The organism is Sphaerotilus montanus (genome assembly GCF_013410775.1).
GTDB lineage: Bacteria > Pseudomonadota > Gammaproteobacteria > Burkholderiales > Burkholderiaceae_C > Sphaerotilus > Sphaerotilus montanus.
Genome location: NZ_JACCFH010000001.1, coordinates 3378602 through 3432878, shown reverse-complemented (window position 1 = coordinate 3432878; position 54277 = coordinate 3378602). Strand labels below are relative to the sequence as shown.

At 70.9% G+C, this 54277-nt stretch carries 56 protein-coding genes (2 of these 56 cut by a window edge); 14 read left to right on the top strand and 42 right to left on the bottom strand.

Annotated features, from left to right (window positions below; genetic code table 11):
• A protein-coding gene (locus BDD16_RS15635) for a quinoprotein dehydrogenase-associated SoxYZ-like carrier (protein ID WP_179634801.1) crosses the window boundary here: on the top strand, positions 1-298 show its end. Its footprint begins 563 nt before the window's first position; the window shows 298 of its 861 coding nt (coding positions 564-861); its start codon lies beyond the left edge, outside the window; it ends in the stop codon at positions 296-298.
• Positions 299-315: 17 nt separating this feature from the next.
• Here the strand turns inward: BDD16_RS15635 and BDD16_RS15630 are convergent, their stop codons facing one another.
• Positions 316-879, bottom strand: a complete 564-nt coding sequence (locus tag BDD16_RS15630; RefSeq protein WP_179634800.1) for a DUF3280 domain-containing protein — start codon at positions 877-879, stop codon at positions 316-318.
• 63 nt (positions 880-942) lie between these two features.
• Here BDD16_RS15630 and BDD16_RS15625 point away from each other — a divergent pair, with 63 nt between their 5' ends.
• From BDD16_RS15625 to BDD16_RS15600, 6 genes are read left to right on the top strand one after another with little or no spacing between them, the layout of a single operon-like run.
• Positions 943-1905 carry a YncE family protein gene (locus BDD16_RS15625; RefSeq protein WP_246332570.1) on the top strand — a complete coding sequence of 321 codons (963 nt, stop codon included), beginning with the start codon at positions 943-945 and terminating at the stop codon, positions 1903-1905.
• A complete protein-coding gene (locus BDD16_RS15620; RefSeq protein WP_179634799.1) occupies positions 1902-2450 on the top strand; it encodes an SRPBCC family protein in 549 nt (182 codons plus the stop codon). The genes BDD16_RS15625 and BDD16_RS15620 overlap by 4 nt, the downstream gene beginning before the upstream one ends.
• A 15-nt stretch (positions 2451-2465) precedes the next feature.
• Positions 2466-3467 (top strand): MBL fold metallo-hydrolase, encoded by a 1002-nt coding sequence (locus BDD16_RS15615; RefSeq protein WP_179634798.1) that lies wholly within the window; start codon positions 2466-2468, stop codon positions 3465-3467.
• 19 nt (positions 3468-3486) lie between these two features.
• Positions 3487-4314, top strand: coding sequence for a quinoprotein dehydrogenase-associated SoxYZ-like carrier (locus tag BDD16_RS15610; RefSeq protein ID WP_179634797.1), 828 nt, complete (start codon positions 3487-3489; stop codon positions 4312-4314).
• Positions 4311-4841: a thioredoxin domain-containing protein gene (locus tag BDD16_RS15605; RefSeq protein ID WP_179634796.1), complete on the top strand. Its 531-nt coding sequence runs from the start codon at positions 4311-4313 to the stop codon at positions 4839-4841. The genes BDD16_RS15610 and BDD16_RS15605 overlap by 4 nt, the downstream gene beginning before the upstream one ends.
• A gap of 30 nt (positions 4842-4871) precedes the next feature.
• A complete protein-coding gene (locus BDD16_RS15600; protein ID WP_179634795.1) occupies positions 4872-6482 on the top strand; it encodes an ATP-binding protein in 1611 nt (536 codons plus the stop codon).
• Here BDD16_RS15600 and BDD16_RS15595 read toward each other — a convergent pair.
• From BDD16_RS15595 to BDD16_RS15565, 7 genes are all read right to left on the bottom strand, one after another.
• Complete coding sequence (locus BDD16_RS15595) at positions 6465-7139, bottom strand: HAD family hydrolase (RefSeq protein ID WP_246332569.1); 675 nt, start codon at positions 7137-7139, stop codon at positions 6465-6467. The genes BDD16_RS15600 and BDD16_RS15595 overlap by 18 nt on opposite strands.
• Positions 7140-7180: 41 nt before the next feature.
• Complete coding sequence (gene fae / locus BDD16_RS15590; RefSeq protein ID WP_179634794.1) at positions 7181-7714, bottom strand: formaldehyde-activating enzyme; 534 nt, start codon at positions 7712-7714, stop codon at positions 7181-7183.
• 26 nt (positions 7715-7740) lie between these two features.
• On the bottom strand, positions 7741-8580 hold the full coding sequence (locus BDD16_RS15585; RefSeq protein ID WP_179634793.1) for a formylmethanofuran dehydrogenase subunit C: 840 nt from the start codon (positions 8578-8580) through the stop codon (positions 7741-7743).
• Positions 8577-9476 (bottom strand): formylmethanofuran--tetrahydromethanopterin N-formyltransferase, encoded by a 900-nt coding sequence (fhcD, locus tag BDD16_RS15580; protein WP_179634792.1) that lies wholly within the window; start codon positions 9474-9476, stop codon positions 8577-8579. Before fhcD ends, BDD16_RS15585 begins: the two co-directional genes overlap by 4 nt.
• Positions 9473-11134, bottom strand: coding sequence for a formylmethanofuran dehydrogenase subunit A (locus BDD16_RS15575; protein ID WP_179634791.1), 1662 nt, complete (start codon positions 11132-11134; stop codon positions 9473-9475). The genes fhcD and BDD16_RS15575 overlap by 4 nt, the downstream gene beginning before the upstream one ends.
• Entirely contained in the window at positions 11131-12351 is a 1221-nt protein-coding gene (locus BDD16_RS15570) for a molybdopterin-binding domain-containing protein (RefSeq protein ID WP_246332568.1), read from the bottom strand. Before BDD16_RS15570 ends, BDD16_RS15575 begins: the two co-directional genes overlap by 4 nt.
• Before the next feature lie 145 nt (positions 12352-12496).
• Positions 12497-13243 (bottom strand): HisA/HisF-related TIM barrel protein, encoded by a 747-nt coding sequence (locus BDD16_RS15565; RefSeq protein ID WP_179634790.1) that lies wholly within the window; start codon positions 13241-13243, stop codon positions 12497-12499.
• Between BDD16_RS15565 and BDD16_RS15560 the strand changes: the two genes are divergently transcribed.
• Genes BDD16_RS15560 through BDD16_RS15550 form a run of 3 tightly spaced genes read left to right on the top strand, consistent with a single transcriptional unit; the run spans position 13242 to position 15935 of the window.
• Positions 13242-14198, top strand: a complete 957-nt coding sequence (locus BDD16_RS15560) for an ATP-grasp domain-containing protein (RefSeq protein WP_179634789.1) — start codon at positions 13242-13244, stop codon at positions 14196-14198. The genes BDD16_RS15565 and BDD16_RS15560 overlap by 2 nt on opposite strands.
• Positions 14185-15315, top strand: a complete 1131-nt coding sequence (locus tag BDD16_RS15555; RefSeq protein ID WP_310732898.1) for a hydantoinase/oxoprolinase family protein — start codon at positions 14185-14187, stop codon at positions 15313-15315. The genes BDD16_RS15560 and BDD16_RS15555 overlap by 14 nt, the downstream gene beginning before the upstream one ends.
• Positions 15315-15935, top strand: a complete 621-nt coding sequence (locus BDD16_RS15550; RefSeq protein WP_179634788.1) for an amino acid kinase family protein — start codon at positions 15315-15317, stop codon at positions 15933-15935. The genes BDD16_RS15555 and BDD16_RS15550 overlap by 1 nt, the downstream gene beginning before the upstream one ends.
• Here the strand turns inward: BDD16_RS15550 and BDD16_RS15545 are convergent.
• Genes BDD16_RS15545 through BDD16_RS15525 form a run of 5 tightly spaced genes read right to left on the bottom strand, consistent with a single transcriptional unit; the run spans position 15854 to position 21194 of the window.
• On the bottom strand, positions 15854-16615 hold the full coding sequence (locus tag BDD16_RS15545; protein WP_179634787.1) for a (5-formylfuran-3-yl)methyl phosphate synthase: 762 nt from the start codon (positions 16613-16615) through the stop codon (positions 15854-15856). The genes BDD16_RS15550 and BDD16_RS15545 overlap by 82 nt on opposite strands.
• The gene (locus BDD16_RS15540; protein ID WP_310732897.1) at positions 16612-17208 is read right to left on the bottom strand and encodes a DUF447 domain-containing protein; all 597 of its coding nucleotides are present in this window, start codon (positions 17206-17208) and stop codon (positions 16612-16614) included. The genes BDD16_RS15545 and BDD16_RS15540 overlap by 4 nt, the downstream gene beginning before the upstream one ends.
• Complete coding sequence (locus tag BDD16_RS15535) at positions 17205-18599, bottom strand: DUF6513 domain-containing protein (RefSeq protein ID WP_179634786.1); 1395 nt, start codon at positions 18597-18599, stop codon at positions 17205-17207. The genes BDD16_RS15540 and BDD16_RS15535 overlap by 4 nt, the downstream gene beginning before the upstream one ends.
• Complete coding sequence (locus tag BDD16_RS15530) at positions 18569-19207, bottom strand: flavoprotein (RefSeq protein ID WP_179634785.1); 639 nt, start codon at positions 19205-19207, stop codon at positions 18569-18571. The genes BDD16_RS15535 and BDD16_RS15530 overlap by 31 nt, the downstream gene beginning before the upstream one ends.
• Entirely contained in the window at positions 19140-21194 is a 2055-nt protein-coding gene (locus BDD16_RS15525; protein WP_179634784.1) for a sigma-54-dependent Fis family transcriptional regulator, read from the bottom strand. Before BDD16_RS15525 ends, BDD16_RS15530 begins: the two co-directional genes overlap by 68 nt.
• A 195-nt stretch (positions 21195-21389) precedes the next feature.
• On the opposite strand from BDD16_RS15525, the gene BDD16_RS15520 reads away from it, so the two are divergent.
• Complete coding sequence (locus tag BDD16_RS15520; RefSeq protein WP_310732896.1) at positions 21390-21902, top strand: dihydroneopterin aldolase; 513 nt, start codon at positions 21390-21392, stop codon at positions 21900-21902.
• A 40-nt stretch (positions 21903-21942) separates the two neighbouring features.
• Here BDD16_RS15520 and fae (BDD16_RS15515) read toward each other — a convergent pair whose 3' ends face one another.
• The 23 genes from fae (BDD16_RS15515) to BDD16_RS15405 form a co-directional block, all read right to left on the bottom strand.
• On the bottom strand, positions 21943-22455 hold the full coding sequence (gene fae / locus BDD16_RS15515) for a formaldehyde-activating enzyme (protein WP_179634783.1): 513 nt from the start codon (positions 22453-22455) through the stop codon (positions 21943-21945).
• Positions 22456-22534: 79 nt separating this feature from the next.
• Entirely contained in the window at positions 22535-23413 is an 879-nt protein-coding gene (locus BDD16_RS15510) for a triphosphoribosyl-dephospho-CoA synthase (protein WP_179634782.1), read from the bottom strand.
• Positions 23410-24369 carry an ATP-grasp domain-containing protein gene (locus BDD16_RS15505; protein ID WP_179634781.1) on the bottom strand — a complete coding sequence of 320 codons (960 nt, stop codon included), beginning with the start codon at positions 24367-24369 and terminating at the stop codon, positions 23410-23412. Before BDD16_RS15505 ends, BDD16_RS15510 begins: the two co-directional genes overlap by 4 nt.
• A gap of 6 nt (positions 24370-24375) precedes the next feature.
• Positions 24376-25383, bottom strand: coding sequence for a methenyltetrahydromethanopterin cyclohydrolase (mch, locus tag BDD16_RS15500; protein ID WP_179634780.1), 1008 nt, complete (start codon positions 25381-25383; stop codon positions 24376-24378).
• A complete protein-coding gene (locus BDD16_RS15495; protein WP_179634779.1) occupies positions 25380-26501 on the bottom strand; it encodes an ATP-grasp domain-containing protein in 1122 nt (373 codons plus the stop codon). The genes mch and BDD16_RS15495 overlap by 4 nt, the downstream gene beginning before the upstream one ends.
• Positions 26498-27412: an NAD(P)-dependent methylenetetrahydromethanopterin dehydrogenase gene (locus tag BDD16_RS15490; RefSeq protein WP_179634778.1), complete on the bottom strand. Its 915-nt coding sequence runs from the start codon at positions 27410-27412 to the stop codon at positions 26498-26500. The genes BDD16_RS15495 and BDD16_RS15490 overlap by 4 nt, the downstream gene beginning before the upstream one ends.
• Positions 27413-27414: 2 nt before the next feature.
• Positions 27415-28527 (bottom strand): GHMP family kinase ATP-binding protein, encoded by a 1113-nt coding sequence (locus BDD16_RS15485; RefSeq protein ID WP_179634777.1) that lies wholly within the window; start codon positions 28525-28527, stop codon positions 27415-27417.
• A gap of 189 nt (positions 28528-28716) precedes the next feature.
• Complete coding sequence (locus BDD16_RS15480; RefSeq protein WP_179634776.1) at positions 28717-29547, bottom strand: peptidoglycan DD-metalloendopeptidase family protein; 831 nt, start codon at positions 29545-29547, stop codon at positions 28717-28719.
• A 7-nt stretch (positions 29548-29554) separates the two neighbouring features.
• Positions 29555-30154, bottom strand: coding sequence for a nitroreductase family protein (locus BDD16_RS15475; protein ID WP_179634775.1), 600 nt, complete (start codon positions 30152-30154; stop codon positions 29555-29557).
• Entirely contained in the window at positions 30154-30720 is a 567-nt protein-coding gene (locus tag BDD16_RS15470; protein ID WP_179634774.1) for a hemerythrin domain-containing protein, read from the bottom strand. The genes BDD16_RS15475 and BDD16_RS15470 overlap by 1 nt, the downstream gene beginning before the upstream one ends.
• Positions 30721-30742: 22 nt before the next feature.
• The gene (locus BDD16_RS15465; protein ID WP_179634773.1) at positions 30743-31120 is read right to left on the bottom strand and encodes a SirB2 family protein; all 378 of its coding nucleotides are present in this window, start codon (positions 31118-31120) and stop codon (positions 30743-30745) included.
• Positions 31117-31764, bottom strand: coding sequence for a carbonic anhydrase (locus BDD16_RS15460; protein WP_179634772.1), 648 nt, complete (start codon positions 31762-31764; stop codon positions 31117-31119). Before BDD16_RS15460 ends, BDD16_RS15465 begins: the two co-directional genes overlap by 4 nt.
• Position 31765: 1 nt before the next feature.
• The gene (ytfE, locus tag BDD16_RS15455; protein ID WP_179634771.1) at positions 31766-32470 is read right to left on the bottom strand and encodes an iron-sulfur cluster repair protein YtfE; all 705 of its coding nucleotides are present in this window, start codon (positions 32468-32470) and stop codon (positions 31766-31768) included.
• 74 nt (positions 32471-32544) lie between these two features.
• Positions 32545-33327 (bottom strand): peptidylprolyl isomerase, encoded by a 783-nt coding sequence (locus BDD16_RS15450; protein ID WP_179634770.1) that lies wholly within the window; start codon positions 33325-33327, stop codon positions 32545-32547.
• Between the two features lie 10 nt (positions 33328-33337).
• Positions 33338-34063: a respiratory nitrate reductase subunit gamma gene (gene narI / locus BDD16_RS15445; protein ID WP_179634769.1), complete on the bottom strand. Its 726-nt coding sequence runs from the start codon at positions 34061-34063 to the stop codon at positions 33338-33340.
• On the bottom strand, positions 34060-34791 hold the full coding sequence (gene narJ, locus BDD16_RS15440) for a nitrate reductase molybdenum cofactor assembly chaperone (RefSeq protein WP_179634768.1): 732 nt from the start codon (positions 34789-34791) through the stop codon (positions 34060-34062). The genes narI and narJ overlap by 4 nt, the downstream gene beginning before the upstream one ends.
• A gap of 2 nt (positions 34792-34793) precedes the next feature.
• On the bottom strand, positions 34794-36326 hold the full coding sequence (gene narH / locus BDD16_RS15435; RefSeq protein WP_179634767.1) for a nitrate reductase subunit beta: 1533 nt from the start codon (positions 36324-36326) through the stop codon (positions 34794-34796).
• Positions 36323-40141, bottom strand: coding sequence for a nitrate reductase subunit alpha (locus tag BDD16_RS15430; RefSeq protein ID WP_179634766.1), 3819 nt, complete (start codon positions 40139-40141; stop codon positions 36323-36325). The genes narH and BDD16_RS15430 overlap by 4 nt, the downstream gene beginning before the upstream one ends.
• 32 nt (positions 40142-40173) lie before the next feature.
• Positions 40174-41787 (bottom strand): MFS transporter, encoded by a 1614-nt coding sequence (locus BDD16_RS23215; RefSeq protein ID WP_179634765.1) that lies wholly within the window; start codon positions 41785-41787, stop codon positions 40174-40176.
• 46 nt (positions 41788-41833) lie between these two features.
• Positions 41834-43102 (bottom strand): MFS transporter, encoded by a 1269-nt coding sequence (locus BDD16_RS23210; protein ID WP_179634764.1) that lies wholly within the window; start codon positions 43100-43102, stop codon positions 41834-41836.
• 194 nt (positions 43103-43296) lie between these two features.
• On the bottom strand, positions 43297-44019 hold the full coding sequence (locus BDD16_RS15415) for a response regulator (RefSeq protein ID WP_218897828.1): 723 nt from the start codon (positions 44017-44019) through the stop codon (positions 43297-43299).
• Between the two features lie 6 nt (positions 44020-44025).
• Positions 44026-45924: a type IV pili methyl-accepting chemotaxis transducer N-terminal domain-containing protein gene (locus tag BDD16_RS15410; RefSeq protein ID WP_179634762.1), complete on the bottom strand. Its 1899-nt coding sequence runs from the start codon at positions 45922-45924 to the stop codon at positions 44026-44028.
• 43 nt (positions 45925-45967) lie between these two features.
• Entirely contained in the window at positions 45968-46702 is a 735-nt protein-coding gene (locus BDD16_RS15405; protein WP_179634761.1) for a hypothetical protein, read from the bottom strand.
• A 138-nt stretch (positions 46703-46840) separates the two neighbouring features.
• Between BDD16_RS15405 and BDD16_RS15400 the strand changes: the two genes are divergently transcribed.
• Genes BDD16_RS15400 through BDD16_RS15390 form a run of 3 tightly spaced genes read left to right on the top strand, consistent with a single transcriptional unit; the run spans position 46841 to position 48609 of the window.
• A complete protein-coding gene (locus BDD16_RS15400; protein WP_179634760.1) occupies positions 46841-47695 on the top strand; it encodes an AAA family ATPase in 855 nt (284 codons plus the stop codon).
• A 24-nt stretch (positions 47696-47719) separates the two neighbouring features.
• Positions 47720-48013: a hypothetical protein gene (locus BDD16_RS15395; RefSeq protein WP_246332567.1), complete on the top strand. Its 294-nt coding sequence runs from the start codon at positions 47720-47722 to the stop codon at positions 48011-48013.
• A complete protein-coding gene (locus BDD16_RS15390) occupies positions 48010-48609 on the top strand; it encodes a GNAT family N-acetyltransferase (RefSeq protein WP_179634759.1) in 600 nt (199 codons plus the stop codon). The genes BDD16_RS15395 and BDD16_RS15390 overlap by 4 nt, the downstream gene beginning before the upstream one ends.
• Positions 48610-48628: 19 nt before the next feature.
• Here BDD16_RS15390 and BDD16_RS23060 read toward each other — a convergent pair whose 3' ends face one another.
• The 6 genes in view from BDD16_RS23060 to pilV are tightly spaced (at most 11 nt apart) and all read right to left on the bottom strand, a layout consistent with a single transcriptional unit that may run on beyond the window.
• The gene (locus tag BDD16_RS23060) at positions 48629-49063 is read right to left on the bottom strand and encodes a type IV pilin protein (RefSeq protein WP_179634758.1); all 435 of its coding nucleotides are present in this window, start codon (positions 49061-49063) and stop codon (positions 48629-48631) included.
• Complete coding sequence (locus tag BDD16_RS15380) at positions 49060-49431, bottom strand: hypothetical protein (RefSeq protein WP_179634757.1); 372 nt, start codon at positions 49429-49431, stop codon at positions 49060-49062. The genes BDD16_RS23060 and BDD16_RS15380 overlap by 4 nt, the downstream gene beginning before the upstream one ends.
• An 11-nt stretch (positions 49432-49442) precedes the next feature.
• Positions 49443-52421, bottom strand: coding sequence for a pilus assembly protein (locus BDD16_RS15375; protein WP_179634756.1), 2979 nt, complete (start codon positions 52419-52421; stop codon positions 49443-49445).
• Entirely contained in the window at positions 52418-52972 is a 555-nt protein-coding gene (locus tag BDD16_RS15370; protein WP_179634755.1) for a pilus assembly PilX family protein, read from the bottom strand. The genes BDD16_RS15375 and BDD16_RS15370 overlap by 4 nt, the downstream gene beginning before the upstream one ends.
• Before the next feature lie 10 nt (positions 52973-52982).
• On the bottom strand, positions 52983-54038 hold the full coding sequence (locus BDD16_RS15365) for a PilW family protein (RefSeq protein ID WP_179634754.1): 1056 nt from the start codon (positions 54036-54038) through the stop codon (positions 52983-52985).
• Positions 54035-54277, bottom strand: partial view of a type IV pilus modification protein PilV gene (gene pilV / locus BDD16_RS15360; RefSeq protein ID WP_179634753.1) — the 3' end only. 252 nt of this gene lie beyond the right edge of the window; only the last 243 of its 495 coding nucleotides appear in the window; its start codon lies off the right edge, out of view; the stop codon is at positions 54035-54037. Before pilV ends, BDD16_RS15365 begins: the two co-directional genes overlap by 4 nt.

Sequence of the window (54277 nt, the reverse complement as noted above, 5' to 3'; positions counted from 1 at the left end):
CAGCCTCGCCAGCGGCACACCGCTGACCGTGCAGTGGATGGTCCACCACCCCAACCACTCCGGCCTGGCCATGAACCAGGCGACCCGCCAGTTCACCCCGGCGCAGTTCGTGCGCAGCGTGCGGCTGTGGCAGGGCGAGCGCCTGCTGCTGTCGGCGGAAGTCGACTTCGCGCTGAGCGAGAACCCGACGCTGCGCTTCCGCTTCGTCCCGCGCGGCACGGGCGCGCTGCGCGCCGAGGCGGTCGACACCTTCGACCGCCGCTTCAGCGGGTCGATCGCGCTGAAGGACCTGCGGTGACGCCGGGACGGTGGCAGCTACAGGCCGTAGCGCGGCTGGCGCGCGCGGCGCTCGACCATGTCGCGCAGCATGTAGTCCACGCCGCGGCGCCACGACTCGTCGGTGTCGCCGCGGATGTCCACCGACTTGGTCAGCGTCATGCGGTCCTGCGGCACATCCCACACCGCCAGGTTCAGGTTGAGGATCAGGTTGCTGACCCGCTGCACCCAGCCCACGCCGACCAGCCGCACCTGCGCCGCTTCGGCGATCGGGTCGAGGCAGCCGTTGCAGCGGTGCAGCAGATCGACGCTGCGGCGCACCTGTTCCACCGCCGCCGTGACGCCATCCGACGCGACCACCCGGTACAGGCCGCGCTCGTGCAGACCGCGGGCCATCTGCGCGCCGATGCGGGTCAGCCGGGGCGGCTGCAGTGCAGTGCGCGCCGGATCGGGCTGTTCGTCGATCAGCTCGAAGCCGGCGAAGGCCAGCCCCGGCCCCTCGGCCTGCGCCCGCACCCTCGCCACGGGCAGCACACAGGCCACCCCGAACAGCAGCGCGCGACGGCGCAGGACATCGGCGGTCTTTTCAGGCACGGCAGGCATGGCGGACTCCTTCTGGGCGTGGAACACCTGGGACAGGTTGCTCCACGGTGCAAGCCGCGTGCCTTGATCGCCGCCGCCTGTGCGCTGTTGCTCGCCGGCCCGGCAACCGCAGCGGCTGCGGCGGCGGGTCACGCCTGCACCTGCGCCTACATCACCAACCAGGGCAGCCACGACGTGACCGTGATCGACCTCGATGCGCTGCGCGTCGTCGCCACGGTGCCGGTCGGGAAGGCGCCGGCGGGCGTGGTCGCCGCCAGCCGGCGCGGCGAGGTGTTCGTCGCCAACGCCGAGGACCACAGCCTGTCGGTCATCGACGTGCAGCGCCAGCAGGTCACCGCCACCTTCCCCGGCGGCCAGGGCACGGTCGGCCTCGACGCCAGCGCCGACGGCCAGCGGCTCTTCGTCGTGGACTGGTACGGCGCCGCGCTGCAGGTGATCGACAGCGCCAGCCGCCAGACCCTCGCCCGCGTGCCGCTCGGCCGGGCACCCGCGGGCGTGGCCGCGCTTCCTGACGGCTCGCAGGCATGGGTGGCGGAGCGGGATGACAACCGCGTCGCGCTGGTCGATGTCGCGCGGGCCGAGGTGGTGGCGCGGGTGCCGGTCGGCGAGCACCCGTTCGCGCTGCTGCTCGACACCGCCCGCGCGCGGCTCTATGCGCTCAACGTGCTCAGCGACAACGTCTCGGTCATCGACACCCGCACCCACGCCGTGATCGCCACGCTGCCCGTCGGCAAGGCCCCCTATGGCGCGGCGCTCGCTGACCAGGGCCGGCGGCTCTACATCACCAACCAGCACGACGACACCGTCAGCGTCTACGACCCCGACACGCTGCGCCCGCTGCAGACCCTGACCGGCTTCGGCTACCCCGAGGGCATCGCCGCCCGGGGCGCACAGGTCGTCGTCGTGAACTGGATGGACGACAACGTCCAGGTGCTCGACGCCGCCAGCGGTCGCCTGATCACCACCCTCGCCACCGGCCGCAACCCGCGCGGCTTCGGCGCCTTCATCGGGACATCCGCGCCATGACACGACGCCCCTTCACCCGCCACCTCGTCGCCCTGCTCGGCGCGACCGCCCTCGCCACGGCCCTGCCGCTGACCACCCAGGCCCACGGCCCGACCCGCCAGAAAGTGACCGAGACCGTCACGATCGACGCCCCGGCCGCCACCGTCTGGGCGCGCATCCGCGACTTCGGCGCACTCAAGGACTGGCACCCCGCCGTTGCCGACAGCCCGGCCAGCCAGGGCAACACCGTCGGCTCGGTCCGCCTCGTCCAGCTCAAGGGTGGCGGCGCGCTGACCGAGACGCTGGAAGGCCACGACGAGGCGCAGAGGAAATACAACTACCGCCTCAAGGATGGCAGCCCCCTGCCCGTCACCAACTACACCTCGACGATCCGCGTCACCGACAGCGGCGGCAAGGCGCAGGTCGAGTGGCGCGGCGCCTTCTACCGCGGCTACCCGAACAACGACCCGCCGCCGGACCAGAACGACGAAGCCGCGGTCAAGGCCGTGACCGGCGTCTACCAGAGCGGGCTGGCGAACCTGAAGCGGCTGGTCGAAGGGAAATGAGCGATGCCGAGGCCCATGCCGCTACCGGACACGGACGCTCGCCGCCGCCGGCTGCTGCTGGGCATGGCCGCACTGCCACTCGGCTGCGCGACCCACCCGACCGCCAGCGGGGATGGCGCCGCGCTGGAGGTCGCTGACGGCGTCTTCCTGCTGCCGGGCGTGCGCGGCGAGATCGGTCCCGACACCCGCGGCCGGATAGGCAACGCCGGTTTCATCGTCGGCCCGACCGGCGTGATCGCCGTCGACAGTGGTGTGTCGCATCGGCACGGCGTCCAGCGACTGGCCGCGATCCGGCAGGTGACGCGGCAACCGGTGCGCGCGCTGGTGCTGACACACGCCCGGCAGGAGTTCCTCTTCGGCGCCACCGCGTTCCAGGCGGCCGGTGTCCCCGTCGTGATGCACCGTGACGCGGCGCGGCTGATGGCGTCGCGCTGCGAGGGGTGCCTGAAAACGCTGGTGTCGTTGCTCGGCGCCGACGAGCTGGCGGGGACGCGCGTGCCTCGGCCTGACATCGAGATCCTCGGCCCGGACACCGCCGACCGGCTGCCCGACATCGGCCGCCCGGTTCGACTGCTGATGGCCGCGCCCGACCACCCCGGCGTGAGCCCAGGCCACCTCGCCGTGCTGGACGAGCGCACCGGCACGCTGTTCGCGGGCGCGCTGCTCGACGCTGGCGCCATTCCCGACGTGCAGGACGCCGACCTCGCCGGTTGGCACGCGGCACTCGCCGACCTGCGCCGGCGGTCGCTGCAGCACGTCGTGCCGGGCCACGGACCCACCTCGTCCCCCGCGCTGATCGACCGGGTCGCGCGCTACCTCACGCAACTGGCTGCGCGCACCGCCGCCCTGCTCGCCGCGGGCATGCCGCTCAGCGAAGTCGCTGACGCTGCCGACCTGCCCGACTTCGCCACCGACGACCACTACGACACCACCCACCGCCGCAACGCCTCGATCGTGTTCCTGCGCCAGGAGCGGGCGCTGATGCTCGGCACCGGCACCCGCACCTCCCCGAACTGAACCCACCGAAGGACTCGCCATGCCGATCCGCCCTGCCCGCCGCCGCCTGCTCGCCCTGGCGCTGTGGCCGTTTGCCGCGCGCGCGGCCGAGGGTGGTCTGCCCTCCAACGTCGGCCACGGCGACAGCTCGAAACAGTGGGAACACCTGCGCAGCCAGCTCTTCGGCACGCGCCCGATCGCCAGCGGCGCAGACAGCGTGATGCAGCTCGTCGTGCCGCTGCGCGCAGCCTATGGCGCCTCGGTGCCCGTGAAGATCATCACCCGCGTGCCGCAGACGCCCGAGCGTTACCTCAAGCGCCTGACGCTGCTGGTGGACAAGAACCCGTCGCCGATCGCCGCCACGCTCGACCTGACCCCCGCGCTCGGGCAGGCCGATTTCGAGACCCGGCTGCGCGTGGACGAATACAGCCACCTGCGCGTCATCGGCGAACTCGACAACGGCGCGTTGCACATGGACTCGCGCTACGTGAAGGTCTCGGGCGGCTGCAGCGCGCCGCCCAACCGCTCGGCACTGCACCAGATCGGCAAGACGCAGTTCCGGCTCCCTGAAGGGCTGCATCCTGGCGCCGTCACGCCCGCCGAGGTCAGCGTGGTCCACCCGAACGACACCGGCTTCGAGCTGAACCAGGTGTCCCTGATGTACATCCCGCCGCATTTCGTGCGCCGCGTGCAGGTGGCCTACGCCGACCAGCGGCTCTTCGACGCCGAGACCGATTTCTCGGTCAGCGAGAACCCGAGCTGGCGCTTCAACTTCGTGCCGCGCGAGCGCGGCCTGCTGACCGCCGAGGTCGAGGACACGAAGGACGGGCGTTTCACCGGCTCGCTCGATCCGTGGGCCGCCCCATGAAGACGCTGCCTTCCGCTGTCCTGGCGCTGGCCGTCGCCGTGTCGTTCGCCGCGCAGGCGGCGTTTCCGGACGCCTATGCGCCGGTCGCGGTCCAGCCGCAGATCAGCGCCAGCGGGCAACACGAATTCGACCTGCGCCCCGCCCAGCAACGCGCCCGGCGCGAGGGCAAGGCGCTGTACGTCTACCTCGGCGCGAGCGACTGCGCCTACTGCCGCAAATACGAACAGTTCCTCTCGGCCAACCTGCGCGAGCTGGTGCCGCGCTTCGCCCCGAAGTACCTCGTCGTCGACCTGCGCAGCCAGCTCTCCGTCACCGCGAACCAGCTCATCCTGCGCACCGAGGCATGGCGCCTGCCCTACGCCGACTTCCAGCGCGCCATCGGCGACCAGCGGGCGCGGCTGCTGGTCTACCCGAGCGTGTGGTTGCTCGACGCCACGACGGGCAAGCCGCTGATGCAGATGCCGGCCGGCACGGGGACGTTCCAGACGGTGGCGGAGCAGATCGAGATCCTGGAGCTCGTCGAGTAAAGACGCACAAGGCTGGTCTAAACTGAAGTGATGAATGCCCCCGCCGCCGCTGCACTGCCTCGCCTCAAGCTGCCCGTCGGGCTGCAAAGCCTCGCCAAGCTGCGCAGCGAACATTGTTACTACGTGGACAAGACCGGGCTGATCCTGGACCTGATCGAGTCCGGGACACACTATTTCCTGAGCCGCCCGCGCCGCTTCGGCAAGAGCCTGCTCATCGACACGTTCAAGGAGCTGTTCGAAGGGAATCGGCCACTGTTCGAGGGCCTGGCGGCCGAGTCGCGCTGGGACTGGTCGCGCCGCTACCCGGTGATCCGCCTGAGCTTTTCGGGTGGGGTGTCGCCCGCGGGCACCGGGCTGGCCCAGCGCATCCGCGACAACCTGCGTGTCAACCGGGAGTCACTCGGCCTGCCGCTGCCTGCCGGGCTGCCCGACGATGACCTGCCCGGCAACTTCGCCGACCTGATCCGGCAGGCGCACCGCAGCCGCGGCGAGCGGGCGGTGGTGCTGATCGACGAGTACGACAAGCCCATCCTCGACAACATCACCGACCCGGTGGTGGCGCGCCAGATGCGCGAGGGGCTGAAGGACGTGTACGCGGTGCTCAAGGACACCGACGAGCACCTGAAGTTCGTGTTCCTGACGGGGGTGAGCAAGTTCAGCAAGGTCAGCCTGTTCTCGGGCCTGAACAACCTGACCGACCTGACGCTGGACCCCCGCTACAGCGCACTGTGCGGCTACACCGACGACGACGTGGACACCGTGTTCGCGCCGGAGCTGCCGGGGCTGGACCGCGAGGAGATCCGCCGCTGGTACAACGGCTACAACTGGCTCGGCACCTCGGTCTACAACCCCTTCGACCTGCTGCTGCTGTTCCGCAACCGGCAATTCCGCCCCTACTGGTTCGAGACCGGCACGCCCACGTTCCTGGTCGACCTGCTCGCCGCCCGGCGCCCGTTCACCCCGGACCTGGGCCGCATCGTCGCCACCGACACGCTGCTGTCCACCTTCGATGTCGAGACGCTGCAGCCCGAGGCGCTGCTGTTCCAGGCCGGCTACCTGACGATCGACAGCGTCTGGGAGATCCCGGGGCGGCGCGAGCTGACGCTGAAATACCCCAATCTGGAGGTCCAGGCCAGCTTGAACGACAGCCTGCTGCGCCACCTGTCGGGCAGTGCCGAGATCCCCGAGCCGCAGATCAGCCGCCTCTACCGCGTGCTGCTGGCGGGGGATGTGCCGGCGCTGCGCCCGCTGTTCCACGCCTTCTTCGCCAGCATCCCGCACGACTGGTACCGCCGCAACGCGCTGTCGGGCTTCGAAGGCTATTACGCGAGCATCTTCTACAGCCACTTCGCCGCGCTCGGGCTCGATGTCCGCGTGGAGGACACGACGAACAAGGGCCGCATCGACATGGCGGTGCTGTTCGGCGGCGTGGTCTGGCTGTTCGAGTTCAAGGTCGTCGAGCTGACACCCCAGGGCCACGCGCTGCAGCAGCTCAAGGACCGCGACTACGCCGGGAAATACCGTGACCGCGGCGAACCGATCCACCTGATCGGTGTCGAGTTCAGCCGCGAGGACCGGAACGTGGTCGGGTTCGAGGTGGAAACGATCCCGGCCACGCGCGACTCAGCCGCAGTGCGGTGACGGATCGATCACCGGCCAGCCCTGCGCCAGCGCATGCGCCCGCAGCCGCGCATCCGGCGCCACCGCCACCGGATCGCTGACCACCTGCAGCAGCGGCAGGTCATTCGCCGAATCCGAGTAGAACCAGCTCCGCCCCACCGTCTGCAGCGAGTGCCCGCGCGCGGCCAGCCAGCGCTGCACATGGTCGATCTTGTGGGCGCGGTAACAAGGCTCGCCCTCGACCTCGCCCGTCCGGTGACCGCGGGCATCGACGGCGGACTCGCTCGCCAGCAGGTGCGGCACCTCGAACAGCGCCGCCAGCGGCTCGGCCAGGAAGCGCGGCGTCGCGGTGACGATGGCGCAGAGGTCGCCGCGCGCGCAGTGGCCATCCACCAGCGCACGGGTCGCCGCGGGGACGCGCGGGCGGAGGTGTTCGCGGAAGTCGTCGATCCAGCGCGCCACGTCGGCCGGCGGCACCTCGCGCAACGCGCCGACGTTGGCGCGCTGCATCTCGCGGATGTCGAGCGTGCCGGCGGCGTACTGGCGGCAGTGGTCGAGGTAGGTCACGCGCACGGCGTCGTCGAACACACCTCGGGCGATCAGGAAATCGGTCCAGGCGAGTCCGGTGTCGAACGGGATCAGCGTGTGGTCGAGGTCGAAAAGGGCAATCTGCAGCATGGCGCCATCATGCCCCGAGCGCGCGACCCCGCCGTGTCAGCTCAGGTCCAGTCGTCCATGTCGTGCCGGATCGCATGCCGGTTGGCGATCAGCTCGTCGATCGTCGGCTCGTGGTTCAGCGCGCGCCGCAGCGCCAGCTTGGTCGCCTCGTAGTTGGTGCGGTACATGTCCCGCTTGTCGAGGCTCGGATCCTTGGCGCAGCGCGGGTCGATCCACACCAGGCTGATGATGCACAGCTCGTTGACCAGGTCCTTCGGGATCAGACCCTCGATCACGCAGTCGAGCACCGCATCGGCGGTCGCACTCTGGACCACGCCGCCGAACAGGTCGATGTTGGCCATGTCCTTGAGCGTGACCTTCGGAACGGTGATGGTCGCCGGGCGCACGAGCTGGTTGCAGGCGCGGATCGCGAACATCGCGGTGTGGCCCTTGCTCTGCGCCATCATGTTGGCGAAGGCCTGCCCGACCGGGCCGTCGACGCGGCCGATCAGGATCTCGGGCATCGCGTCGGTGAACTGGCCCTCGGCGGCCAGCACGGTGGCTTCGCCGGCATGGAAGGTGTACGGCAGTGACATCGGATGAATTTCCTTTCAGGTGCAGATCAGGTGACAAAGAGCAGCTCGCCCATGCCATCGACCGCCAGATCCCCGCGCAGGCGGTGAACGGCGCGGCGCGGCAGGTCGGCGAGCGCGGGGAAATCGGTGTGGCGCGCCAGGTCACGCGCCATCAGTTGCCACGCGACGGCCATCTCGCCCCCGCCAGTGACGAAGCCGGGCAGCGACATCGGCGCCACCGTCGGATCCGCGAACAGCACGCTGCCCCGGCGCATGCCCCAGGCCGGATGCACGCCACAGCGCCCGCCGAGCACGACCGTGCCCGCCACCAGCCGCGACGCCGCGAAATCACCGACCGCGCCGCCGACGAGGACCGTGCCGCGCCGCATCCGGTCGGCGAGCCGGTCGCCCGCACAGCCGCACACCGCCAGCAGCCCGCCGCGCATGCCGTCCATGCTGCCGGGCAGCGTCGACGCGGCGAAGTCGCCGATGTCGCCGTCGATGTGCAGCTCGCCGCCGCTCATCTCGCAGCCGACCTGATCGCGCGCCGAGCCGTGCAGCCGGATCACCCCGCCGCGCATCTGCACCCCCAGGCCATCGCCGACCGGACCGTCGATGCGCAGCCGTCCGGACGCCATCTGGTGGCCGATGTGATCGACCCGGGACAGGTCGCCGACGAGGTGCAGCGCCGCCACGGTGTCAGCGTCGGCGGTCGGAGTCGCCTCGACCGTGAACCACTCGGCCAGCGGCACGAGGTCGCGGCCACAGGCCAGCGGCAGGCGTTCGACCTCCGCGACGGACAGGCCCGCCAGCGTGTCGGGCAGCACGCCGCGCAGATCGAGCCGCAGCGCGGGCGTCTGGCGCAAGGTGAGTCGATGGCCGCTCATGGCGTCACCCGGTAGAGGTGGTGCAGGTGAAAGTGGAACGGCCCGAGCTTGCCGCCGTAGTTGCCAGCAGAGATCCTCAGCAGCCCGCCCGCGGTGCCGAGCGCCACACCGGCCTCGATGCCGACCCGCATGGCCTCCGCCACCGCCGCCTCGCTCAGCCCGTCGATGACGATTTCCATCACGCAGCCGATGCGCTCGTCGAGTTCGCTGCGCTTGGCCAGCCCGCGCAGCGTCGGACAGAAGGCGTCGTTGGTGGACGCCATCAGCACCGGATACCGACTGCCCACCTTCGAGCCCGAGCGCACCACACCACCCGGGAACGGCAGGATCACGTCCGGCAGCCGCCGCATCGCCGTGACCGCCGCCTCGGCCGCGGCGAGCGCGGCGTCGGTGTCACGCGCCAGGAACAGCAGGTTGCCGCCACCGACGCCCTTGACCACTGGTGTCGTCTCCTGCGCCACAAACTCGCCGTCCATCACCGGCACGCGCCAGTAGCGCACACCACCGATCACCTTCGACTGCTGCCAGCCGTCGCCGAAGAAGCGCAGGTTCTTGCCCAGCGCGATCGGCTCGCCCTCGCGCAGCCCGGCGAACACCGCCGTGGTCGGGCAGGTCAGCACACACTGCCCGACCCGGCGTTCGACCTGCTTGGCCAGCTCCTTCCCGCTCATCGCGAACAGCAGCACCGCCAGACCCGGCCGGCCGTCGGGCGTCTCGTCGGCGGACAGTTCACGCTCGATGCCCGCCTCGCAGCCGCAGGCGATCACCGAGGTGGCGAAGCCCGTGGCGGCGACGGCGGCGTGGCGCGCCCAGGTGAGGTTGTGCGCGGTGATCAGCAGCCGGGTCGCCTTCATCGGAAAGGCTTCGGCGAAGGTGTCGTCGATGAGGACCGTCATGGCGCGCCCCGATCCTGACCTTGCAGACACGCCACCGGCAGCAGCGCCCCGCCCCGCCCGCAGGCGCACAGCTCGTCGTGGCCAATGACCAGGTGGTCGGGATTGACCGAGCCGTGGCGGGCGTGGCGGCGGCGCAGCGTCTGGGCAAACGACAGGTCGTAGTCGGGCGCGACGAAGTGCGTGCCGCCGACTGGCTCGGCGGTGAGGCGGCCAGCGCGGGAGACGAGCACGCCGTCCTTGAAGACCAGCTCGGGCGCGGTGAACATGCGCTCGCGGTCGGCGTCGTCGCGGTAGACGGCGATGTCGGCCGCCGCGCCCTCGCCCAGGTGGCCGCGGTCGCGCAGGCCGAGCAGCTTCGCTGGCGCGGCGCGGGTCAGGATGGCGATTTCCTGCAGCGTCAGCTCGCGGGTGATCGACTTCAGCGCGCTGAACTGGGCGACCTCGGGGTGCAGCTTGGCCAATTGTTCCTCGCGGAAGGAGCGGTCCATCAGCAGCCGGATCAGGTGCGGGTAGCTGGTGAAGGGGCCGCCGTTCGGGTGGTCGGTGGTCAGCACGACCTGCCACGGGTTGCGCACCAGCAGGAAGATCTCCAGCCCGATCGCCCACTGCAGCGCATTCACATAGCTCGCCTCCCGGTAGCGGAACGGCACCACGCCGCAGCCGGCCTCGCACTCGATGTCCGAGAAGATCGCCTTGCGCGGGTTGGCCAGCCCGGCGTTGGCGAACTGGCGCATCGTGTCGCCGGAGGCGGTGACCGTGTGGCCGAAGATGATCTGGCCGACATCGACGCTGAGCTGTGGCCGCGCATTGACCGCCTCCGCCAGCGCCAGCGCAGCGGACGAGAACTTCTTCGGCCCCTCGTTGCCGTAGGCGTGGAACTGGACGTGGGTCAGGTGCGCGGGCAGCCCTTCGAGCGCGTCGATGGTCTCCAGCGTCGAGGCGATGTTGCCGGCCGCGCCGAGGTTGCTGCCGTGGATGTGCAGCGGGTGCGGCACACCGAGCGCGTGCAATCCGCGGGCGAGCGTGTGGACGACCTGGCGCGGCGTGACCTGCCAGTGGCGGTGGGGCTCGTCCACGTTCAGGCGGCGCTGGTTGAACTTGAAGGCCGAGATGCCGCCCGGGTTGACGACCTTGACGCCCATCGCCTTGGTCGCGTGCAAGGTCCAGCCGATCAGGTCGCGGAACTCGTCCGGGTGGGCGCCCTCGGCCAGCATCTGCAGGAACAGCTCGTCGTTGCCGAGCATCGCGTAGGCGCCGTGGTCGAGGATGGGGGTGTCGCCCATCTCCATGTGGGCGTGGCGGGCGTTGGTGGCGACCATCGCGGGCTCGAACGCCGCGGTGTAGCCCATCTGCACGTAGCGCCGGCCGGTGTCGCGCGTGCCGGGCGTGACGTGGCGACACGGGTCATCGCCGCCGCCGCGGTGGTGTTCGGGCAGCAGCAGCCGGGCCAGGTTCACCTTGCCGCCGCCGATGTGGGTGTGCAGGTCGATGCCGCCGGCCATGGCGACGCAGCCGCTGATGTCGATCGATTCATCCGCTGGCTCACCGGGCGCCAGCCGGTCGATGCGCCCGTCGCGGACGACGAGATCGCGCACGTCACCGTCGACGCCGTTGGTCGGGTCGTGCAGGCGGCCACCGTGCAACCGGATCGTGCTCATGCCGCCGCCCTCCCCGGCGCCAGGGACTGCGTCAAGGTGTCCACCACCGCCGCCACGCCGGGAAGTCCGTCGTGCTGCAGGGCGTGCAGCGGCATCAGCACAGCGCCGTCCACGCGGAACAGGTGCCCGTCGGCGTGAACGCCCGGCGTCGCCACCGGAATGAACACCGTGTGCCGGGCGTCACCCAGCTGCGCCGCCAGCGCCGGCAAACCCAGCACGATGCGCGGCAACCCGGCCGCGGCCGGCACCCCACCCACCACCTGCCCAGGAAAGCTTGCCACCCACAGCAGCAGATCCACCGCGCCGTCCGCCAGCAGCCGCGGGGCACCGAAGCGCAGCGGATCGTGTTCGAGCCCGCGCGGGCCGTGGCGGCTGCGCAGCGGCAGGCCGGTGCGCCAGGCGTGGACGTACTGCGCGGTCATCGCGCCGTCCGCGCCGCCGATCGGCAGGCCGGCGGCGCGGGTGGTCTGGTTCAGCCGCTGGAGGAGCTGCATCAGGCGCTCGATGCACAGCGCCGCGTGGGCACCGAGCTGCGCCGGTTCCCAGACCAGCACGGCGTAGCGCGCCGCCTTCAGCTGTGCGGCCAGCGTGGCCAGCGCCGGGGACGCCAGGGCCTCGGCCGCTGCGGGTGTCTTCTCGGCCACCAGCAGGTGCAGCCGCACGAGCGTGTCGGGCAGCTCCCCCGGCGCATCCAGGTGGACGATCTGCGGGGGCGTGGCCCGGCCGTCGAGCACCCGCTCCAGCAGCCGCGGCGCCCGTGTCAGCACTCCGCGCCCGACCATCACGATCAGGTCGGCGTGTTCGCGCACTTCGGCCAGCGTGGTGGTGTAGCCGCCGCGGTCCTGCTGCACGCGCAAGGTCTGGCTGAGCGCCTCGCCGGCCGCGGCGTCACAGAACGCACCCGTCGCCTCGGCCAGCGTGGTCAGCGCGCGGGCGCCAGCGACATCGGTGCCCCAGCCGCCGATCAGTGGCTGGCGGCTGCGGGCCAGGCGCTGCGCTGCCGCCGCGAGCGCCGCCTCCAGCGTGGCGGGCTGGCCGTCGATGCGCGCTGCCGGGCACGCGGCGCCCACCGGCCACCGACACGCCTGCAGGCCCGCCTCGGCGAGGGCGCAGCCGGGCGCACTCGCCGGCCGGTCATCGCACAGCAGCGGGCAGAAGGGACAGGTCCAGACAGGGCTCGGATCAAGGCGCATGCCGATCGCAAAGGCAATCGGCATGCCACCCCGACCGGGCTGCGGCAGCCCCTTCCACGGTCCGGACCCGCGACAGAGTGTGGCGTTTCAGCAGCAAGCTGCCCGCTGGAACAGGCTGGAACGCCGTGGCGGGCGTGGCATGAAACCTGATTGCGATGGCGCCATGCGCTCACGCTCCCGGTCCGCACCCTCCGCCGCCCTGCGCCCTGACGGGTGGCAGGCGGCCGTCGTGCAAGGCGCTGGCCACCAGCCAGGCCACCGCGCCCGCCTGCGCCGCCGCCTGCAGATCGTCGACACCGCGCACGCCGCCCGCGCCGATGAGCCGGGCGGCGGGCGCGCGGCGCTGCACCTCGGCCAGCGTGTCCAGGTCCGGCCCGGTGTGGGCGCCCACGCGCTCCAGCGTCATCACGATCACCCGGGCCGGCCACCGCGCGGGCTGCTCCCAGCACCCGGCCGGATCGAGCCGCTGCCCGTCGCGCCGGTCGAGCGACAGGATCGCGCGCAGGCCCGGCCGGTCGGCCGCGTCGATCCGCTCGGTCAGCGCCTGCGTGTCCCGCAGCGACTCGCTGGCATAGACCGGATCGATCCGTGCGGCCACCTCCGGCCCGACTTGCGCCAGCAGCGCCCGGACCGCCACGACGTCCGCGAAACCGGCGTCCAGCCAGAACCGCACACCGGGCAGCGCAGCACCCAGGGCGCGCAGCACGTCGGTCTGCACCGCGCCGCCCTGCAGCGCATCGAGATCCGCGATGTAGAGCACGGACGCCGCAGCGTGGCGGCACAGCGCCTGCGCGACGGTCACCGGGTCACTGCCCGCGCACAGCACCGACACGACCGGCTGGTAGGACCGGCGGTCACCACGCACGGCGCGTACCACACGGCCTTGCATCACATCGAGGACAGGGATCCATTCCATGGCTGACACGATACTGGTCTTCGAGTTCGTCAGCGCCGGCGGCATGCCGGGGCACCCGGACGAAGCCACCTTGCAACCGATCGGCGTGGCCATGCGCGATGCCGTGGCGGCGGACCTGCTGCAGCTCCCGGCCGACCGCATCGGCCAGGTCCGCGTCGCCGACAGCGCGGGCGCGCCGGCCCACCGCGACCCCGGCGGACGCCTGCACCCCGTGCGCGCCCGGCCCGGACAACCCGCACTCGATTTCCTGGCCGAGCAGGCCGCCCGGCACGACGGTGTCTGGGTGATCGCGCCGGAGAGCGACGGCCTGCTGTCGGCCTGCTGTGCCCTGGTCGCGCCGACCCGCTGGCTGGGCAGCACGGCCGCGGCGCTGCGCACCAGCGCCAGCAAGACACGCACCCTCGCCCGCCTGGCCAGCGCCGGCCTGCCCACGCCCTGGGACTTCGACGCGCCCGGACAGGCGCGGCGCTGGGTGGTCAAGCCGGATGTGGGCGCGGGCGCGGTCGACACCGTGGTGCTCGACGACCACGGCGCGGCGCAGGCGCTCGCCGCCCGCCGGACAGCCGCAGGCGCGTGCGTGACGCTGCAGCCCTGGGTCGAGGGCGAGGCGCTGAGCCTGTCGCTGCTGTGCGGCACCGGCGTGCGCCCCGCGCTGCTGAGCCTGAACCGACAGCACCTGCACTGCAGCGCCTCGGGCCGGCTCGACTACATCGGCGTCACGCACACCGGCGCCGATGCCCGGGACCCGCGCTGGCCGGCGCTGCAGGCCATGGCCGACGCCATCGCCGAAGCGCTGCCCGGTCTGCGCGGCTTCGTCGGCATCGATCTGGTCTGGCACGCACAGCACGGCCCGGTCCCGATCGAGGTCAACGCGCGGGTCACCAATGCCTACGCCGGACTGTCCGACGCCCTCGGGCGCAACCTGGCCAGCGAGGTGCTCCGTGCCTGCCGATGACCGGGGCACGGACATGCCCCAGGACGTGATCGGCTGGGACGTCGGCGGCGCGCACCTCAAGGCCTGCTGGCTGCACGGGGGCCGGGTGCGCGACGTGGCGCAGTGGGCCTGTCCGCTGTGGCAGGGGCTGGTGCATCTGGAGGACGCCCTGGCCCAGGCACGGGCGCGCTGGCCACAGGCGATGGACCGCGCCGTGCACGCCGTGACGATGAGCGGCGAGATGGTCGACCTGTTCGCCGACCGGGCCGACGGCGTGCACCGGATCAGCCAGACGCTGGTGGCCTGCCTGCCCGGCCCAGTGCACCTCTACGCCGGCCCGCAGCACTGGGTCGCGCCCGCGCAGGCCGCGGCGCACTGGCCCGCGATCGCCTCGGCCAACTGGCGCGCCTGCGCCCAGCACACGGCGGCCCGGCTCGGCCGCGGCCTGCTGATCGACATCGGCAGCACCACCACCGACGTGATCGCCTTCGACCAGGGCCGCGTGCTCGGCGACAGCCTCAGCGACCGGGACCGGCTGGCCAGCGGCGAGCTGGTCTATCAGGGCGTCGTGCGGACACCGCTGTGTGCGCTGGCACCGCGCACCGTGTTCCAGGGCCAGACGCTCAACGTGATGAACGAGTGGTTCGCCACCACCGCCGATGTCTACCGCCTCACCGGCGAACTCGACCCCGCCCACGACCAGCAGCCCACCGCCGATGGCGCCGACAAGTCGCTGCCCGCCACCCGGGCGCGGCTGGCGCGGCTGGTCGGCTGCGATGCGCGGGACGGCAGCGATGCGGACTGGCTGGCCTTCGCGCACACCTGGCGGGCGGCGCAGTGCACCGAGATCGCGGGGCAGGTCCGGCGCGTGCTGGACCGCCACGCCGGCACGCCAGCGCAGGCCGGTCACCTCGTCGCCGCGGGCTGCGGCGCCTTCCTCGTGCCGTCCGTGCTGGAGGCCTCCCTGCGCGGGCATCCGGTGCTCGACTACGGCCGCGATGTCGCCACGCTGGGCACAGACCCGCCCGCCACCCTCGCCGACTGGACACGGGTGGGTGCTCCCGGGGTTGCCGTCGCCGCCCTGTGGCGAGATGATCATTCCGGGAAACCGTTCGAGGCCGCGAGGGGGAACGTCTGATGTGGATCATCAAACTCGGTGGCAGTTTCTGCAGCGACCCACGGCTGCCGGACTGGCTCTCGCTGGTCACCCAGCTCGGCGGTGGGCGCATTGCACTGGTGTGTGGCGGCGGGCTTCTGGCCGACGAGGTGCGGCGCCTGCAGACCCGCTGGGCGCTGGACGACCTGCCGGCGCACAACATGGCCATCCTCGCGATGGTCCAGAACGCCTACATGCTGCACGGCCTGAGTCCGGCGCTGCAGCCGGTCAGCCGGGAGGCGGATGTGCCGCTGGTGCTGCGGCGCGGTGGCGTGGCGCTGTGGATGCCGCTGGAGCTGCTGCGCCACCAGCCGGACGCCGACACCAACTGGGACGTCACCTCGGACAGCATCGCGCTCGGGCTGGCCCAGCGGCTGAATGCCGAGCGGCTGGTGGTGCTGAAGGCCTGCGACATCGACGCCGACATGAGCGTGCGCCAGCTGGTCGAGGCCGAGGTGCTGGACCGGCGCTTCGCCGCGCTGGCGCAGCAGGGCGGGCTGCCGATCGATGTGCTGGGCGGCTACCAGCTCGACGATCTGCGGGCGCTGCTGCTGGGCCGCGCGCCCAGGCTGGCCGGCCGCCACGACCGCCCGGTGTCCTGATCCGGCACCAGCCCGGTCAGGCGCCGCAGGCGGGTGTCGTCGATGCCCAGACGGCGGTCCCCGGCGCACACGGCCGAGCGGAAGCCGGCGAAATCCGGCGACAGCGCATGCAGCGCGGGCAGATCCTCGCACTGCAGCGCACCGGCCAGCCCGGCCAGGCCACCGTGCCGGCGCACCTGGGCAACCATCCCCGCCAGCGCCGCCGCCGGCACCCGCTGCAGCAACGTGCCGCCGCGCTTGTCGGCCGTGTCGAGCATGACGGCGGCAAAGCGCTGCTGGCAGATCAGGTCGAGCAGATCCGCCTGCACGCCGTCGTCTGCAATGAGCACCGGCACCACCGGCACGCCGGACGACGCCATCCAGCCCAGCGCCCGCACCAGTGCCGCCGCCCCGATGCCCGGCACCACGCCCACCTTCACGTGGTCCACGCCACAGGCCTCCACCGCCAGCACACGCTGGCGGATCGCCGCCAGCGCATGCGCCGGCCAGTCGCCGATGGTCGCGGTCACCGGCACGCCGGGCGCCAGGTGGCGCAGGCGCCGCACAACCGGGCCGATGGTCTCGACCGGCAACCCGCCCAGCGCCCCGTCCGAGGGCTCCTTCAGGTCGATGAACCCCACCCCTGCGGCCGCCGCCAGTTCGGCCTCGGCCATGTCGCGCACGCTCACCAGGATCTTCATCGCGTCTGTTCCCCCGCCATCGGCGTCTTCAGCTCGTTCATCGCCTGCTGCAACCAGCCCCAGGCTTCGTGTTCCACCGCACTCGCGGTCTTGTCGATGGCGGTCTGCAGTTGCGCCAGCTCGCGCGCGATGCGCTCGCGCGGCAGCAGGTGGCGCCGGCTCACCAGGACCGCCCCCTCGATCACCGCCGCCTGCGCCCGGTTCAGCCCGGGGAACGGCGCGTGGGTCACGTCCTCGGCGATGTCGAGCGTCAGCACCGGCCGCTGCGCGTCATCGCTCACCCCCGCCAGCCGCAAGACCAGATGGCGCATCGCCACCGCCAGCCGCGCGCCCAGACCGTCCGCCACCGGACAGGTGGGCCACGCCTGCCGCCCGGTGACGCAGCCGGCGAAGACCCGCGTGTCGGTGACGATGTTGAGCACGGCCACGCGCTCGCGCAGCAGGTTGTCCAGCGTGGTGGACGGCCGGAACGGCATCAGCACCACCTGCGCGCCGCGGTAGCGCACGCCCATCGGCGCCGCGTGGACACGGCCATCGGTACAGCGCGTGGTCACCACGGTTTCATAGATCACGTCGTTCAGTGCCTGGGTCACGGCCGGGCTCCCTTCGTCGGCGCCGGCGCACACCAGGCCAGCTTGTCGTCCGGCGGCCGCTCCACCGCGCAGCCCCAGTCGAGCGGCTGGTCCTGCACATAGCGCTTGCCGAGCTGCCAGGCGATCTCGGCCCGCGCCAGCTCCGCGCCCATGTAGAACGCATGCCCGGCGTCGCCCTCCAGCCCGAGCTGGGGCCACAGCGCCATCACGTCGGTCGCGCGCCGCACGCCGTCGCGGTTGTAGACGTGCAGCCCCTCGGCCGAGACCTGGATGCGGAAGTTCGGGTCTTTCACCTGCGCGGCGGTGGTCGCGATCTCGTCGGCGCTGTCAGGCCACGGATGCTTGTCGTGCGCGGTCATCAGCGCGTCACCCAGCCCCTTGGGCAGCGTCTGGAGCTGCACCGCCGCGTGCATCATCCGCCGTGCCACATCGGCCTCGCGCACCGCCCGGCGCGCGTGGCCGCTGACCTGCGTGGTCAGGATCGCCGCCACGTCCAGCTCCGCACACAGGCCGAGCAGCACGGCGTGGATGCCGCTGGTGTCGGCTTCGGTCAGCTCGGACAGGTTGCCCGTGCCCATCAGGATCGCCACGTCGGGGAAGCGCTCGCGCAGCCGGTGGTAGCGCACGATCGAGCGCGTGAGGCCGAACGGGATCGGGTCGAGGATCGCGTCCGCCATGAACGGGCGATCTCTTCGCTGCATCGTCTCGATCGCCGCCCACAGCCCGGCCTCGTCGCCCGGCTCGGCACCGATGAGCACGGGCACGGATGCCACCTCGTCAGCGATCCACAGCGTCTGCGGCGTCAGGCTCAGCAGGTAGTCGGCCCCGGCCCGGCCGCCGCGCAGCAGCTCGTCGCTCGACTGCGAATCGACGCTGACGCGGTGCCCCGCCGACTTCAGCGCCTGCACGCAGTCTTCGAGGTGCGGGAACGGCGTGTCCGGCAGGCTCCCGAGGTCGATCACGTCGGCGCCATCCGCCCGCAGCGACTGCGCCCGGGCGACGACCTGCGCGATCGTCAGCCGCGGCGCGTCGGTGATCTCGGCAAAGATCTGCACCCGCCAGGCGCTCAGGTCGACCGGCTTCGCGGCGCGGCGGAAGAAGCGCGGCAAGTCCTTCAGCTCCTCCGGCCCGCGCTCCACCGGCACGCCCAGCGCCTGCGACAGCGCCGCCAGATCGCCCCGGCAGCGGCCCGGCACGATGACCCGGTCCGCCGCGACCGGCGTGGACAGGCGGCGGCGGACCATCTCGGCCGTCATCAGCGCCGCCACCTGCAGGCCGAGTTCGCGGATCTCCCAGGTGAACGGCAGCGCGCCCAGCTCGGTCAGCACGCGGGTCAGCGCCGGCAGCGCCAGCCGCCCGGTCAGGAAGAGGACGTGCTCGGGGCGTTCCATGCCAGGGCCAGTTGCTGCAGTCGTTGATCGAGCGCCTGTTCGAGTTCCGCCACCGAGGCCACGACGCGGCAGTGGTCGATCGCGCGCAGCCGCTCGACGTTGTCCAGCTCGATGCGGCGCGGGCGCAGCGTCACCCAGTCGTGCGGCGCGCGGGTGACGACCACCGGCTCGGTGTCGCAGGCGAAGACGAGGCTGGGAATGCCGAGCTTGCCGGCCTGCGCGAACATGTTGGTGGGCAGCGTGTCGCTCAGGCCGAGGGCGCACTTGGCGACCGTGTTGCTCGTGGCCGGCGCGATGACCACCGAGTGGTAGACGTCGCTGTAGAGCGTGCCGACCGGCGTGGCGCTGGCGCTCTTGTCGCGCAGCACGCGGAATCGGGTCTTGAGCGACGCCAGCGTGATGCCGTAGATCGCCAGCACCTCCTCGCCCGCGGCCGAGAGGAACAGATCGACCTGCGGCAGCCGCCCGGCCAGCGCCAGCGACTCGGACAGGCCGTGGCCCGAACCCGTCAGGCACCAGGCGAAGCGCGACCGAGGGCCCTCAGTCGGCGTGGGAGATCTGGATGTGCAGCTTGTGGAGCTTTCGGTACAGAGTGTTGCGGCTGACATCGAGCGCCTTGGCGACGTTGCTCACATTCCAGCGGTGGTGCTCCAGCAGCTTGATCAGCACCTGCCGCTCGTTGGCGAGGATGGGGTTGAGTCGGGACACGGCCTCCGCGGTGGCCGCTTCCTCGGCCGCGGCGGTGGCCGCCACACTCGCAGGCAAGATCGGTGCCGGCATCTCGGGCGCCGTCTCGGCCGCCGCGGGTGCCGGCAAGGCGCCCACCGTGGCGCCCCGCGTCAGGCTGGGCAGGTGCTCCGGCCGGACCTCGTCCCCATCCGCCAGCGCACAGGCCGAGCGCAGCACATGCCGCAGCTGCCGCACATTGCCCGGCCAGGGGTGCGCCATCAGCAGCCGTTCCGCCTCGGCGGACAGCGCCACCTCCACCCCGCCCTCGGCCACCAGCAGGCTGCGGATCAGCTCCCGGCGGTCGGTGCGCTCGCGCAGCGCGGGCAGGCGCAGCTCGACCCCCGCCAGCCGGTAGTACAGGTCCTCGCGGAAGCGGCCCTCGGCGATCAGCTCCTGCAGGTCGCGGTGGCTGGCGCTGAGGAGCTGGAAGTTGACCGACAGCGTCTCCTCGGCGCCGAGCGGCGTGACCTGGCGCTCTTCCAGCACGCGCAGCAGCCGCGCCTGCAGCTCCAGCGGCATGTCGCCGATCTCGTCGAGGAAGAGCGTGCCGCCATCGGCCTGCAGGATCTTGCCGCGCCGGCCGTTGCGCTGCGCCCCGGTGAAGGCCCCGGCGCGGTAGCCGAACAGCTCGGACTCGATCAGGCTCTCCGGCAGGCTCGCGCAGTTGATCGCGACGAAGGCGCCGTCGGCGTGCGGGCTGCCGTCGTGCACGGCGCGGGCGAACACTTCCTTGCCAGAGCCCGTCTCGCCGCACAGCAGCACCGGCGTCTGGCGCGCGATCACGCGGCGGGCCACCGCCAGGTTGCGGGCGAGTTGCGGATCGCCCATGGTGGCCACTGCGCCCGAGGAACGTGGCACGGGTGCAGCACGGGTCGACAGCACCCGACCAGGTCCGGGCACCTGGATGACCGGCGGGCTGGTCTGGGAGGTGCCCGCCTCCTGTGCGGGGCGGCGCATCACGGCGAAGAAGCGGTGCGACGCATGCGCCCGGTAGGTCACCACCGGGTGGAACGAGGACAGGTTGCTGCGCTGCAGCAGGTCGTCCTGCGAGGTCTGGAAGATGTCCTCGACCCGGCGCGCGCGGATCTCCGCGACCGACTGCAGGCCGAGCTGGAACAGCGCGCTGCGGTTGGCCGCCAGGATGCGACCGTCGTCCGACACCGCCAGGCGGCCCTCGTGCAGCGTGTAGACGAACTCGGGGCGGCTGTGGAAATGCAGCGGGTAGGCGTCGCGGAAGCACTGGTCGATCAGCCGGTTCTCGATCATGCGCGCCGTCATGCCGAGCAGCACGAGCAGGTGCTGCTGCATCAGCGACGAGCGGCTCGACACGTCCAGCACCGCCACCATCTCGCCCGACGGGTGGTAGACCGGCACCGCCGAGCAGGTCAGGCCGGTGAACTGCGTGTAGAAATGGTCCTCGCGCCGCACGGCCACCGGACACGCCGCGGCCAGGCAGGTGCCCATGCCATTGGTGCCCGCCTCGGTCTCGCTCCAGACCACGCCGGGGCGCAGGCCCATCGGCGCGATCTCCTCGGCGAAGGCGGACGCGGCCACCATGTGCAGGATCACGCCATCGGTGTCGGTCAGCACCACCGCCGACTCCTGGTCGGCGAGCTGCTGGAACAGCGTCGACATCTCGTGGCGGGCGCTGTCGAGCAGCGTCGCCATGCGTTGCAGGCGGTCTTCGAGGGCCTGCGCGTCCAGCGAGCGCAGGTCGCGCGGGCGGTCCGGGTGCAGCAGGTACTCGTCCAGGCAGCGCCGCCAGGAGCGGGCCACGACGTCGTTGCCACCATCCTCGAAGCCGCTGCGAACGACGTCGAAGACACGCTCCGCGTGTTGACCAGTGCTCAGCAGACTGATGCCCATGTTCTCGCTCCTGCGGGCTGGCAATGCGGATGTCATCGCCGGAACCCATCTGCATTCTTGTGTGAAATCCTGCACGGTACATCTGGGGTTTCACCAAGAAAACCCCCGATCGTGCACCCTGCTTCAGCGCGCGTTCAGCGGGCGCACATCTTGCTCAAATGGTCCCCCGCCACCCGATACAAGAGGAGACCACCCATGCCTGCCCAGCCCGCTTCCATGGCCCGCACCACCGCCCGCCCGCATGCCGCCACCCCACCGATGGACCTGGTCTTCATCGAGGGCTACACCGGCCAGACCATCATCGGCATCCACGAGTCCGAACTCCACCGGCCGCAGCCGCTGGTGATCGACATCGAGGCCGGTCTGCCGCGCGCGGGCGCCTGCCGCACCGACGACATCGCCGACACGATCGACTACGGCGTCGTGCGCGACCGGCTGGACGCGCTGATGCGGGACCACGGCGTGCAACTGCTCGAAGCGCTGGCCGAGCGCATCGCGCAGATGCTGCTGGTCGAGTTCGGCGCGGCGCGGGTGCGCGTGAAGGTGGTCAAGCCGCGCAAGTTCGACAACGTGGCCGCCGTGGGCGTGCAGATCGAGCGCCAGGCCGAGCCCGCCAATACCGAACCCGACAGCGGCCGTGGTGCCCAGGTGCTGCGCTGGATCGGCTCGGGGCTGGTGCCGCAAGCGACACCAGCCCCGAAGCGCTGAACCGCCCGACGGCGCCGTCACCCGGCGCCGTTCGTTCAACTCAGGCGTGCGCGGCGAACGGGTGGGTGGCCGAGGCCTTGCCCGCCACCACCTGGGCCGGCGTGGGCAGGCCGGCCACGGCCCGCTCCAGCGCTTCCTTGGTGGCCGCGTAGTTGTAGTCCTGGATCTTGGCGTCGTCAGCGGCCAGCCAGTGGATGAAGACCCCCACCGAGATGAAGAGGTTGTCGGCCTCGTCCATCGGGATCGTGCCGGCTTCCAGGCAATCGGCGACCGCCATCGCCACGCCGCGCTGGGCGGGGCCGAACATCTGCACGGCCTGCTTGGCGCCCTTGATCGTGACCTTGTTGAACATCACGGTCGCCGGCTTGGTCAGCAGGTTCGGCGCCACCACCGCCAGCAGCGAGGTGAAGCCGTCCTTGTTGTTGGTCAGCGCGTTGGCGAATGCGGTCTCGGCGGCGCTGCCGCGCGGGCCGATGATCAGGTCGATGTGCGCGACTTCGTTGCCGTCGCCCACCAGGGATTCGCCCACCATCATGCGATCGATCTTGGCCATGTTGTTTCGTCTCCTGAGTAGAACTGGGAAGGAACTGAACGGGTGCCGTGCTGCGCCGAAGCGGCAGCACCCCTGCTCTCTAAACACGTTCCGTGCCACCCCGGCCGGTGTCGGCCCGCACGGTCAGCGCCGCCAGCATCAGCGTCGCCACGGTGAGATCGGCGCTGGTGCCGGGGTTGATTCCCGCGGATTTCAGGGCCTCGTCCCACGCCAGGAAGGCCGGATCGGCGTCCAGGCGCTCGCCGGCAGCGGCACGCGCCGACCAGCGCTGCGCATCGTTCAGGACAATCTGTGCCAGTGCCGGGCCGTGCTTGCGGACAATGTGTGCATCGAGGTCCGAGGCCAGCCAGGCGAGGAAGACCCGCTGGACAGTCTGCGGCGACACGGCCCGCGCGGCGCCGCCGGCGTGGCCACGCCAGGCGGTCAGGCCGAGATCGAACAGCGCCGCACCGCCATCGCGGTACTGGGCAGCGATGCGGTCGCGCCCGGCGGCCAGGACCATGGCCTCGCGCAGCGTCACCGTGGGCGACTGCCGCACGTCCTGCGCCTCCGTCGCGCCGAGTCCGCCCGGATTCGCCTGCACGATGGCCCGGAACGCGGCGGCGGCGTCCTCGACTGTCAGCGTGGCCATCGTCTGCGCCAGCGCCTGCCGCAGACGGGCCTCGTCCACGGGCGCGGTCAGGCGCTCCGCCGCCGCCGCGATCGGCGCGCACAGCAGCAGGATGCCGAGGTTGGTGTTGCAGCCCACGCGGGCCCAGGTCGCCGCGACCGCCCGCTCGATGCGCACGCCGACCGGCGCCCCCGGCTGACACAGCGCACCGGCACAGGCCTCGGCACTGTCGAGGAAGGTCCGGGCATGCATGCCGTGGCCGGCAGAGTGGACGCTGACATTGCCCGGCTTGCGCACGGCCACGTCCCAGGCGCAGGCGTCGAGGAAGGCGCGCCGGAGGCTGCTCATGCGCGGCGCGCGGCCCGCCGCGGCACCGCGGCCGCCAGCTTGCGGTCGATCAGGTCGTCCACGAGGGCGCGGGCGATGTTGAACGGCGTCACCCGCTGCAGCCCGCGCCAGGCGGCCACGCCGTTGACTTCGAGCACCTGGACCGCGCCGCCACCCAGACCACGGCCCGGCGACGGGATCAGGTCGATGCCGGCGTAATCCATCTGCAGCGCCGCGCTCGCCGCCTCGGCGAGGCGGGCCAGGTCGGGTGTCAGCTCGGCGGCCTCGGTGCGGGCGCCCTGCGCGACGTTGTGGATCCAGTGCTCGCTCACCCGCCGCATCGCCGCCACCGCCCGCCCGCCGATCACCAGCACGCGCCAGTCGAACCCCGGCCCCGGATCCGCGGACGGCACGAAGCGCTGCAAATAGGCCAGCCGCCCGAAGTCCGCGAGGTCGGGCAGCAGGCGGTGTTCGCCGTGCGGCGTGCCGTCCACGGCGCCCACCTGCTGCAGCCCCTTGCCCTGCGAGCCGAACAGCGGCTTCATCACCAGCGCGTGGCCCGCCGCGCCCTCGCGCACCGCGGTGCGCCGGGCCCGTGCCGCCGACTCGGTCGCCCAGGTCGGCGGCGTGGGCACCCCGGCCGCGTGCAGCAGCAGGCTGGTCATCGACTTGTCCACGCTGCGCTCGATGGCGCGCGCCTCGTTGTAGACCGGCACGCCCAGCGCCTGCAGCGCGTGCAGCACCCCCAGCCGCTTGGTCACCTGCTCGAAGCTGCCACCGGCCACGCCGCGCACGATCGCCGCATCCGGCAAGCCGCGCCCGTAGCCGGGGATCACCAGGCCATGCGCGCTGGCCGTGGTGTCGATGTCGCAGTCGGCGAGGTCCACGCAGCGCCCGACCGCACCGCGCGCCCGCAGCGCCTGCTGCAACTGCCGGGTGTGCCAGCCGACCTCGTCGGTCAGGATCGCGACACGCATCGCCGCTCAGCCCGCCGGCTGGCGCCAGTCGGCCAGCAGCAGGTCCAGGTTCATCGCCCCGGCGTGGAAGGTCTGGCCGCTGTCCAGGTGGCTGACCCAGACCTCGGCGGGCGCGAACAGCGCCGGGTCGATCCGGTAGAAGTCGTGGTCGGCGCGCTGGAAGATGTCGGCGAACCGGGTGCCGTAGTCGCGCGAGCACGACGACGGCAGCTGCAGCGCCAGCGCACGCGCCGCCGCCAGCTCGCCCCGCACGCGCAGGTGCACCTGCCCGCCGTAGAGGATGGCGTCGTTCGTGCGCCCCATCGCCTGCACACCATCGGCCACCGGCGACGGCAGCGGCGCGCAGGCGGCCCCCTCGGCGATGTCGCCCAGGTCGAAGCCCAGCGTGTGCGCCTTGTGCAGCGCCACCTCCAGCACGCGGGCGACCACCTGCGCGGTGCCGGCGAGGCTGCGCGTCGGCGTGAGGATCAGCGTCAGCCCGTCGGGAGCCAGCCCGCAGTCGCGCAGCACCTTGTCGATGACGACCTGCGGCGGCGGCCGGTCCACCTCCAGCACCAGCACGCCGCGGTCGCTGTGGTCGCGGTAGCCGAGTTCGGCGAACAGCGGCTCCTTGACCGCCAGCGCCCGCGCCGGCCCGGAGCCCAGCGCGAAGAACTTGCGCCCGCCCGTCTCCTCCTTGCTCGCCGACAGGCTCCAGCCCGCGTACTGGCTGCCCAGGCAGGCCAGCACCGGCTGCGCGCTCGACACCTCGATCCAGCTCGGCCACGGCGAGACGCCGCCCGCGCGCTGGTGGACCGCTCCGAGCGCGCCCAGGCAGATCTCGCCGATCAGCAGGCCGGCGGCGGTGCTGCCCGGCGCCTCGATCCCGGCGTCGATGAGGGTCACGCCGGACGCGGTGCGTTCGACCCGAACGCCGAATTCCTGGACCCGCGCGGTCAATGCCGCCAGCGGCGCGGCAGCCAGTGCGTTCAGGCTCAGGGAACAGCCGGCCAGCGGCGGCGATGTCATCGTCATGTCCACGTCTCCAGAAACTCATCCAGCGCCGTCCGCTGGTCAACCAGTGCGCGCTGCACGGCGTCCGCGCTGTCGCCTTCGACCTCGATCGAACACAGCGGATCACCCGCCTCGAACCCCTGCGGCCCGGCGGGCAGGTCATGCAGCCCGAGCGCGGCGGCTCGCTGCTGCAGCGCCCGCACGCCGGATGCGCCGAGCACGCAGGGCCGCGCCAGCCGCACGATCTCGAATCCCCGGAGGTGCGGGCCACGCAGCCGCTGCACGGCTGGCTCGTCGGGCAGGCGCCCGTGGACACAGGCCGCGACCACCGCGCGCATCAGCCCGCCCGCAGCCCCATACAGCACCAGGCTGGCGGACAGCCGGGGGTTGATCTCCAGCACCAGCCATTCGTCTTCACCGGTGTCCGCCTCCGCGTCACCGCGCTGCAGCAGGTCCAGGCTCGCCAGCCCGCGCAGATCGAATTCGCTGGTCAGCCGGTCGGCAAGGCCCTGCAGCCGCGTCTGCTGCCGCCCGGTCATCGGCAGCGGCCCGATGAGGCCGCCGAAGCGCCACGGACAGTCGGCGTCCGGGTGCAGCAGGGGCTGGTTCAGGCCCAGCAGCGCCGCCCGCTCGCCATTGCCGAGGAAGGTGAGCGACACCGGCGCCGCGTCGGGCACGTGCCGCTGCCAATAGCGGCCGGGCGATGGCACGCAGGGCGCCTGGTCGGCGGGCCGGACCTGCTGGCCGCCACTGCTGGCGAAGTCCTTGCAGAGCCAGCCGGTGCCGGTCTGCGGCGCCAGGGACACGGCGGGATGGGCGATGCCGCGGGCGTCGAGGGCCGCGAAAAAGGTGCGCGGGTCACGCACGCGGGCCATGGCCGCCGGCGCGGTGCCCAGCAGCGGGCGGGTGTGCAGCGCCGTCAGCGCGTCGGGGGTGTCAAAGCCGCTCGTGACCAGCCACGGCGCGCCACCGCCGACGTCCGGCAGCGGCGCCAGCGCGTGCCACGCGGTCGCCGCAGCGCGGGTGTCGGCGTCCCCGAACTGGTCGACCGCCACCACGTCGAACCCGTCGCGCCGCGCCGCTTCGGCGGCAGCGCGCACCGACAGGCCCGCGATCACCAGCCGCGCGGGGAGCGTCATGCGGACGCCGCGAGGTGCGCCCGCGCCACCTCGAAGGCCTCGGTGAAGCTCAGCACCTGGGGTTCGGTGGCGCCGTGCATGCGGCGCAGCAGTTGCTGCTGGGTCTGGTACTTGACGTTGCCGATGGTCAGCGCGCCGATGCCGACCGCGCCGCGCCCCGGCACGCCCTCCAGCGGCCGTGCGTTGTCCATCACGCCGACACCGGCCACGCCCGCCGGGGGCACTGCGTTGACGTCGGCCACGACCCGCAGCACCTGCGCGCAAGCCAGGTCCTCGCCCGACACCACCTGCACGCCGGCTGCCGCGCACGCCAGCACCACGTCCGCCTCGGCGATCGAGGCCCGCACGGCGGCCCGGTCACCGCCGCTGACACCGTCGAGCGTGACGCCGAAACGTGCCCCCGTCTCGCGGGCGGCCGCGTCGGCCACGTCGATGCCGTTGCGGCTCGACAGGCCCACCCGGGCGCCGGCCTGCGCCGCGATCACGCCCGCGATGCGCCCGACTGGCCCGGTGCCGCCCAGGACAACCACCCGCCGGCCGGCCAGCCCCACCCCGGTCGTGTCGAGCAGCGCCGCCTCGACGCAGGCGACCATCGCCGCCGCCGTCGTGTAGGCGCCGCTCGGGTCGGCCATCATCGACACGACGAACGGCGGCACCAGCGCCTGCTGCGCCCGCGCGAGCATGTCGGACGCCAGCAGCGCGTCGCGCCCGCCGATGAAGATGCCGGTGCGGGCCAACCCCTTCGGGCTGCGCGAGAAGATGGTGTCCTGCGTCAGGCCCGCGACCGCCTGCAGCGTCACGCCGCAGCACGGCGCCAGGATCTGGTAGCCGGCGTCGGCGGCCATGTTGATGTCGAACGGGCTCATCTGGGCGCCGGGGGTGAACATGTGGAGGATGTAGGGGCGTTCCATCGTCAGGCCTGCGGGTCGGAGGAGTGCAAGGAGGGGGCGGCATCGGCGGGCAGCCGGTGCGCGGTGGTGATCCGGGCGCCGTGGCCGAGCGGGGTGGCGATGCGCCACTGCAGGCCGTCTGCGACCACGCCGGCGGCGCAGGCGGCGTCGATCAGCGCCTGCGCGCGCGCCGCCGAGGGCAGCAGCGCGAAGCCGGTCGGCCCCCACGAACTCTGGCCGATGCCGGCGCCGAGTGCATCGGCGGCCAGCCCGTCGGCGGGCTGCTGCGCCGCGTCGGCCAGCCAGCGCATCAGGCGACCGACGGCGGGGCTGGTGTAGGGCTCGCCCTGCTGCGCGGGGGCGAAGTGGTCGCCGAGCACGGTCTGGACCGCGCTCAGCCCGGCGGCGGCACACGCAAACCCCGCGCCGGCGGCACCAGGCAGCACGCGCATCAGCGTCTCGTGGCAGATCTGCGCCGCCTTCGCCTGACCGAGCGGCGGCAGGCTGGCCAGCGCCGCCAGCTCGGCCGCCCCACTCAGGCCGCGGCAACCCGGATCAGTGACGAGCAGCACCCGCCACGCCGCCGGCAGCACCACCCGCGCCAGCAGCGGCGCGGGCGCCCCGCTGGCGAGTGGTCCACCATCCAGCAGCAGGCCGCCCAGGTCGAAACCGGCGATGCCGACCCCCGAGCGCCGGCCGCGGGCCAGCCACTGCGCGAGCAGCGCCGTCGGCAGGTCGAGCCCGTGCCAGCAGGCGAAGGCGCGGCCCACCGCCAGCGCGAGCTGCGTGCCGGAGCCGAGCCCAGCGTGGCTGGGCAGGTGGGTGTGCAGGTGCAGGTGCAGCGGCGCGTCCCGGCCGGTGCGCCGCTGCAGGGTGTGGAGGTGGGCCAGCGCCCGGTCGAGTTCCGCCGCGGGGACCTCCGGGGCGCGGCTGGCCTGCTGGCGGTCGGCCACCCCGAGCGTGACGCGGGTCGACAGGCCATCGACCGTGAGACCGAGGCTGCCGAACGGACGCCCGAGCGTGCCGGCCGGGTCCATGAACCCCAGGTGGAGCCGGGCCGGCGCCTCGACGGTGACGTGCAGACCGGGCGCATGCAGCGACGCGTCGACGACGGGCGCAGGGGCGTTGGGAGTCATGGAGCACCTGGAGACAGTGGGATTGCCGGGGTTCCAAGCAATCGGTATTCCAAATGCGGATTACCCTGAGTCCACCTCTGCGGGGACAGCCCGCGCAGCCCGGTCCCCCTCGCCATGCCCCGCAGCCTGTGCCGCGGTCAGGACAGACTGTCACCCCGCCGGCCAGGGCCGACGCTCACGGCGCCGGATTCACGGCGCCAGGAACAGCGCCGGGTCCACCATCGCCCGGTTCAGGCTGACCGACCAGTGCAGGTGCGGCCCCGTGACGCGGCCGGTGGCGCCGACGTCGGCGATGCGGTCGCCGGTGCGCACGAGGTCGCCCACCTTCACGTGGGTGGCCGAGAGGTGGCAGAACATCGTCAGCAGGCCGCCGCCGTGGTCGAGCCAGACGGTGCCGCCATTGAAGAAATAGTCACCGACGTCGACCACCCGCCCCGCTGCGGGTGCCACGACCGGCGTGCCGGTGGGGGCGGCGATGTCCATGCCGCTGTGCGGGTTGCGGGACTGGCCGTTGAAGACGCGGCGCAGGCCGAAGGAGCTGGAGCGCGGCCCCGGCACCGGCTGGCGCAGACGCAGCGTGGCGGGCAGCGGCTCGCTGAAGGTGGCGATGACCTCGGCCTGGTGCGCGCGCTCGCGCTCGTGGCGGACGAGGTTCTCGGGGGTGAGTTCGACGTGCTTCGGCGCCACGCTCAGGCGCTGCTCGGCGTAGCGCATGGGCGCCACGGTGAAGGACAGCCGCGCCGGCGCGGCCCCCTCGCGCTGCACGGTGACCTCGTCCTGGCCCGCCCGGGCACCCAGCGGCAAGCCGAGCACCGCCGTCCACTCGATCGGATCACCCACCACCAGCACCGGCACGCCCGCGTGGCGCACCGTCGGCGGCAGGTTGGAGGGGCCGAGCGACAGCGTGGCGACACCGCCCGGCACCGGGCGGGCGACCGGCAGATCAGGGGACGCGGCCAGGGTCAGGGCGGGGGCCAGCAGCACGGCGGCCAGCACGGCCGCGGACAGGGTGGAAGTCATCGCGGCATCATGCCGCAGCGCCGGGCGCAGCACCGGTCCAGTCGGTGAGCACGTCGTCGACGCGGTCGTCGTGGCGGGCACGGGTCGAGCGCGTGGGGGTGCCGGCAAGGACCCAGGCCACCAGCACCTCGCCGGGCTGGCAGAACGCCTCGCACACCTCCGGGTCGCGCACCGACGAGCCGCTGACCACCTTGGCGCCGTAGCCCAGCAGGTGCAGCGCGTTGAGCAGGTTCATCACCCCGCCGCCGATGCAGACCCACTGCTCCTCCACCGGCACATCGTCCACGTCCCCGCGCAGCCGGCCGATCACCGCCAGCAGCGCCGGGCCGTTGTGCGCGCGGCGGCGGGCGGCGGCGATCTCGGTCTCGTCCAGCCCCCGACGGTGCGCCGCGCGGGCGAACAGCGTGCCCAGCCGGTCGCGCTGCGCCGGCGCCACGGCCACGAAGCGGAACGGGTGCAGCCCCTGGTGGTCCGGCGCGCGCAGCGCGATCTGGGCGGCCAGGCGCAGGTGCTCGGGCGTGGGGGCCGGCGCCTCCAGCTGCTTCGGGCCGACCGAGTAGCGGCTGGCCAGTGCGCCGAGCAGGTCGTCGGGCGTGAGGTCGTTCATCAGGGGGCTCCGGTGCGGCCGGTGGCGGGGGTGCGTCGACGGGCGCGCATCTCCTCGCCCATGTCGGCCAGCGTCGTGGCATCCAGCAAGGTCTGCGCCTGCGGATAGGCGTGCGCCTCCTCGCGGGCGAGGTGGCCGGCGTAGACCGCGATGAACTCGGCCAGCGCCTGCGGCAGCGGGAAGGTGGTCGAGGCCGGTGGCGCGTCGGCCCACTGCTGCAGCGGCTCGCGCAGCACGGCCCAGAGCGCCTCCATGCGCCGGTGTTCTGCCACCAGTTGCTCGGCCAGCGCGCGCAGGCCGGCATCGTCGCTGGCCAGCAGCGGCGGCAGGACATGGCGCTCCTCGTCGAGGTGGTGGTGCGGTGCGGCCAGGTCGAAGTAGCGCAGCACGTCGCGGGCGGCGCTGCGCGAGGCGGCGTCGTGGCCGTGGTCGCGCACATGGGCCACCAGCCGCTGCAGCAGCGCCAGGCTGCGCTCGACCCGCTCGTGGCAGGCCTGCAGCATCTCGAAGGGCTGGTCGAAACCGACCGCGGGCGAGGCGAATCCGGGGAGCGAGGCGTGGGTCATGGCGCGTACGGACCGTGCGGGTTCACAGCGGCCAGACCTGCTTGGTCATCGCCACCGCCACGATGTAGAGCAGCACCGCCAGCGCGGCCAGCCAGGCGCCCAGCCGGACACCGCGCGTGCGGCCCCGCTTGAGCGCCACGGTGCCCAGGCCGATGTAGACCAGCAGCGCGCCGATCTTGGCCAGCAGCCAGGGTGCGTCCAGCGGGTGGATTCGCCCGACCACCAGCATGCCGATCGCCGCCGACAGCAGCACGGTGTCGACGACGTGCGGCAGCACCCGCGCCCAGCGGGCCCGCAGCGCCTCGGGACGCCCCAGCATCAGCAGGCCGCGCACGAGGAACAGCGTGGCGCTCAGGCCGACGCAGGCGAGGTGGAGGTGCTTGAAGGCGAGGTAGTTCATCCGACCGGATGATAGGGGCCCGTGCCGGCGTGGGGCGCGGCGGAGGCCGGCAGGAAGCCGCCGCTGTGGACATCGAAGACATGGACCTCGCCCTCCTCGATGACGTAGTGCCAGCCATGCAGCGCGAGCCGGCCAGCCTCGACCTGCTCGCGCACCATGGGATAGCCCATCAGGCGTTCGAGCTGCAGCACCACCGCGCGCTGCTCGGTGCGGCGCAGCGCTTCGTCCGAGGGCTGCACCGGCAGCACCGCCTCGCGGCCGAGTTCGAGCCAGACCGCCAGGTTCGACGCCCGCGCCGGCCCGCCGAAATAGAGCGCCCGGATGCCGCCGCAGTGGCTGTGGCCGCAGACGATGATGCGGGACACCTGGAGCTGCAGGACCGCGTACTCGATGGCGGCGGCCGTGCCGTGGAAGCCGGTCGAGCCGTCGTGCGGCGGCACGAAGGCGCCGACATTGCGCACCATGAACAGGTCGCCCGGCCCGGTGCCGGTCAGCAGGTAAGGCACCAGCCGCGAGTCGGAGCAGCCGATGAAGAGCGTCGTCGGGTGCTGGCCGTGGGTGACGAGGTCCTGGAACTGGTCCTGCACACCGGGGAAGGTGTGCTCGTGGAAGCGGCGCAGGCGGGCCAGCAGTTCGTCCGGCATGTCAGCCCACCGACTCCGCCGAATGCTGCGCGTGGTTCAGCCCCTCGAACAGCAGGTTGTTTTCGAGGTGGATGTGCTCCATCAGGTCCTCGCGCAGCGTGCGCAGGCCCAGGACCAGCGCGCGCCAGGTGTTGCAGGCGCCGCGTGGCATCTCCAGCCCGTGGGCCAGCGCCACCAGACGGGCCAGTGCCACGCCATGGTCGTCGTGCTCCAGGCGCATCACGCCGATCGGCATGCGCACCATCGGTGAAAAACCGCGCAGCAGCATCGGGAACAGGATCTGCTCCTCCTTCTGCATGTGCGACTCCAGCGCTTCGGTCATCGTGGTCAGGTGGTCGGCGAGTCCGGTCGGGCATTCGGGGCGGTCGGCATGAACCGTCTCGACGCGGCGCGACAGGCGGATCAGCTCGGGCAGCTGCTCGCGGTGGCGGGCGTGGAAGCGGGTCAGCAGGTGCTCGATCAGCTCGGCAGGGGACGCCTGCTGCCAGTCGCGGCCGTCGCCCGCGGGCACGGCCTGCAGCGCCTGCAGGGCCGCCACGATCGGGGCGGTGTCGAGGCTGCGTTCGGCCGCCGCGGTGCGAAGCGACTTCTTGCCACCGCAGCAGAAATCGAGCTGGTGGGTGTGGAACAGCGCGGTGGCGCCGGGGATGGTGCGGGCCAGGGTGCCGAGGGCGTCGTCGAGCAAGGGGGTGTCGGGGGTGGTCATGGGCAGGGGGCGTTTTCTGGGGGCGTGGGTGCCCGCGTTCGCGGGCATGACGGGGGTTTGGCGTGGCAGGGGGCCTACTGGAGCAGCGGGGTGTCGCTGGCGTCGAGCGGCACGCCGACCAGCCGGGCCGCGCCGGCCAGCACTTGCAGGTATTGCCGCAGCGCCGTGGCCCAGGCTTGCTGCTGCAGCGACAGGCGCACGGCCTGCTGCACCGCCTCGAACGGCGGCGTCACGCCCTCTTCCCGTTCGAGCACCTCGACCACATGCAGCCCGAAGCGGCTGTGGACCAAGCGCGGCAGCACGCCGATCTCCTGCCCGCTGAAGACGTCGCGGGCGAATTCCGGTGCGCAGTCGGCGGCGTGCAGCCAGCCGAGGTCACCGCCGGTGGCGCCGCTCGGGCAGTTCGACAGCTCGGCCGCGCGGCGGGCGAACAGGTCGGCGTCGTCGCAGCGCACCTCCAGCATCGCGTGCTCGGCCCGGTCGCGCAGCCGCTTCACATCGACGCCCGGCGTCACCGCGAACAGAATGTGCCGCAGCCGGACACGGTCGCCCTGGCGGTGGCGGTCGAGGTGGGCGGCGTAGTGGCGGCGGCAGGCGTCCTCGCCCGGTTCGGGCTGGCGCAGTTCGCGCTCCAGCAGTTGCTCGATGGCGTCGCTGGCGGCGGCGCTGGGCACACCGTCGGTGTTCGCCGGGTCGTCGAGCGCGAGCAGGCCCGCCTGCTGCGCGGCCTGGCGCAGCAGTTCGGTGCAGGCCCGCTGGCGCAGCGCGGACTCGTCCAGCACTTCGTCGAGGCCGTGCAGCGCGGTGCCGTTGACGCTGGCGATCGGCATGGATGTTTGCATGGCGGTCATGGTCATGGTGCGTTCCTCACAGCACACGCCGCGGCGTGTTGTGGCCTTCCGGCAGGTTCAGGCGGCGGGCGCGCACCAGCTGGTACGGCCGCAGCACGTAGGTGATCGACGCGAAGCCGCTCCACACATGCACCAGCCGGCTGAACGGGAACAGCAGGAAGATCGTCATGCCCAGCACCATGTGGACCTTGTACGGCCAGGCCAGCCCGATCAGGTTCGCCGCCAGCGGGCGGAAGGTGACGATGCGCTGCGCCCAGTCGGCCAGGACCATCATCACGCTGCCATCGGCATGCGACAGCGAGAACGGCAGCGTGATCAGTCCGAGCGTGAGCTGCACCCACAGGATGACCAGGATCGCGATGTCCGTGCGGTGGCTGGTCAGGCGGATGCGCGGGTCGAACAGCCGGCGCCACAGCAGCATCGACAGCCCGATGAAGCAGATGAGCCCGGCCACGCCGCCTGCGACGATGGCCAGCAGTTGCTTCTGCGCCGGGGTGATGAAGGGCTCGTACAGCGCGTGCGGTGTCAGCATGCCGACCGAGTGCCCGAAGAACAGGAACAGGATGCCGACGTGGAACAGGTTGCTGCCCCAGCGCAAGAGGCCCGCGCGCAGCATCTGCGACGAATCGCTTTTCCAGGTGTACTGGTCGCGGTCGAAGCGGGCCAGGCTGCCCATGAAGAACACCGCCAGACAGATGTACGGGTAGACGGTGAAGAAGAAGTCGTGCAGGTAGGTGTTCATGCGGTGGCTCCCGGTGGGGTTGGTGCCTGGTGTCCGGCACGGCGGACGATGTGGACGGGTTGCGGCTGTCCCGGCGCCGTGCCCGCGCCGGCCGCCCCGCTGCTGCAGCCGTCAAAGGCCACCGGCTCGTCCCAGACGGCGTCGATGGCGTCCTCGTCGGCGATCTGCACGGCGCGCGGCGGCTCGCCCGCCAGGTCGAGCAGCGCGCCCATCAGGCTGGCGTAGCGGCTCTCGCGCTTTTCCAGCGCGTTGAAGACCACATTGATCAGGTGCGCGATCTCGCCGAGGAAGGCCACCGCCTCGCGCGGCGGCTGCGTCGAGGCGAACTCCAGCACCACCGGCAGGTGGTCCGGCATCTCGCCTTCGGCCAGGTAGAGGCCCGCTTTCTCGTAGGTCTGCGCCAGGTCGATCATGGCCGGGCCCCGCTCGCGCGAGTCACCGTGGACATGCTCGAACAGGTGCAGCGCGGTGCGCCGGCCGCTGTCGAAGAGCTGCACGTAGTCGGCCTCGGCGTCGAGGTCGCTCTGGCGCGTCAGGCTGGCGATCAGCGCATCGAGTTCGGCCAGCCGTGCAGCCGGCAGCGCGCCTTCGGCATGGAGCACCTCGCGGATCTGCGGCAGGTGGGCGCGCAGCTCGGCGTCGGGATAGCCGAGCAGCCGGGCCAGCGCGCGCAGCGTGCGCGGCGCGGGCTTCGGGCCGCTCGGAAAGGGTGTCGTGAACAGGCCCATGGTCAGATCTCCGCCTGGATCGGGATGGTCCGGCGCTTCTCGCTGCCGAACAGGCTGGTCTCGCCCGTGCCTTCGGAGCAGCCGTTGCCGAAGCTGAAGCCGCAGCCGCCGCGCACGTTGAAGGTGTTCTCGGCGTACTCGCGGTGCGTGCTCGGGATGACGAAGCGGTCCTCGTAGTTGGCGATCGCCATCGTGTGGTACATGTCCTCGACCATGTCCTGCGTGAGGCCGACCTGCTGCAACACGGCCAGATTCGTCTCGCCATCGACGTGCTTGCTGCGCTGGAAGGCGCGCATCGCCAGCATCCGCTCCAGCGCCCGCACGACCGGAATCGTGTCGCCCGCCGTCAGCAGGTTGGCCAGGTACTGCACCGGGATGCGCAGCTGGTTCACGTCCGGGAGCTGGCCGTTGTGGCCGACGTGGCCCGCCTGGGTCGCTGCCGTGATGGGCGACAGCGGCGGCACGTACCAGACCATCGGCAGCGTGCGGTATTCCGGATGCAGCGGCAGCGCGACCTTCCAGTCGATCGCCATCTTGTAGACGGGGCTCTTGCGGGCCGCCGCCATCCAGGCGTCGGGAATGCCGTCCTTGCGCGCCTGCTCGATCACCTTCGGGTCGTTCGGGTCGAGGAAGATGTCGAGCTGCGCCTGGTACAGGTCCTTGTCGCGCTCGACGCTGGCGGCTTCCTGGATGCGGTCGGCGTCATACAGCAGCACGCCGAGGTAGCGGATCCGGCCCACGCAGGTCTCCGAGCACACCGTCGGCTGGCCCGCCTCGATGCGCGGGTAGCAGAAGATGCACTTCTCGGCCTTGCCGCTCTTCCAGTTGTAATAGATCTTCTTGTACGGGCAGCCCGACACGCACATGCGCCAGCCCCGGCACTTGTCCTGGTCGATCAGCACGATGCCGTCTTCCTCGCGCTTGTAGATGCTGCCGCTGGGGCAGCTCGCCACGCACGCCGGGTTCAGGCAGTGCTCGCACAAGCGCGGCAGGTACATCATGAAGGTGTTCTCGAACTCGCCGACCATGGCCTTCTGCGCCGCGTCGAAGTTGTCGAGGTTGCTGTCCACGCTGCGCTTGGCGTACTCGCCGCCGAGGATCTCTTCCCAGTTCGGGCCCCAGACGATCTTGTCCATCTGCTGGCCGGTGATGAGGCTGCGCGGCCGGGCGGTCGGGCTGGCCTTCATCTCGGGCGCGCTCTGCAGGTGGTCGTAGTCGAAGGTGAAGGGCTCGTAGTAGTCGTCGATCTCCGGCAGGTTCGGGTTGGCGAAGATCTTCATCAAGAGCTTCCACTTGCCGCCCTGGCGCGGCTCGATCGAACCGTCCGCCTTGCGCACCCAGCCACCGTTCCACTTGCTCTGGTTCTCCCACTCCTTCGGGTAGCCGATGCCGGGCTTGGTCTCGACGTTGTTGAACCAGGCGTATTCCACCCCGGGGCGGCTGGTCCAGACGTTCTTGCAGGTCACCGAGCAGGTGTGGCAACCGATGCACTTGTCCAGGTTCAGCACCATGCCGATCTGTGCGCGGACTTTCATGCGTTTTCTCCTTGGGCCTGCACGCGGGTGACGCGCTCGGCGCCAACGGGGGTGTCCAGCCAGTCGATCTTGTCCATCTTGCGCACCACGACAAACTCGTCGCGGTTGGTGCCGATGGTTCCGTAGTAGTTGAAGCCGTAGCTGAGCTGGGCGTAGCCGCCGATCATGTGGGTCGGCTTCAGCACGATGCGGGTCACCGAGTTGTGGATGCCGCCGCGCACGTGGGTGATCTCGCTGCCGGGTGTGTTGATGATCTTTTCCTGGGCGTGGTACATCATCACCATCCCCGGTTTGACCCGCTGGCTCACCACCGCCCGCGCCGCGATCGCGCCGTTGACGTTGAACAGCTCCACCCAGTCGTTGTCGACGATGCCTGCGCTCTTCGCGTCGTCCTCGCTCAGCCAGACGATCGGGCCGCCCCGGCTGAGCGTGAGCATCAGCACGTTGTCGGTGTAGGTCGAGTGGATGCCCCACTTCTGGTGCGGCGTGATGAAGTTCAGCAGGATCTCGGGCTGGCCGTTGCTGCGCTGGTTGTGCATCAGCGCGGTGGCCTTCATGTCCACCGGCGGCCGGTAGCTGCCGAAGCCTTCGCCGAACGCCAGCATCCACGCGTGGTCCTGGTAGAACTGCTGGCGGCCGGTCAGGGTGCGCCAGGGGATCAGCTCGTGCACGTTGGTGTAGCCGGCGGTGTAGCTGACCGTCTCGCTCTCGATGCCGCTCCAGGTCGGCGAGCTGATGATCTTGCGCGGCTGCGCCTGGATGTCGCGGAAGCGGATCTTCTCGTCCTCGCGGTACAGCGCCAGGTGCTTGTGCGCGCGGCCGGTGGCCTTGGACAGCGCTTCCCACGCCTTCACCGCCACGTGGCCATTGGTTTCCGGCGCGAGCTGCAGCACGACCTCGCAGGCGTCGATGTCGGTGTCGATCTTCGGCATGCCCTTGGTCACGCCCTCTTCGCGCACCAGGCCGTTGAGCTGGCCGAGCTGCGTCACCTCGACCTGGGTGTTCCAGGCGATGCCCTTGCCGCCGTTGCCGATCTTGTTCATCAGCGGGCCGAGGGCGGTGAAGCGCTTGAACACGTTCGGGTAGTCGCGCTCGACCACCGTGATCTGCGGCGCCGTCTTGCCGGGGATGAGGTCGCAGTCGCCGCGCTTCCAGTCCTGCACGCCCATCGGCTGGCCGAGTTCGGCCGGCGAGTCGTGCATCAGCGGCGTGAGCACCACTTCCTGCTCCACGCCGAGGTGGCCGACGCAGACCTCGCTGAACTTCTTCGCGAAGCCCTTGTAGATCTCCCAGTCGCTGCGGCTCTGCCAGGCCGGGTCCACCGCCGCCGACAGCGGGTGGATGAAGGGGTGCATGTCGCTGGTGTTGAGGTCGTTCTTCTCGTACCAGGTCGCCGTCGGCAGCACGATGTCCGAGTACAGGCAGGTCGTGCTCATGCGGAAATCGAGCGTCACGAGCAGGTCGAGCTTGCCTTCGGGCGCCTTGTCGTGCCACTTGACCTCGGTGGGCTTGGCGTCCTGCGGGCCCAGGTCCTTGCCCTGCACGCCGTTGCTGGTGCCCAGCAGGTGCTTGAGGAAGTACTCGTGGCCCTTGCCGCTGGAGCCCAGGATGTTGGAGCGCCAGACGAACATGTTGCGCGGCCAGTTCTGCGGCGCATCCGGGTCGTGGCAGGCCAGGTCGATCGAGCCGTCCTTCAGGCCCTGCACGGTGTAGTCCTTCGGATCCACGCCAGCAGCGCGGGCCGCCTTGGCCACCTGGATCGGATTGACATTCAGTTGCGGCGCCGACGGCAGCCAGCCCATGCGCTCGGCGCGCACGTTGAAGTCGATCGCGCTGCCCTGGAACGCGGCCTTGTCCGCCAGCGGCGAGAGCACCTCGTCCATGCCGAGCTTCTCGTAGCGCCACTGGTCGGTGTGGGCGTAGAAGAAGCTGGTCGAGTTCTGCTGGCGCGGCGGGCGGATCCAGTCGAGCGCGAAGGCGAGTGCTGTCCAGCCGGTCTGCGGGCGCAGCTTCTCCTGGCCCACGTAATGCGCCCAGCCGCCGCCACTCTTGCCGATGCAGCCGCACATCATCAGCATGTTGATGACGCCGCGGTAGTTCATGTCGGCGTGGTACCAGTGGTTCATCGCCGCGCCGATGATGACCATCGAGCGGCCTTCGGTCTTCTCGGCGTTTTCGGCGAACTGGCGCGCCACCGCGATGACCTGCTCGCGCGGCACGCAGGTGATGGCCTCCTGCCACGCCGGGGTGTAGGGCGCGTCGTCGTCGAAGCTCTTCGCGCCGGTGCCCAGACCACGGTCGATGCCGTACTGGCCGGCCTGCAGGTCGAACACGGTGGCGACCAGCGCGTGGCGTTCTTCACCGGCCTTGCCCAGACGCAGGCGCACGGCCGGCACGTGGATGCGCCGCACGTCGCTGCCCTGGTCGTTGCCGGTGAAGTGCGGGTTGACCACGCCGCCGAAGTACGGGAAGCCGACCTCGACGATCTCGTGCGCCTGCGCGCCGCCTTCGCCGTGTGCATCCTCCAGTACCGAGAGCTTGAGCTTCACGTCCGTGTCCGTGCGGGCTTCCTTGTCTTCCAGGTTCCACTTGCCGGCATCCGCCCGGCCTTCCGGGCCCCAGCGGAAGCCGATCGAACCGTTCGGCAGCACGGCCTTGCCCGCCGTGTCGAACGCAACCGTCTTCCAGTCCGGGTTGTTGGCCTGGCCGAGCTTGCCGTTGAAGTCGCTGGCGCGCAGCAGCCGGTCCGGCACCAGCACCGTGCGGCCGTCGTCCAGCGCCTGCTCGCGCAGCATCACCAGCATCGGCAGGTCGGTGTAGCGGCGCGCGTAGTCGTCGAAGTACGCCGCGCGGCGGTCGAAGTAGAACTCCTTCAGGATCACGTGGCCCATCGCCATCGCGAGCGCGGCGTCGGTGCCCTGCTTCGGGTGCATCCACAGGTCGGCCAGCTTGGCGACCTCGGAGTAGTCGGGTGTCACCGCCACCGTCTTGCAGCCCTTGTAGCGGACCTCGGTGAAGAAGTGCGCGTCCGGCGTGCGCGTCTGCGGCACGTTGGAGCCCCAGGCGATGATGTAGCTGCTGTTGTACCAATCGGCCGATTCGGGCACGTCGGTCTGCTCGCCCCAGATCTGCGGGCTGGCCGGCGGCAGGTCGCAGTACCAGTCGTAGAAGCTCATGCACACCCCGCCGATCAGGCTGAGGTAGCGGCTGCCGGCGGCGTAGCTCACCATGCTCATCGCCGGGATGGGCGAAAAGCCGATGACACGGTCGGGGCCGTGCTGCTTGATGGTGTGGACGTTGGCGGCGGCGATGATCTCGTTGACCTCGTCCCAGCTTGACCGCACGAAGCCGCCCAGGCCGCGCACCTGCTGGTAGTCGCGCCGCTTGGTCTCGTTGGCCATGATCGACGCCCAGGCATCGACCGGGTCGTGGTGCAGCCGGGCCTCGCGCCAGTGCTTGAGCAGCCGGGCGCGCACCATCGGGTGCTTCACGCGGTTGGCGCTGTAGAGGTACCAGGAGTAGCTCGCGCCGCGCTGGCAGCCGCGCGGCTCGTGGTTGGGCATGTCCCAGCGGGTGCGCGGGTAGTCGGTCTGCTGGGTTTCCCAGGTGACGATGCCGCCCTTGACGTAGATCTTCCACGAGCACGAGCCCGTGCAGTTCACGCCGTGGGTGGAGCGCACGACCTTGTCGTGGGCCCAACGGTTGCGGTAGGCGTCTTCCCAGGTGCGGTCTTCGCCCGTGGTGCGGCCGTGGTCGCCGGAGAAGGCTTCCTTCGGTTGCGCGAAGTGATTCAGACGATCAAGAAAGTGACTCATGGGGTTGGTCCTCTTCGTTCTTCAGGCGTTCTTCAAGGGTTCTTCACGTAGGCGTTGGCGCGCAGGTAGAACCACCAGTTCAGCACCAGGCACAGGGCATAAAAGATGGCGAAACCGGTCATCGCGGTCTGCGGCGTGCCGGCCTTGATCTGGGCGCCGATCACGACGGGGGCGATGAAGGCGCCGTAGGCGGCGATCGCCGAGGTCCAGCCCAGCACGGGGCCGGCCTGCTGGCGGTCAAAGATCACGCCGATGGTGCGGAAGGTCGAGCCGTTGCCGATGCCGCTGGCGGTGAACAGCACGATGAACAGCCACATGAAGGTCGAAAAGTAGACCTCCGGCGTGGCGGACTGGTAGGCCTGCAGCATCACCTGCCCGACCCAGACCGAGGCGCCCACCATCACGGCCGAGATCACCTGCGTGACGATGGAGCCGCCGACCTTGTCCGAGATCCAGCCGCCCACCGGCCGCACCAGTGCGCCGACGAAGGGGCCGATCCAGGCGTAGGTCAGCGCGGATACGGCGTTCGGGTTCTTCAGCGTGTGCTGCAGCACGCCGTTGGCATCCGGCACGTGGCTGATGCCGAAGATCACCGTGATCGACAGCGGCAGCGCCATCGAGAAGCCGATGAACGAGCCGAAGGTGACGATGTAGAGCAGCGTCATCGACCAGGTGTGCTTGTTGCCGAAGATGGCGAACTGCCTGGCGATGTTGTCCTTCATCGTGCCGAAGGCGGTGAGCTTCATCACCATCAGCGTGCTGACGACGATCAGCGGCATCGCCAGCCACATGTTCAGCACGCCCAGCCCGGTCGGCTTCGGCAGGTAGAGGTACAGCCCGAGCCCGGCCGGCACGAAGGACAGCGTGTACAGCCAGATGATCTTCAGGAAGGCCGGGACCGTGCCGCCGATGGCCGGCGAGACGGTGGTCAGGTTGTTCATGCCGAACCAGCACAGCACCGACAGCGGCACCAGCGACAACACCCAGGCAAAGCCGGCGTTCTGGATCCAGGTCGGCGTGCCGGCCACGATCTTGCCGAGGATCCAGCCGCTGTCCTTCACCAGCGTCATCGGCTCGCCACCGACGCTGCCGAGCAGGCCCACCGTCATCACCAGCGGGATGACGATCTGCATCGTCGTCACGCCGAAGTTGCCCAGGCCGGCGTTCAGGCCGAGCGCGGTACCTTGCAGCCGCTTCGGGAAGAAGGTGCTGATGTTCGACATCGACGAGGCGAAGTTGCCGCCGCCCACCCCCGACCACAGCGCCATCAGCTGGAACGCCCACAGCGGCCAGTCCTTGTGCTGCAGCACGATGCCGGTGCCGATGGCCGGGGCCAGCAGCATCGCGGTCGTCAGGAAGATGGTGTTGCGTCCACCGGCCAGGCGAATCAGGAAGGATGCCGGGATGCGCATCGTGGCGCCGGACAGGCCGGCGATGGCGGTCAGCGTGAACAGCTCGGCCTGGGTGAACGGGAAACCCAGGTTGAGCATCTGCACCGTGATGATTCCCCACATGCCCCAGATCGCGAAGCCGCACAGCAGCGCGGGCACGGAGAGCCAGAGGTTGCGGTAGGCGATCTTCTTGCCGGTGCTGTTCCAGAAGGCGTCGTCTTCCGGACGCCAGTCGGTGAGGTCGGTCTTGTGCATGGGAAAGGGTTCTCCGGAAGAGCGGGTGTCCGCGTGATCAGCGTGATCAGCGTGCGAACGAACGCGACAGGGGCGAGGCGGGGGCGTCCTGGCCCATGACCGGGGTGCGGCGCACTTCGGTCCAGTACATCCAGATCAGCGAGACCCAGACCACGCCGTAGAGCAACATGAAGGCGCTGGAGCGGATGCCGGTGAAGTCCATCAGCACGCCGAACAGGATCGGCAGGATGAAGCCGCCCATGCCGCCGGCCAGGCCGACGATGCCGCTGACGGTGCCGATGTTGGTCGGGTAGTCGTCGGCGATGTACTTGAAGACCGAGGCCTTGCCGAACGCGAACGCGATGCCGAGCACGAACATCAGCGTGGTGAAGGCGTAGACGTTCAGGCCGAGGTGGAAGGTCTTCGGGCCGGTGACGGTGAGCACGGTGAAGTCGGTCTGCGGGTAGCTCAGCAGGAACAGGCAGACCCAGCTCACCCACATCACCCACCAGGTGACGCTGTGCGCGCCGTACTTGTCGCTCAGCCAGCCACCCACCGCACGCAGCACGCCACCGGGCAGCGAGAAACACGCCGCCAGCAGCGCCGCCGCACGGATGTCGAGGCCGAACTCGCCGATGTAGTACTGCACCATCCACAGGCTCAGGCCCACGTAGCCGCCGAACACGATGCTGTAGTACTGGCAGTACTTGATGACCTTCGGGTCCTTCAGCGCCCGCAACTGGTCCGAGAACCGGGTGTTGCTGGGCACGAGGTGCGCCGGATCGCTGGCGCTGAACAGCCAGAACAGCACCAGCGCGCCCAGCATGATGGCGGCGTAGACCTGCGGCACCATGGTCCAGCCGAAGGCGACCACCAGGGCCGGCGCGATGAACTTGTTGACCGCGGCACCCGAGTTGCCAGCGCCGTAGACGCCCATCGCGAAGCCCTGCCGGTTCTTCGGGAACCAGCGCGCGACATAGGGCGTGCCCACCGAGAACGAGCCGCCCGCCAGACCGACGAACAGGCCGATGACGAGGAAGTGCCAGTACGCGGTGGCATAGGCCATCAGCCAGATCGCCGGCACGGTGATGGCCATCAGCACCGTCATCACGATGCGGCCACCGTACTTGTCGGTCCAGATGCCCAGCGGCACGCGGATCAGCGAGCCCGTCAGCACGGGGGTGGCCGTCAGCAGGCCGAACTCGGTGGCGTTGAGCCCGAGCGTCTTCTTCAGCGGGATGCCGATGACGCCGAACATCATCCACACCATGAAACACACGGTGAACGCCAGCGTGCTGACCAGCAGCACCGACAGCGCCTGTCCCTTCTTGGTCATGTCCTGTCTCCACCCCGATCGATTTCGGGGGCTGGAGTGACTTTAGAAAGGACGGTGGTGGCGGGGCATCCTTCTGTGGAATGCGTCACGCGGTCCGGGAGAAGGATGCCACCACACGCGGCATCGTCCGGAAGAACTACCCGGCGCGCGGATCGCGGCGGGCTTGCCCCAGATCAAGGCAAGGCCGCGACGGATCAGGACAGTCCGTGTCCGCTGGCGAGCACGGCCGCCTGCACGCGGGAACTCATGCCGAGCTTGCGCAGGATGTGCTGGACATGGATCTTGACCGTCGTCTCGGCGATCGCCAGCTCGCGGGCGATCTCCTTGTTGCTGTCGCCCCGGGCGATGCCACGCAGGATGTCCAGCTCGCGCGGTGACAGCAGCGCCAGCGGGGAGACCGGCCCGTCGGCCAGCAGCAAGGGAGCGGGCCGGTCCGCCGACACCGGCTCGCCGGCCGAACGGGCATCGGCCCCGCGGAAGGCCGCCACCAGCTTGCCCGTCATCTCGGGCGACACGACGCTGTCGCCCCGCATGGCGCGCCGGATCGACGACGCCAGTTCGTCGCCCTCGATCGTCTTGAGCAGGTAGCCGCAGGCCCCGCCGCGCAGCGCTGCTGCCAGGTCGTCGCCGTCCTCGCTGACGGTCAGCATCAGCACCCGGGCCCGCGGCGCCGCCTCGCGCAGTGCCGGCAACGCATCGACACCGTTCACGCCGGGCAGGTGGTTGTCGAGCAGGACCACGTCCGGCTGCAGCTCCTGCGCGCGGCGCTGCGCCTGACCGGCGTCGGCGGCATCGCCGACCACCTGCAGCTGCGGATCGCGCGACAGCAGCGCCGTCAGGCCGCGGCGGAACAGCGTGTGGTCGTCGACGACCAGGATGCGGATCGGCAGGGTCGGTTCGGGGAGGGTCATGGACATCCTGGATCAGGCGGTGGGCACGGAGGCTGCGGCAGGCAGGCGCTCGGGCAGGGTCAGCACCACGGACGTGCCGCGGCCAGCGGTGGACAGCACCTCCAGCACCGCGCCGATCCGCTCGGCCCGCTCGCTCATGATGCGCAGGCCGACATGGGTCTCGTCGGGCGGGCCGCGCTCGGCGTCGAAGCCGGCCCCATCGTCGCGCACCTCGATGCGCCACTGCGGCTGCTTGGCCACGTCCAGCCAGACACGGCGCGCGCCAGCGTGCTTGCGCACGTTCGACAGCGCCTCCTGCACGATGTGCAGCACCTGGATCTGCACGTCCGGCAGCAGCGGCAGCGCCTGCCCGGTCACGTTGAAATGGGTGGACAGGCCGCTCTGGTGTTCGAGCTTGCGCAGCGTGGTCTGCAGCGCCGGCTCGATGTCCTCGGTGTTGGCCCGGGTGCGGAAATGCACCAGCAGCTCGCGCACGTCGCCATAGCACTCGCGCACGCCGACATCGATCTCGCCGATGACCTGCTGCATGCGCGCGGCCTCGCCGCTGGCCATCGCGTCGCGCATCAGCTGCACCTGGATCTTCATGAACGCCAGCGACTGCGCGATCGAGTCATGCAGCTCGCGGGCCAGGAAGGTGCGCTCCTGCGACACCGCCGCTTCCAGTTCCAGCGCGTTGAGCCGCAGGTTCTCGATCGCGCTGGCCAGGTGCGCCGTGAGCGCCTCCAGCAGCGAGCGCTCGGCCGCCGTGAGGTCGTAGCGGGCGTGGAAGAACAGGTCGACCTCGCCGATCAGGTGCTCCTTGAGCCGCACGGGAATCGACACCACCGTCTCGAACCCCGCTTCGCGGCAGTGGCCCAGCATCGGCGCGGCCATCTGGCGGATGGGGATCACCCGAACTTCGTGCTCCGCCGGCTGCACGCCGCAGTGGCAGTCGCCGGTGCGGATGCAGTGTTCGCCCTCGACCATCGACGCGGGCAGCCCCACATGGGCCAGCATCAGGTAGCGCTCGTTGGCCTCGTCCGACCAGCGCAGCGCGACGCCGTCGGCATGGGCCACCCGCCGGATGCGCTGCACGAAGCCCAGCGCCAGCTCGTCGAGGGTGCCGGCGCGGGCCACCAGGCTGGTCACGTCGTAGAGCGCCTCCAGCCGCTCGCGCTTGTCGGCGAGTTCGGAGGTCTTGGCGGCGACCTTGGCTTCGAGGTCGCGGTACATGGACTGCAGGTGCTCGGCCATGCCGTTGAAGCCCTCGGCCAGGGTGCCGAACTCGTCGCGGGTGACGCAGGCGACGCGGGCGTTGAAGTCACCGGTCTGGATCCTCTCGATCGCCTGCTTGAGCAGCGCCACCGGCTCCAGCACGAACAGGTAGCCCATGAACAGCAGCAGCGCCGAGCCCAGCACCGCCAGCGCCATCACCCCGATCTGCAGCAGGTGCAGCAGGGTGGTCCAGCGCGACAGGTGGGCCTCGATGGCACCGACCATGGCGTCGATGCGGTCCGTGAACTGCGCCGTGTCGGCCACGATGCCCGAGACGGCCGGTGGATCGCCGCGGGTCCAGCGGTCACGAAACCGCGTCCAGTGCGACTCGACGGTGGCGTAGCGTGCCCGCACGGTGTCGTCCCAGGGCATGAACAGCGGGCGCTCCGGATCCCCGTGGCGCAGCAGCGCCAGGCCGTGCTCGAATTCGCGGACCTCATGCGGCAGGGCAGCGACATCGCCCGTACCGATCGACAGCGACATGCGGTAAGCCTGCATGCGCATGCGCCCGGCCTCGTTGACCGCAGCCGCACCACCGTCCAGCTGCCACGACACCCACAGCGTCAGCCCGATCGACACCAGCGCCAACAGCAGCAGCGGTGCCGCGACCAGCGTCAGCTTGACGCCGAGCGTCCAGTGTCGTTTGCTTGTCTCCATCGGCGCACTCTAGGGGCCGATCGCACGATCAGATTGACGCAGCTCAAGCCCAGGCCGAAGCCAGACCGCCATTCGACCGGCTCGCCGGTGCCTGGAAGCCCTTCAACGCCGCCACCCACTGGTCGAACTGGTACGCGTCGACCACCCTGCCCTCGCGCGGATCCTCGCGCCCGCAGTCGATCACCACCTCGTCCGGCGCCCAGCGCAGCAGCTGCGGCAGATCGGCGCGGCGCGGTGCGGCCAGCAGTCCGACCGGCACGTCCATGCGCCGCAGGCCATCGAAGGCCCCGAGCAGGCGCTCCGGCGAGACGCGCTGCTGCCAGAGATCGCTGCCCTGCGCGTCCGTGCCGCGGGCGTCCAGCAGCACGCTGGCGAAGCCCTGCCGGGTTGCCAGGCTCAGGCGCTGCGCCCAGGCCGCGCCGTCGCCACGGTCCAGCGGCACGCGCAGCACCGGCGTCACCGGCACACCCTCGCGGGCGAGCTGTCCGAGCTGGGTCAGCAGCAGCACCGACGACGGCCGCGCCGGCACCGGCACCCGCACCCGGTCCACCCCGCAATCGGCGATCCGCAGCACCCGCTGGCGCACGGCGGACGGCGTCGGTGCCGCGAGCGGACCGATGCCGGCGCCGACCACCACGCCGTCGCGCAGCAGCCGCAGCCGCGTCACCACCGCCCGGATCACCTCCGGCGCGGCCGACATCACCTCGACCCCGGCAGCACCCGCGCGGACCGCCCAGGCCGCCTCGGCAGGGTCGCGCACACAAAGTTGAAGGTTCATGGTCTTGTTTTCCCCTGATTTCCCGGCCCGGATTGTCCACGACCCCAAGGCGCGTCGCCCCCCACCGCGCCGATATACTGATTCCGTCCGCCCCACCCACCCCGGCTGCACTGCTGCCCTTCCCGACCCGAGACCCGCATGAAATTCACCGGCTCCTCCCAGTACGTCGCCACCCAGGACCTGATGCTCGCGGTCAACGCCGCCATCACGCTGCAGCGCCCGCTGCTGGTCAAGGGCGAACCCGGCACCGGCAAGACCATGCTGGCCGAGGAAGTGGCCGCCGCGCTCGGCATGCCGCTGATGCAGTGGCACATCAAGAGCACGACCAAGGCGCAGCAGGGCCTCTACGAATACGACGCGGTGAGCCGCCTGCGCGACAGCCAGCTCAACGATGCCGAGAGCGCAGCCAAGGTGCGCGACATCCGCAACTACATCGTCCAGGGCACGCTGTGGCAGGCCTTCACGGCCGACCAGCCCGTGGCGCTGCTGATCGACGAGATCGACAAGGCCGACATCGAGTTTCCGAACGACCTGCTGCGCGAGATCGACCGGATGGAGTTCTATGTCTACGAGACGCGCGAACTCATCCGGGCCAAGCACCGGCCGCTGGTCTTCATCACCTCGAACAACGAGAAGGAGCTGCCCGACGCCTTCCTGCGCCGCTGCTTCTTCCACTACATCAAGTTCCCGGAAGCGGAGACGATGCGCCAGATCGTCGAGGTGCATTTCCCCGGTCTGAAGAAGGAGCTGCTGGCGGCGGCGCTGAAGAACTTCTACGACGTGCGCAACCTGCCGGGTCTGAAGAAGAAGCCGTCCACCTCGGAGCTGCTGGACTGGCTGAAACTGCTGGTGGCGGAAGACATCTCGGCCGAGGCGCTGCACAGCACGGACCAGAAGGTGGCCATCCCGCCGCTGGTGGGCGCACTGCTGAAGAACGAGCAGGACCTGACGCTGTTCGAGAAGCTCGTGTTCATGCAGAGCCGCAACCGCTGAGGCCCTCGGGCACAGGAGACAACGATGAACATCGAAACGAAGAACGCCCTCGGTGAAGGGCTGGTGGATGCGCTGGGGTTCGTGGCCGGCGCGATGGCGGGTGGCCTGATCGCCCGGGCCTTCGGGCTGGACTTCCTGACCGAGCAGGGCTGGGGCACCGGCTCGATCGGCGGCATCCTGCTGGTCGGCCTGGGTGCCGGTCTGGGCAAGACACTGGCGCGCAAGCTGCTGCGGCGGGAGCCCGTGGCGGTGACGGCGCCCGCACCGGTGGCACCCGCCAGACCGGCGACACCGTCCGGCAAGGCACGCAAGCGATGAGCGGCGCCTGGCCCATCCCGGTGGTGCTGAACGGCACGCACGTGCGGCTGGAACCGCTGCGCCCTGACCACGCCCTGGCGCTGGCCGACGCCGTGCGCGAAGGCGAACTCTGGACCACCTGGTACACCGTGGTGCCGTCGCCGGAGGGCATGGCCGCCGAGATCGAGCGCCGGCTCGGCCTGCAGGCAACCGGATCGATGCTGCCGTTCGCGGTGCTGGATGCCGATGGCGTGCCGGTCGGCATGACCACCTACATGCACATCGACGCGCGTTTCCGGCGCGTGGAGATCGGCTCGACCTGGCTGGCCAGGCGCGTGCAGCGCACGGCCTTGAACACCGAGGCCAAGTGGCTGCTGCTGCGCCACGCCTTCGAGACGCTGGACTGCATCGCGGTCGAGTTCCGCACCCACCGCTTCAACCTGCAGAGCCGCCGCGCCATCGAGCGGCTCGGCGCCCAGCTCGACGGCATCCTGCGCCACCACCAGCGCACCGCCGACGGCAGCCTGCGCGACACCTGCGTCTACAGCATCACCGCGCCGGAGTGGCCGACGGTGCACCAGCACCTGCGCGCCCGGCTCGATCTGCCGCCGCGTTGAACACCTGCACGGCGCAGGCTCACCAGCACTTCGCGGCGGTGTAGCCCGTCGAAGCCGAAGCAACGCCCTTGGTGCCGGCCTGGTCGTAGGTGTAGTTGCCGCACTTGTCGCCGACCTGGGCGCCGGCCCGGGTGGCACTCAGGCTGAACGCGCCGGCACTCTGACTGGCGATGGACAGCGTGTAGTAGCCCTGCGGCGAGGTCGCCGGATGGAGTCCGCCCGTACCCAGCGTGGCTCCGACATACGTGCCCCGCTCGGTGTAGTAGCGCTCCATCACCTGCGCGACACCCAGCAGCGCCGACCGGGCATCGGCGCGGCGCGAAGCCGCCACATGCTCGCGGTAGGAGGGCAAGGCCACGGCCGCCAGGATCCCGACCACCGCCACCGCGATGGTCAGCTCCACCAGCGTGAAACCACGCACCAGGCGATGACGGATACGGTGCGGGCGGTTCATGGCAGATCCTGGACGTAGACGGTCACGATGCGCAGCGTCGCAGGACGCGCGCCCATCGGCTCCAGTGCGTAGCGCACCCGCATCCCGCTGCGCAGCCGCGACAGGGGCACCGGCTGACCGGTCAGCTCGTGCAGCACCCGCAGGCGCTCCGGGTCCCACGACAGCGACTGGCCGCTGACCTGCAGCACCTGGCGCGCCACATCGATGCGGCCGATCACACCGCTGTGCTGGTCGATGTCCAGCCCGCGCGGAGGCGCTGCTTGCGCGGATACCGCCAGCACGCTGACCAGCAGCGCAAGGGCTGTCCGGCACCACGGTGCCGGGGAGGCGCTGGCGCTGAATCTGGTGCTGGATGAAGAGGGGTTCATGGAAGGCCTGCTCACTGAATCTGCTCCCAGCCGGCGCGGCCCGAGGGGCGCGACCCGCCCGTTTCCCGGACGCGGACCACCGTGCCGTCCGAGGTATTGACCAGCTTGTCGTCGAGTTTGCGGTCCTTGGTGCGGATGAACCCGGGCGCGGTCGGGATGGCGCCGATGCGCACCCCGGACACCGGCGTCCTGGCGGCCTGCAAGGTCAGCAGGTCCGCCGAATCGACCAGGTTGTCGGCATTGGTGTCGAGCGCCGGCAGGTCGGACCGGTTGCCGGTGACCGCATCGACTTCCATGATCCAGCCATCGCCCCCGCCCTTGCAGTTGACCGTGCCGGGCACCATGGTGGAGAAGATCGCCTTGCCGTAACGCACGGCCGCCTGCGTCACGACCCGCTCGCCCGAAGTCGGCAGCGCCAGCGTCCAGCCGCGCTTGTCGCTGCGGTAGAGGGCGGAGGTGACGGTGCTGTCCCCCGCGTACACCGTGGCTGGCGTGCCGACGGCGTAGGTGGTGAAGCGGTAGTCGCGCAGGTCCGGTCCGGTCGTCGTGCCGAGCACCGACTGCGTGACCAGCTGGCTGGCCGCCACGGTCTCCCCCTTGTCCCAGATGCCGTAGAGCGCCTGCGGCGCGGTGCTCGACGTGTCGGTGGTCGAGAGGTAGAGGCCGGTGCCGAAGGTGACCATGTAGCCCCCTTCGGGGTGCGGGGTGACATCGGGCCGGGCCGTGATCGACTGGCCGGATGCCGTGGTGAACAGGGGCGCCGGGGCTGCGCTCGTGCCATGGGCGACCTTCCAGCCCGCCGCGCTGGTGGACGAAAGGTCGAACTTCCAGAGCCTGCCCTGCAGGTCGCCGGCGTAGACGATGTCCACCACGCCGTTGTTGCTGCTGCTGACACCGACCAGACCGAGCAGTCCGTTGGGGGCGGCAGCCGTGCCGGTGCCGGTGCTGATCCGGGTGATCTGGCCGGTCTCGATGTCGATGGCCATCAGCATGGCGACGCCGTCGGTGCTGTTGTAGCCATTGCCGACGAGCGCCCGCCACTTGCCGTCGCGGGTACGGGCCAGCAGTGGCGGCTGGAGGATGTGGCCGACGCCAGCATCCGAGCCGTCGATCTCCCAGCGAGCGACCTTGGCCGCCTGGGCCTCGGTGAAGGTGGCCGGGTTGCTCACGTCCAGCGCATACAGGCCCTTGCCGCCGGCACCGAGGCTGCCCAGCAGCACGGTCTTCCAGCCGCCACCGTAGTAGACATCGCCGCCGACCAGGGGGCCGTCCACGCTGTACTGGTGCCCGTAGCCCTGCTCCGGCAAGGCGCTGAGCCGGTCGGCCACCATCGCCGGCACGTAGGCGAAGACTTCGTCGCCGGTGCTGGCATTGAAGCCGTGGAGCATGCCGTCGTTGGCCCCGACGTAGACCATCGGCGTCATCGCGGCCCGGGCCGTGCGGTAGGTCGCGTAGGCGGCGGCCTCGGCACCGTCGCGGACGTAGCGGCCTCCGCTGGCCAGGTAGAGCGGCGAGGAGTTGATGATGTCGCCGAGCACCGTGGTCGGCCGGTTGCGGAACGCGGTCGGTGCGGTGCAGGCCGCGCAGTTGCGCAGCTCCCGGCTCGTGTCGCCGCGCAGGTAGTTCAGCCGGAATGGCCCGTAAGTATCGGCTGTACCGGCGCCGTTGCGGTTCAGCGCAGTGGCCATCGCGGCGGGAATCTCGGTGGCGGTGGTGGCCGCCGGATTGGCGGGCCAGCGCCAGGCCACGCCGCGGCTGCCCAGCGCCGAGGAGCCGCGGTAGGTGAGGATCTGGCGACCGCTGTTCCAGTTCTGCAGGTTGACGCGCTGCGCGGCGTCCCACAGCGCGGTCGCGCTGGTGGCCCCGGAGGCCAGCAGCGTGTAGGCCTGCAACTGTCCCGACCAGTCGCCCGAGTTGAACCGTGACAGGTAGGCCACCGAGCCGTTGCTCCAGGCACCGGCATTCAGCGCCACGCCGGACGAGGACGCGGTCCGCGCCGTGATGTCGGCGTTGATGGCGGCGAAGGCGGCCGTGAGCGAGGCGCGGTCGTTGGCAAGGTAGGCCGCCTGGGTGCCCCCCACCTCGGCCATGCGGTTCATGCCGGCCACCGAACTTTCGTTCTCGAACGAGGAGCCCATGCCGACGATGTAGGTCTGCACGTCGTAGGTGCCGTTCATCGTGGCGTGGTTGTTCACCGTCACGGCCCGCAGGTTCCGGATCTCGTCGATGACCTCGGTCGTCGCGGGGCTGTAGGTCCAGGTGCCGTTGACCTTGGTGTTGCGCAGTTCGGTGTCGGTCGTGTAGCGGTGGGCGCCCTTGCTGTAGTTGGGGTCGCCGTCGGTGGCCAGCACGACGAACTGGCGCTGGCAGCTGTTGTCGGTGATCGGCGTCGGGGTGGCGCTGAACTTGTTGCCGAAGTACTTGCCGGCCGTCTCGATCGCGCCGGCCAGCGGCGTCGCCCAGGTCGAGTTCTTGATCTCGGTGGTCGCGGCATTGGCGGTCTGGTTGGCCAGCAGGCTGCTCAGCGCGGCCAGGTGGGTCGCCGAGGTCGTCTGCACCGGCTGCCGGATGGTGCCCAGACCCGTGACCTTGTCCGAGTAGTACAGGATCATCGGCGGCGGGTAGCCGTACTGGCTGTAGTCAAGGACGTAGGGTGCAGTCGCCGCGAAGGTGGCCAGGCCCCAGCGAAAACTGTTCTGGTAGGCCGCGATGCTCTCGCGCAGCACCTGGCGGGCGATGTTGCCGCGGGTGTTGACGTCGGTGAAGGTCGTGCGGTTGCCGCCCGGCATCACCGCTTCCATCGACTGCGAGTTGTCGTAGATGACCAGCAGGTTCGGCTGCACGCCGGTCGCCAGGTAGGGCGGCTTCTGCGCGAAGCTGACGGTCTGGGCCATGGCGCCGGGCAAGGCCCCCAGCAGCAGCAGGCACAGCCCGCCCAGACGCGCCCGCGGATCGGTGCAAGACACGGCCATGGCAGTGGGAGAGGTCATTGCTTGATGTAGGTGGACTGGAGAATGACGACGGTCGATGCCCGCACGCCGGTGCCGCGGGCCGTGATGCGAAATGCCTGGGGCGCGTCATCGAGGCTGCTGGCCAGGCTGGCCGACGTGCCGCTGGCCGGTGCCAGCGGAGGCAGCCGCTCGACGATGTAGCGCGGCTGGCTGCCCACACCCGGCAGTGCGGTCGCCCCGGTGACACTGCCGTAGGCGCGGCTCTTGCCAGCCGAGGCGCCCCAGTCGATCGTCTGCCACAGCGGCAGCGAGGTGGGACTGGCGGACGTCATCGATGGCGGCAGGCACAGCCCCCCGGTACAGGCCGACACGAAGGCGGACGCCACCGTGAGGTTGGCCTCGATGTCCGCTTCGGCGTCCCGCAGCGCGGCCTCGGCCGCCTGCAGCGCGGTGTTGCGGTCGCGGGCATTGCCAGCCATGCGCTCCTGCACGATGCCGGAGTTCATGCCCGCCAGCGCCAGCGACATCAGCACCACCAGCATCACCAGGATGGTGACGAGCGAAAACCCGCGGGTGCGACCACGGACCATGCGCCTCCCCTCAGCGCAGCGCATTGCGTACCTGCGCGGTCAGTGACACGACCGTGCGCAGCCGGCGGTCGGTCGGCGTCACGGTCGTGCCGTCGAAGGTGTAGGGCTGGACGCTGCTGGAGATGCCATCCTCGGTGCTGGCCAGCAGCAGCTCGGTCTGGACCGTCACCACCCGGGCCCAGTCGGTGACGGCGGCCGGTGCGGCATAGGCGTCGGCGGCACCGTCGCCGTTGCTGTCCAGGCCCAGCGTGACCCGGAACCTTTCGACACCGGTGACCAGCTCCTGCGGCTGCACCGTGCCGTCGTAGACCGGGCTGGTGAAGGACCACAGGGCCCGCTGCGTCGTCTTGCCGGTGCGCTGGCTGGGGGCCAGGTAATAGGTGACGGTGCCCAGACGGTAGACCACCGCATCCTGCAGGAAGGGACGCCCCAGGCTGTTCGTGCTGACCCCTGGCGTGGCCGTGACACTGGCGCTGTGCTCGATCGAGCCACTCACGCCGGGCGTGGCGTTGGTCGCCTGGAAGACGGCGGCGCCAGCGCAGTCGGACACCATCAGCAGGTCACCCGTCGTGATGCGCCCGGTCGACGTGACATTCAGCGCGGCGGTGGCGCTGCCCATCTCGGCCGTCAGCGACCAGCCCGTCCCCACGGCGCGGCGCACGGTCAGCACGTCGCCGGCGCTGTCCGGGGCCGGACTCAGGCTGGTGAGGGTCGACGCCAGCGCCGGCCCCCAGGCCGAGCCGTTGTGGCGCGACGCCCAGACACCCTGCGCGAAGTTGTAGAGGAACGCCGTGGGCGTGTTGAGCGTGTTCAGCATCGGGGTCGTGAGTCCCAGGCCGCGGCAGCCCTGGAACCCGGCCATGCGCAGGTCGGCGGAAAGGGTGTCCACGCTGAAGCGGGCGCTCTCCTGCAGGCGGGCGACATGGTTCTGCGACTGGAAGGTGCCCTTGCTGCCCAGGAAGATCGTGCCCATGACCCCCACCAGGAACAGCCCCAGCCCCATGGCCACCAGCAGCTCGACCAGCGTGACCCCTCGGACACGGCGCAGGCGGCGGGTTGACGTCATGGCCGCACCACGTTGACGAAGCGGGACTCCGTGCCCCGTTCGCTCCAGAAGACCTTGATGGCGATCTGGGACCCGGTTCCGTCGCAGGCTGGCGCGGCGGCCGTGCCGTCGTCGGCCGAGCTGTCCAGACAGATCGCACCGGAACCGCCGGGCAGCGCGTTCAGGACCGCGGTGCGCCACTGCACGAAATCGCGGGCCGCCATCTGGGTGGTGCTGCAGACATTGGTCAGCGTGCAGGC

Excerpts from the sequence above, each read along its gene's own strand:
- BDD16_RS15630 (WP_179634800.1), bottom strand. The coding sequence starts at position 879 with ATGCCTGCCGTGCCTGAAAAGACCGCCGATGTCCTGCGCCGTCGCGCG.
- BDD16_RS15620 (WP_179634799.1), top strand. The coding sequence starts at position 1,902 with ATGACACGACGCCCCTTCACCCGCCACCTCGTCGCCCTGCTCGGCGCG.
- BDD16_RS15615 (WP_179634798.1), top strand. The coding sequence starts at position 2,466 with ATGCCGCTACCGGACACGGACGCTCGCCGCCGCCGGCTGCTGCTGGGC.
- BDD16_RS15610 (WP_179634797.1), top strand. The coding sequence starts at position 3,487 with ATGCCGATCCGCCCTGCCCGCCGCCGCCTGCTCGCCCTGGCGCTGTGG.
- BDD16_RS15605 (WP_179634796.1), top strand. The coding sequence starts at position 4,311 with ATGAAGACGCTGCCTTCCGCTGTCCTGGCGCTGGCCGTCGCCGTGTCG.
- BDD16_RS15600 (WP_179634795.1), top strand. The coding sequence starts at position 4,872 with ATGAATGCCCCCGCCGCCGCTGCACTGCCTCGCCTCAAGCTGCCCGTC.
- BDD16_RS15595 (WP_246332569.1), bottom strand. The coding sequence starts at position 7,139 with ATGCTGCAGATTGCCCTTTTCGACCTCGACCACACGCTGATCCCGTTC.
- fae (WP_179634794.1), bottom strand. The coding sequence starts at position 7,714 with ATGTCACTGCCGTACACCTTCCATGCCGGCGAAGCCACCGTGCTGGCC.
- BDD16_RS15585 (WP_179634793.1), bottom strand. The coding sequence starts at position 8,580 with ATGAGCGGCCATCGACTCACCTTGCGCCAGACGCCCGCGCTGCGGCTC.
- fhcD (WP_179634792.1), bottom strand. The coding sequence starts at position 9,476 with ATGACGGTCCTCATCGACGACACCTTCGCCGAAGCCTTTCCGATGAAG.
- BDD16_RS15575 (WP_179634791.1), bottom strand. The coding sequence starts at position 11,134 with ATGAGCACGATCCGGTTGCACGGTGGCCGCCTGCACGACCCGACCAAC.
- BDD16_RS15570 (WP_246332568.1), bottom strand. The coding sequence starts at position 12,351 with ATGCCGATTGCCTTTGCGATCGGCATGCGCCTTGATCCGAGCCCTGTC.
- BDD16_RS15560 (WP_179634789.1), top strand. The coding sequence starts at position 13,242 with ATGGCTGACACGATACTGGTCTTCGAGTTCGTCAGCGCCGGCGGCATG.
- BDD16_RS15565 (WP_179634790.1), bottom strand. The coding sequence starts at position 13,243 with ATGGAATGGATCCCTGTCCTCGATGTGATGCAAGGCCGTGTGGTACGC.
- BDD16_RS15550 (WP_179634788.1), top strand. The coding sequence starts at position 15,315 with ATGTGGATCATCAAACTCGGTGGCAGTTTCTGCAGCGACCCACGGCTG.
- BDD16_RS15545 (WP_179634787.1), bottom strand. The coding sequence starts at position 16,615 with ATGAAGATCCTGGTGAGCGTGCGCGACATGGCCGAGGCCGAACTGGCG.
- BDD16_RS15535 (WP_179634786.1), bottom strand. The coding sequence starts at position 18,599 with ATGGAACGCCCCGAGCACGTCCTCTTCCTGACCGGGCGGCTGGCGCTG.
- BDD16_RS15530 (WP_179634785.1), bottom strand. The coding sequence starts at position 19,207 with ATGTCAGCCGCAACACTCTGTACCGAAAGCTCCACAAGCTGCACATCC.
- BDD16_RS15525 (WP_179634784.1), bottom strand. The coding sequence starts at position 21,194 with ATGGGCATCAGTCTGCTGAGCACTGGTCAACACGCGGAGCGTGTCTTC.
- BDD16_RS15520 (WP_310732896.1), top strand. The coding sequence starts at position 21,390 with ATGCCTGCCCAGCCCGCTTCCATGGCCCGCACCACCGCCCGCCCGCAT.
- fae (WP_179634783.1), bottom strand. The coding sequence starts at position 22,455 with ATGGCCAAGATCGATCGCATGATGGTGGGCGAATCCCTGGTGGGCGAC.
- BDD16_RS15510 (WP_179634782.1), bottom strand. The coding sequence starts at position 23,413 with ATGAGCAGCCTCCGGCGCGCCTTCCTCGACGCCTGCGCCTGGGACGTG.
- BDD16_RS15505 (WP_179634781.1), bottom strand. The coding sequence starts at position 24,369 with ATGCGTGTCGCGATCCTGACCGACGAGGTCGGCTGGCACACCCGGCAG.
- mch (WP_179634780.1), bottom strand. The coding sequence starts at position 25,383 with ATGACGATGACATCGCCGCCGCTGGCCGGCTGTTCCCTGAGCCTGAAC.
- BDD16_RS15495 (WP_179634779.1), bottom strand. The coding sequence starts at position 26,501 with ATGACGCTCCCCGCGCGGCTGGTGATCGCGGGCCTGTCGGTGCGCGCT.
- BDD16_RS15490 (WP_179634778.1), bottom strand. The coding sequence starts at position 27,412 with ATGGAACGCCCCTACATCCTCCACATGTTCACCCCCGGCGCCCAGATG.
- BDD16_RS15485 (WP_179634777.1), bottom strand. The coding sequence starts at position 28,527 with ATGACTCCCAACGCCCCTGCGCCCGTCGTCGACGCGTCGCTGCATGCG.
- BDD16_RS15480 (WP_179634776.1), bottom strand. The coding sequence starts at position 29,547 with ATGACTTCCACCCTGTCCGCGGCCGTGCTGGCCGCCGTGCTGCTGGCC.
- BDD16_RS15475 (WP_179634775.1), bottom strand. The coding sequence starts at position 30,154 with ATGAACGACCTCACGCCCGACGACCTGCTCGGCGCACTGGCCAGCCGC.
- BDD16_RS15470 (WP_179634774.1), bottom strand. The coding sequence starts at position 30,720 with ATGACCCACGCCTCGCTCCCCGGATTCGCCTCGCCCGCGGTCGGTTTC.
- BDD16_RS15465 (WP_179634773.1), bottom strand. The coding sequence starts at position 31,120 with ATGAACTACCTCGCCTTCAAGCACCTCCACCTCGCCTGCGTCGGCCTG.
- BDD16_RS15460 (WP_179634772.1), bottom strand. The coding sequence starts at position 31,764 with ATGCCGGACGAACTGCTGGCCCGCCTGCGCCGCTTCCACGAGCACACC.
- ytfE (WP_179634771.1), bottom strand. The coding sequence starts at position 32,470 with ATGACCACCCCCGACACCCCCTTGCTCGACGACGCCCTCGGCACCCTG.
- BDD16_RS15450 (WP_179634770.1), bottom strand. The coding sequence starts at position 33,327 with ATGACCATGACCGCCATGCAAACATCCATGCCGATCGCCAGCGTCAAC.
- narI (WP_179634769.1), bottom strand. The coding sequence starts at position 34,063 with ATGAACACCTACCTGCACGACTTCTTCTTCACCGTCTACCCGTACATC.
- narJ (WP_179634768.1), bottom strand. The coding sequence starts at position 34,791 with ATGGGCCTGTTCACGACACCCTTTCCGAGCGGCCCGAAGCCCGCGCCG.
- narH (WP_179634767.1), bottom strand. The coding sequence starts at position 36,326 with ATGAAAGTCCGCGCACAGATCGGCATGGTGCTGAACCTGGACAAGTGC.
- BDD16_RS15430 (WP_179634766.1), bottom strand. The coding sequence starts at position 40,141 with ATGAGTCACTTTCTTGATCGTCTGAATCACTTCGCGCAACCGAAGGAA.
- BDD16_RS23215 (WP_179634765.1), bottom strand. The coding sequence starts at position 41,787 with ATGCACAAGACCGACCTCACCGACTGGCGTCCGGAAGACGACGCCTTC.
- BDD16_RS23210 (WP_179634764.1), bottom strand. The coding sequence starts at position 43,102 with ATGACCAAGAAGGGACAGGCGCTGTCGGTGCTGCTGGTCAGCACGCTG.
- BDD16_RS15415 (WP_218897828.1), bottom strand. The coding sequence starts at position 44,019 with ATGTCCATGACCCTCCCCGAACCGACCCTGCCGATCCGCATCCTGGTC.
- BDD16_RS15410 (WP_179634762.1), bottom strand. The coding sequence starts at position 45,924 with ATGGAGACAAGCAAACGACACTGGACGCTCGGCGTCAAGCTGACGCTG.
- BDD16_RS15405 (WP_179634761.1), bottom strand. The coding sequence starts at position 46,702 with ATGAACCTTCAACTTTGTGTGCGCGACCCTGCCGAGGCGGCCTGGGCG.
- BDD16_RS15400 (WP_179634760.1), top strand. The coding sequence starts at position 46,841 with ATGAAATTCACCGGCTCCTCCCAGTACGTCGCCACCCAGGACCTGATG.
- BDD16_RS15395 (WP_246332567.1), top strand. The coding sequence starts at position 47,720 with ATGAACATCGAAACGAAGAACGCCCTCGGTGAAGGGCTGGTGGATGCG.
- BDD16_RS15390 (WP_179634759.1), top strand. The coding sequence starts at position 48,010 with ATGAGCGGCGCCTGGCCCATCCCGGTGGTGCTGAACGGCACGCACGTG.
- BDD16_RS23060 (WP_179634758.1), bottom strand. The coding sequence starts at position 49,063 with ATGAACCGCCCGCACCGTATCCGTCATCGCCTGGTGCGTGGTTTCACG.
- BDD16_RS15380 (WP_179634757.1), bottom strand. The coding sequence starts at position 49,431 with ATGAACCCCTCTTCATCCAGCACCAGATTCAGCGCCAGCGCCTCCCCG.
- BDD16_RS15375 (WP_179634756.1), bottom strand. The coding sequence starts at position 52,421 with ATGACCTCTCCCACTGCCATGGCCGTGTCTTGCACCGATCCGCGGGCG.
- BDD16_RS15370 (WP_179634755.1), bottom strand. The coding sequence starts at position 52,972 with ATGGTCCGTGGTCGCACCCGCGGGTTTTCGCTCGTCACCATCCTGGTG.
- BDD16_RS15365 (WP_179634754.1), bottom strand. The coding sequence starts at position 54,038 with ATGACGTCAACCCGCCGCCTGCGCCGTGTCCGAGGGGTCACGCTGGTC.